Genomic DNA, 57671 nt, shown 5'->3' with positions numbered 1-57671 from the left:
CGTCCCACGCACGACCTGCTCGCCACCTCTCAGAAAGGTGCACTGCGATGAGGAACGCCTCTTTCGGCAACCTGTCCGTCTCGGCCCTCGGCCTCGGCTGTATGGGGATGTCCGGCATCTATACCGGGGCCGGAACGGATGACGACGAGTCGATCCGCACGATCCACCGGGCCATCGACCTCGGCATCACCTTGATCGACACTGCTGACGTCTACGGCCCCCACATCAACGAGGAACTCGTCGGCCGCGCCCTCGCCGGCCGCCGTGACGAGGTCGTGCTCGCCACCAAGTTCGGCCAGCTCTCCTACCGCGACGCGCCCGCCGGGGTACGCAGGTTCGACAGCAGCCCGGAGAACATCCGGCTCGCCGTGGACGGCTCGCTGCGGCGCCTCGGCACCGACCACATCGACCTCTACTACCAGCACCGGGTCGACCCCGAGACCCCGATCGAGGAGACCGTGGGCGCGCTCGCGGAGCTCGTGACGGCGGGCAAGGTCCGCTACATCGGGCTCTCCGAGGCCGCCCCCGCGACGATCCGGCGCGCCCACGCCGTACACCCGATCACCGCCCTGCAGTCGGAGTACTCGCTGTGGACGCGCGACCCGGAGGCCGAGGTCCTGCCGCTGGTGCGCGAGCTCGGCATCGGGTTCGTGCCCTACTCCCCGCTCGGGCGCGGCTTCCTCACCGGGCAGATCCGCTCGGTGGAGCAGATGGCCCAGGACGACTTCCGCCGGACCATGCCGCGGTTCGCCGAGGAGGCGTTCGCCCAGAACCTGCGGATCGTCGACGCGGTCGAGGCCGTGGCGAAGGAGCTCGGGGCGACACCGGCCCAGGTGGCGCTCGCCTGGCTCCTGGCGCAGGGGGACGACATCGCCCCGATCCCCGGCACCAAGAGGGTGCAACGCCTCGAGGAGAACGCGAAGGCGGCGGACATCCGGCTCAGCGCCGAGCAGCGCAACCGCCTCGGATCCGTGCAGCCCCCTGTCGGTGCCCGCTACGCCGACATGACTCCCATCGGGCGCTGATCGGCCACCCGCCACGACCAGGCGTTTCATCCTGCGGGCCGGCCGGGGGCACGTACGTTGGCCTGATGGCAACGACAGCATCGGCTCCGGCAGCGACGACGGTGTCGGCCGTCCGCGAACTGCGCGCCGGATTCCACGAGGACCTCGGGCCGGGCGAACGATCCACGTTGATCTCGTGGCTGGCCTTCACCGCCACGTTCACCGCCGTGCGGGTGATCACCTACAGCATCCGCGACGGGGTGGGGCCGTTCCGCAACGTGAGCCTCGGTGGTGCGCACATCCACCACTACATGTGGGGAATCGCGGGGCTCAGCGCCGTCGGCGCCGTGGCAGTGCGGGGTGATGACCGGCTGCGCCGCCACCCGGTGCTCGCCGGGACCTACGGCTCGGCACTGGCCCTGATCGTGGACGAGTTCGCGCTGCTTCTGGACCTGCAGGACGTGTACTGGGCCAAGCAGGGGCGACTGTCGGTGGACATCGGCATCGGAGCGGTCGCGCTGGGCGGCGTCGGCTTCGCGGCTCTGCCGCTCCTGCGACGCATCGCCCGCCGCTGCTTCGGTCGCTGAGGCGCGACCTCAGCTCCCGTTGAGCGCTGCCCGGAGGAATGCGACCGCCTCCGGTGGCGCCGTCCGTGGCGAGCCGCTGTCGAACGGCGGCTCGGGGTCGTACTCGAGCGCGAGCTGGATCGTCCTGGCCGCCATCTCGCCGAACAGCGCGGCGGCCAGGGTGAGGCCCATGTCGATGCCGGCGGACACACCGGCGGCGGTGATCACGTCGCCGTCCACCACGACGCGTTCGTTGCAGACGACGGCGCCGTCGGCGGCCAGCGTGTCCACCACCGCCCAGTGGGAGGTGGCACGGCGCCCGGCGAGGATGCCCGCCTTCGCCAGGAGGGTGGACCCGCTGCAGACGGACGTGGTCCAGGTTGCGGTCTTGTGCACCGAGGCCAGCCAGGCGATGAGCACCTCGTCGTCGAGCGCGCTGCGCCACTGCGAACTACCCGGCACGACGATCAGATCAGGCGCGGTCACGTCGTCGAACGCGAAGTCGGCATGGAGCGCCAGGCCGTTGTCGCAGCGGATCTTTCCCGCCCGGGCCGCGACGAACTGCGGCGTCACCTGCGAGTGGCCGGCCAGCACCTCGTAGGGCCCGACGATGTCGAGTGCGGTCAGGTTGTCGTACAGCACGAAGGCGGCGTTCACGACTGTCCTCGTTGCTCACTCCAGCGGGGCATGTTTCCAGCATGGCTGCGCGCGGCGTCGGCAGCCATGACGCACACCCCTCCGATCAGGTCGCGCTCCATGCGTCGGGCTCGGCAGGCGACACGGTCGACGCCAGGTCGCGCAGGTGGTCGCCGTCGAGGCGCAGGATCTCGATCTCGTCGAGGCCACGCGCATGCAGGCGACGGTAGAAGCGCAGGGCGTGCTCGTTGGTGCGCAGCACCCACCACTCCAGACGGCCGCAGCCGCGCTGAACCGCGAGCTTCGCGAGATGGGCGAGCAGCGCCTGCCCGATCCCTGCACCCCGATGCTCGGGCGCGACGTAGAGATCTTCGAGGTGGATCCCTCGGCGGCCCAGGATGGTGCTGTAGGTCGGATAGAACAGCGCGAACCCGGCCGGTGCGCCGTCGATCGTCGCGACGACGGCCTCCGCCACGGGCCGGACGCCGAACAAGGCCTCGGCCACGTCATGCGGCCGGGCAGAGACCTGCCCGGGAAACTGCTCCACCTCGGCGAGCTCGACGATGAACCGGTGCAGGACGTCGACGTCTTCAGGCTCTGCCGCCCGGATGACGAGCGGAGCGGTCACCGATGCGGCCCCACGGCGGAGTGGATCACCAGGTCAGGGTAGACGTTCTCCGCGTACCTCCCGATCGTCGCGCGGGCGACTGCGGCGGTCTCCGCGCGATGGCACGATCGCCGGATGTCGAGCCGGAGATCTCCGCTGCGGGGAGGCTGCAGCCGCGGGAGCGCGCGGCGGTGGACCGCCACACTCGCGGCGACGCTCGTCGGGATCGCCGTGCTCGCCGGCTGCGGGTCGGCACCGACCGGAGAGCCCGTCGTGACCAGCAACCCGGCGGCCCCTGTGACCCCCGTTCCGTTGTCGCTCGGTCCGGACTGGCCGACCTATCACGGCGACGGCACCCGGGCCGGTTACGTACCTGAGGGGCCCGACCCGGCTTCCCCCACCGTCGCGTGGCGGGCGCCCCTCGACGGAGCGGTTTACGCCAGCCCGATCGTCGTGAACGGGCTGGTGGTCGCGGCGACCGAAGGTGGGTCGCTGTACGGGCTAGACGCGGCGACCGGGACGGTGCGCTGGCACACCCACCTCGCCGATCCGGTGCCGGGCTCGGCCCTGCCGTGCGGCGACATCGATCCGATCGGGATCACCGGCACGCCGGTCTACGACTCGAGCACCGGCGAGGTGTTCGCCGTGGCCACCCGGCCGGGCGTCGAACACGTCCTCTTCGGCGTGGACCTGCGGAGCGGGCAGGTCCGTGAGCAGCGCAGGGTCGACGCTCCGGGCAGCGAGGCTGCCACCCATCTGCAGCGCGGGGCGCTGCTGCTCGCCAACGGGATGGTCTACATCCCCTACGGCGGCAACTACGGCGACTGCGGCCAGTACCTGGGCCGCGTGGTCGGCGTCCCGGTCACGGGGAACGGGCCCGAGGTCGACTTCGCCGTCCCCACGACCCGGGAGGGTGGTATCTGGGCGCCCTCCGGTCCGGCCGTCCTGCCCGGCGGCGACGTTCTGGTGACAACCGGCAACGGCGAGGCCGTGGGAGGGACATGGGACCACAGCGACTCGATCCTGCGGTTGTCGCCCCAGCTGCGGCTGCTCGACGGCTTCGCCCCGTCCGGCTGGGCTCAGGAGAACTCCGTCGACGCGGATCTCGGCTCCACCGGCCCCGTGGTGCTGCCGGGCGGGCGCCAGGTGCTCGCTGCCGGCAAGGGCGGTGGGGTCTATCTGACGAACGTCGATTCGCTCGGAGGCGTGGACGGCCAGCTGGACCGGCTGGAGCCGTGCCACTCCTACGGCGGGGCTGCCACGGCGCCGGGGCAGGACGGCGGCGCGGTCGTCTATCTGCCGTGCACCGAAGGGCTGCTGCAGGTGCGCGTCGGCGCCGACAACCGGATGACCCGCGGCTGGCAGGCCCCCGCCGTCACGGGATCACCGATCCTGGTGGGCACGACCGTGTGGTCGGTGCAGCAGAACGGCACCCTCGACGGCCTCGACTCCGCAACGGGGCAGGTTCGGGCCGCCGTGCAGGTCGGTGCCGCCACCCGGTTCGCCACCCCCGCGGCGAGCGGCACCGCGCTGTTCGTGCCCACGCGCGACGGCGTCACAGCGGTGGCGCTGCACCGCTGAGGGTCAGTGGGCCTCGCGGTCGCCGCTCTCGCCGACGACGGCCAGGACGTCGGCCCGCCGTGGACCGTCGGCCGCGTAGCTCGACAGGGCCGGACCGAGCGCATCGAGCTTCTCCCGCACCCCGGGCATCGCCAGGGCGTGCTCCGGCGTGTCGAGCAGGTACGCCACGCGCAGGAAGGCGCGCAGCACATCGGGATCCCGGGCCGCGACGTTCATGAAGCGACGGCTGATCGCCCAGTCCGGATCGGACGTCTCGTAGGGCGTGCCTACGATGTCGGCCTGCATCTCGGCCATCCGGTGCCGGGCGTTGTGAACCGAGATGTCGTACAGCGGCCCGACGACCTCGTCGGTCACCTCCGCGAAGCAGCGCACGAGCTTCTCCGGATCGCACGTTCTCACGGCACGCAGCACGTCACGCAGGACGGCGACGTGGAGCAGTCCGATCGTGGCCCCGCGTCCGAGCGTCGGACTCGTGCAGGCCCAGGCGTCGCCCACCGCCACGAGCCCGGTGACCACCGGCACGTCGTCCACGACCAGCTGTCTCTGTCTGTCCTCCAGGCAGGACAGCACCTGCACGTCCGTCAGCGCGATCCCGGCGGCGCGGCTCTCCGCTGTGCCGGGGAACAAGGCGAGCACCTGGTCCCAGACCGCGGGACTGCGCAACGCACGAAGCTCCTTGTCGTTCGCGGCGGTGACCAGCGACCAGCCCCAGGTGTCGTTGTCGCCCGGGATGGTCACCAACGACATGCCCTCGACGTGGGCGACCGAGTTCGGCAACGGAGCGGGCTGCCCGTCCAGCGTGCGGAACTGCCGGGAGTGGTAGGCGAATCCCTGCTCCTCCTGTTCCTCCCTGGGCTGACGGGCACCGATGGCGCAGAGCATGCGCTGAAGCGGTGAGCGCCTGCCCATCGCATCGACCACCAGATCGGCGCCGACCAGCTCCCCGCGCGCGGTCTCGACGCCGACCACGCAGGGAACGCCCGCCGTGCACGGGCCGGTCACCAGTCCGGTGACCCTCGTGCCCCTGCGGACGACCAGCCCGCGCGTGCGGGCGGCGACCGCCGCGAACGCGGCCTCCAGCACCGGTCTTCGCGCGATCACGCCCCTGAGCTCGTCGTCCCCCTGCCGGGGACCGCCGCTCACGGCGGCGGGCAGCATCTCGATCGGGCTGCGGCATCGGCCACCCAGGCGCTCGAGCTCGTCGAAGAACTCGGGGATCTCCTGCTCCATCCTGCTGCGCCAGCGCCCGAGCATGAGGTGGAGCTGGCGGAACTGGTTCACCCCGGGCCGCTCCCAGTGGTCCCACAGCTGACGCGCGTCGCCCTCCGGCTCGTCCGGATCACGTTCCAGGACGGTGACGTCGTGCCCGTCGCGGGCGAGCAGCACACCGGCGGCCAGACCGTTCAGTCCGGCACCGATCACGAGAACAGCTGCCATCGACAATCTCCTCGGAGAGGGTCAGGGACGACTCAACCCGGTGCCATTCAGGATTCGCGCGACAAATTCCGAAACACGCCATCGCAGGTCCCGCCGTGTATTCGGACCGGTGCCGTCACAGTGACGCCCAGAACCGGCTGAGCACCGCCGCTCCGCGCTCCGGGTCGCGCGTCATCCACCAGTGCCCGAGTCCGTCGAGCACCTCCACCCGTGCGCCCGCGCGGGCCGACGAGCGTCGGCGCTGCTCGTCGGTGCCCGCGACAAGGTCCTCGCTCGCCAGGATCGCGAGCCCCGGCCGCGCGGCCGCCGCCTCCAACCCCGCGCCGAGCTCAGCCATCACCGGCTGCGCCGCCGACCGGTAGAGCCGCAGGATGCAGCCGCCCATCACGTCGTCCATGGCGGGAGCGATCCGTTCGGCGATACTCCGGTCCATCCCGCGGTCCACGAGGAACGACACCTTCTCCTCCGTCTGGGGCTGGACGAGCCGGGCGACCGCGGCCTCCCCGTCCTCGGGGCTCTGCCAGCCCTGCGCGAGCTCGTGCCACACGTAGTCCGGGTCGAAGAGGCCGATGACGTCGGAGCACCAGCTCCGCAGCAGGTCGGGGCGCGTCATCGCGACGTTCACGGCGTGGCCACCGCCCCAGTCGTGCCCCACCAGATGAACCGGCCGACCCAGCCCTTCGAGCTCGGCCACCAGCCAGTCGCGGTACTCGCCGATGGTGGCGCCCCACCCCGCCGGCACGGGCGCGCCGAAGCCGGGAGGCGAGAGGCAGATCGGCTTGTCATGGCCCTGGGCGACGAGCTGCTCGACCAACAAGTCCCACACCGCGGTGGTCTCGGGGTTGCCGTGCACGAGCACCACCGGCGTCACCTGGTCTGTCGGCATCGTTGATCGCGACCTTTCGCTCGAGCGAGAAGAAAAGTGACGGGAAATCAGTCAATTCGAACGAACAGGCGCACGCGGGCAAGCCTCAACCATCAATGCAACGAAATCTGCACCGCACGTCACAGGCCGGTCAACAGTTTTGTCGGTGGCGTCACCGAGCATTCGGCGATCCGTCGCCCGCTTTTCGTGTACGTATCGGTGTCACCAGGTCAGCGGGTCGAGGTCCAGGTAGAACCGCAGCCGCTCCCGGTCGACGGTCTCGATCTCGTACGAACGGAAGAACTCGTCGTCGGCACAGCCGGCTTCGTCCTCGTCCCGCCACGTCTCCCGCGAGCTCGCCAGCAGCAGCGCGATGTCCGCGTAGCGGTCGGCGGTACCGAGCCGTCCGAGGTCGATCAGTCCCGTGCACTCGGCGGTGCGTGGGTCCAGCATCAGATTCGGCAGGCACGCGTCACCGTGGCACACCACGCGATCGTGCGTCTCCTGGAGCATGCGCCGCTCCAGCTGCGGCCGAAGCTCCGCGAGCAGCTCCGACGGCGGCGTGTGCCGATGCTGGTCGGGGAGGAAATCGGCGTTCACCGCGCCCCGCCCGACCACGTCCTCTGCCAGCCGGAACGTCCTGGCCAGACTGCGGTCGAACGGGCAGTCGGCAGCGGGGAGCGCGTGCAGCCTGCGGAGCATGTCCGTGATCGACGGCCACGCCCGCCGGAGCTCCACCGCGGACACCCGGCTCGCCGGCACTCCCGGCACCGCCGTCGTCACGAGACAGGCGCCACGGTCGGAGGCGGACCAGTGCCCGACGTCGGGCCCGGGGATGCCCGTGCCGCTGAGCCACTCGATCCGGCGGCACTCCGCGTCGAGTTCGTCGATGCCGTGCGGACCGATGCACTTCGCATAGGCCCAGCCGTCCTCGCGCCGGAACACCTCGGCGTTCGACTCGCCCGTGGTGACGGCTATCCACGCTCCGGATCCCCGCACCTCACGGGGGAGGAGATCGAGCAAGGACGACGGCTGCCTCATGGTTCCTCCGCAGACGACGCTACGGCAGCGCGCCGCGATGGCCGGTGCCCGAGTGGGTGCGTCCATCGAAGGGATGACCGCAGGCCGTCGCGGTCTGGGAGAGTGCCCGATCCAGCAAGGAGGAGGGATCCCCGTGACCGCACGCATCTCCCACCTGTCGTTCGACGCGCTCGACGCCCACGCGCAGTCGGTGTTCTGGGCGGCGGTTCTCGGATTCGCCGAGGACCCGGACGACCCGAACGAGCCCGGTCACGAGGAGTGCATGATCTTCTCGCCGGACGGCAACCAGCGCGTCCTGTTCATCGAGGTGCCCGACGCCAAGCAGATCAAGAACCGGCTGCATCTGGACCTGGAGCCTGCCGAGGGCACCCGCGACGCCGAGCTCGCGCGGCTACTCGGTCTCGGCGCAACCGAGGTGGCCGACCGCCGCCGGGGCGACGGATCGGGCTGGGTCGTGCTCGCCGACCCCGAGGGCAACGAGTTCTGCATACTGCGAAACGCGGCCGAACGCTCCTGACCTGCGCAATGGCCGGCCCCGCTGTCCGTCGCGCCGGACTTCTGATGATCATCTTCAGATTCGCCCGCTGCTAATGTCGAGGCAAGCCTCGCCGGCGTGGCCGGCGCCGATCAGGCCGGATGCTCCCCGCGAATGCGCTGCACCGGGCCGGCAGGCCCTGAACCGCACACCGTTGTGCCCGTGCGGGCGCTGCAGGAAGGAGAACGTCATGCTGGTGCTCAATGGCTGAGTCGACACCGCCGCGCACGATCTCGGTGAACGGACGACGGCACGAGGTGCACACCGAGGACGACACCGCACTCCTGTACGTGCTGCGCAACCACCTCGGGCTGAAGGGCACCAGGTTCGGCTGCGGCCTGAGCCTCTGCGGCGCCTGTTTCGTGCTCGTCGACGGGAGCCCGGCCTACTCGTGTGACACGCCGGTGTGGGCGGTCGAGCACAAGGAGGTCACCACGGTCGAAGGGCTGGGCACGCCGGAGGAACCGCATCCCGTGGCGCAGGCGATGATCGAGGGCCAGGCCGCTCAGTGCGGCTACTGCATGTCCGGGCTCGTGGTCTCCGCCGCCGCCCTCCTCACCGAGAACGACGACCCGTCCGAGGACGAGGTGCGCGCCGCCCTCGACCGCAACCTGTGCCGGTGCGGCGCCCACAACCGCGTTGTCCGGGCCGTGCTCGCAGCGGCCGCGCAGATGCGAGCGAACCGGGAGACCGTCCGATGACCACAGCACCCGAGACCGCACCGGTCCTGTCGCCCTCCCTCACGGCCAATCCCCTGCTCCTCGACTGGCTGCGCGTCCTGCCCGCCGGAGTGGTGGAGGTGCGTTCCGGGAAGGTCGAGCTCGGCCAGGGTGTGCTCACCGCGCTCGCCCAGGTGGCCGCCGAGGAACTGGACGTCGACGTCGCCCGCGTGCGCATGACCGCTGCCGCCACCGACACCAGTCCCGACGAGGGCTACACGGCGGGCAGCCTGTCCGTGCAGACCTCGGGTGCCGCGATCCGCACGGTCTGCGCGGAGGCGAGGGCCGTCTACCTGGCGGCGGCCGCCGACAAGCTGGCCGTTGCCGAGGAGGCGCTGACCGTCCGCGACGGCGACTTCGTCGCTCCCGACGGGCGGTACACGAGCTACTGGGAGCTTGCGGACGACACGCTGCTCGACCGTGCCGCCACCGGCAGCGTGCCGGTCAAGTCACCGTCGTCCTACCGGGTGGTCGGCACCGATCTGCCGCGGACGGACCTGCGGGACAAGCTCACCGGCCAGCCGCGGTTCGTCCACGACCTCACACCGGAGGGCCTGCGCTACGGCCGCATCGTCCGGCCGCCGTCGCGTGGCGCCACGCTGGCCGCGCTCGACACCGCACCGACCCTGGCGCTGCCCGGCGTCGTGACGGTCGTACGTGACGGCGACTTCCTCGGGGTCGTGGCGGAGCGGGAGGAGGTGGCGTTGCGCGCCGCCGACCGCCTCCGTGCGGACGCCACCTGGCAGGAGCGGCCCACACTGCCGGACGAGGACGACCTCCCGGCCTTCCTGACCTCCGCACCCGCCGAGACCGCGGTGCTCGCCGACAAGGACGAGCGGCTCCCTGACGCGACCGTCGCGAGGTCGATGGAGGCCTCCTACCACCGGCCCTACATCTCGCACGGCTCCATCGGTCCCTCCAGCGCCACCGCCCTCGTCACGGACCGGGACGGCGTGCGGCTCGAGGTGTGGACCCACAGTCAGGGCATCTTCGTGCTGCGCCGCGTGCTGGCGCGCGCACTCGATCTGGGCGAGGACCAGATCACCGTCCGGCACACCGAAGGAGCCGGCTGCTACGGCCACAACGGGGCCGACGACGCCGCCATGGACGCGGCCCTGCTCGCCCTGGCGGTTCCGAACAGCCCGGTGCAGGTGGTGTGGTCGCGGCAGGACGAGCTCACCTGGGCCCCCTTCGGTCCGGGCGCGGTGGTCCGCATGGCGGCCGACGTCGACGCCGACGGCGGGGTGCTCTCCTGGCGTCACGAGATCTGGGGCAACGGCCACATCTCCCGGCCCGGCTTCACCGACACCATCGCGCTGCTCGCGGCGAGCCACCGCAGCGGCGGTGCCGAGATCAGGACCGCACCGGAGCCACCGTGGCAGCGGGGCGGGGCCGCCGGGCGCAATGCGGTGCCGGGCTACGACTTCCCGGCCTATCAGGTGGTCAACAACCACCTGACGGCCATACCGCTGCGGACGTCCTCGCTGAGATCGCTCGGTGCCTTCCTCAACGTGTTCGCCGCCGAGTCGTTCATGGACGAGCTCGCGGAGGCGGCGGGGCGCGATCCCGTCGAGTTCCGGCTCGCCCACCTGAGCGATCCGCGAGCCCGTGCGGTGGTGGCGGCAGCAGCCGGGCGTGCGGGCTGGGGACGGTGGGCGCCCTCCGAGACGATCGGGCACGGCATCGGCTACGCCCGCTACAAGGGCACCAGCGCCTACTGCGCCGTGGTCGCCGAGGTCGAGGCGATCAGCGACGTGCGGGTGCGGCAGCTCACACTGGCGGTCGACGGCGGCCTCATCATCAACCCCGACGGTGCGGTCAACCAGATCGAGGGCGGCGCGATCCAGGCGACCAGCTGGACGCTCAAGGAACGCGTGCGCTTCGACCGCATGACCGTCACCAGCGAGGACTGGGAGAGCTACCCGATCCTGCGGTTCTCCGAGGTACCCGCGGTGGACGTCGAGCTGATGCCGGGAGGCGGGAACCCAGCCCTGGGCGTGGGTGAGACCGCGCAGGGGCCCACCGCCGCGGCCATCGCCAACGCCGTCAACGACGTGCTCGGCGTGCGTGTGCGATCCCTGCCCCTCACCCAGGAGCAGATCGTCGCCGCCATGCCCGGCTGACCGCTCGAACTGCGCGGGGCTCAGACCGGGAGCCGGATGCCCTTCGCCTCCAGCCGAGGCAGCACCTCCTGGGCGAAATAGCCGAGCTCGGAGATGTAGTCCACGAACGAGAGGGTCATCCCGCCGAAGCCGGCGCGGTGGAAGCGCTCGATCTCGTCGGCGACGTCGTCGGGCGTGCCGATGAGAGGGCAGCTGCCGTGGCCTGCGGCGAAGCGGGAGCGGAAGGTCTGCAGCATCTCGGGCGTGAACGACTGCGCGTGCAGACCCTGCAGCGCCATGAGGTTGTCGACCGCGGCCCAGTCGGCCCGCTCGCCCGCGTAGTCGTGCAGGAACTCCTCGGCCTCGGCGCGGGTCGGGCGGCACACCACGTGCCCGAGTGTGAACACGCCGACGCTTCGGTCGTAGTGGTCGCGGGCGGACGCCTGCACCGTGCGGACGATCTCGGCGCCGTCCTCGGGCCCGCCGACGATCGTGAACGCGAAGTTCGCGTTGCGCGCGGCGAAGTCACGCCCCTGTCGCGACGACCCGGCGTTGAGCACCGGCACCTGGCCCTCGTACGGCTTCGGCATGCCCTCCACGTGACGGAGGTGGAAGAACTTGCCGTCGTGGTCGAACTGCCCGGGCGTGCTCCAGATCTTCCCGATGACGTCCCACCACTCCTGGGCGAGTGCGTACCGCTCGTCGTGGTCGTCGGGCAGTTCGATGCCGAAGGTGTCGTACTCGGGCTTGTTCCAGCCGGCGACGATGTTGATACCGGCTCGGCCCTGGCCAATCTGGTCGACCGTCGCGAGCTGCTTCGCCACGACGATCGGATGGTTGAACGCCGTGTGGACCGTGGCGAAGACCGCGATCCGCCGCGTGTGCGCGAGCAGGCCCGCGGCCCACACCGTGGGGTCCAGCACACCCTCGTGGAAGTTGGTCTCGCCGCCGTAGCCGATCCAGCGCGCGATGGGGAGCAGGAAGTCGATCCCGACCTCGTCGGCGAGCCGCGCGAGCCGCAGGTTGTCCTCCCAGCTCCCCGACCACCGGTCCGGCACGGTGGTGACGGCCATTCCGGAGGAACAGTTCGCGGAGAACAGGCCTAGCTTGAACGACTTGCCGTCCAGGATCGCCTTGCTCATGAGGTGCCTCCTCGGGCCGACCGGGGGGTCCGGTGCTGGTAGCGCTCGACCGCCTCGGCGGTCGCGGGATCATCGAACAGATCGCCGAACACGTCGACGCTGCTACTGACGCTGGTGGTGATCCCGTTGTCCAGCCACGTCTCGAAGAGTGACTTCTGCGCGGCGATCACCTGCGGAGTGTGCCCGGTCAGCTTCTCGAGCATCGCCAGGGTCGCCGCCCGCAGCCGCTCGGGCTCGGCCACCCGGTTGGCGAACCCCGGACCGAAGGCCTCGAGGTCGTAGAGATCGCCGGTGAGGATCATCTCGCGTGCCCTGGACAGACCGACGAACGCGGGCAGCAGTGCGGCGTCGGCCACCGACGGGATCCCGAGCTTCACCTCCGGGAGCCCGAGCCGGACGGCCGGATGCGCGATCCGGATGTCACAGGCCAGCGCGAGCTCGAGCGCGGCGCCGAGGCACGTCCCGTTGAGCATCGCCACCGTCGGCACCGGGCTCCGCCGGACGGCACGCAGGAAGTCGGCCACTCTCGCGATCAGCCGCCGCGCGGTGATCGGCGTGAGGTCACGGAACGCGTCGAGGTGCATCCCGGCGGAGAACGTGCGCTCGCCCGCGCCCGTGAACACGATCGCCCGGATTCCCCCACCGAGATCGCGCACGGCGTCGGCGACGTGATCCAGGTCCTCGACGCGCAGGGCGTTGGCGGCCTCGGGCCGGTTGAAGGTGATCCAGCGGACCCGATCGAGGTCGGCGACGGTCGGCAAGCCCATGAGGTTCCTTCGGTCGAGAGCGCCCTGTCCGGGGCCCGGACCAGTCCGATCCTGTCAGTGGACGGTCCTCGGTGGCGCCGATCAGTCCGGTTCGACCGGAGAGTCCCAGTCGATGTGGTGGTCGCGGATCCAGTCGCGGTCACTCTGGCTGCGTTTGGGCGGCTGCTGCTGGGGCTTGCGGCTGCTCAGTGCGGCTGCGGCTTCGACCAGCCGTTCCACACGGGGACGGCGCAGCGCCTCGTACGTGGCGAACGCGCGCCCCACGCCGGGCACATCGCGCAGGCATTTCGCGAGCACCACGGAGTCCTCGACCGCCATCGACGCGCCCTGACCCGCCGACGGCGAGGCCGCGTGGGCGGCGTCGCCCGCAATCGTCATCCGGCCGCGATGCCACAAGGGGACGGTGGCGATGTCGTAGTCGTTGTGCCCGACGATCCGGTCGGTGGCCGCGACGACCTCCACGGCCGGGCCGCCGTCATCGCCGAACACGGCGACGAGCCGGTCCTGCCACCAGTGCGTCGTCATGTCGGCGAGCTCGGCCTTCGTCAGCTCCGGGGCGGGCACCCTGGCGAACCACCACAGCCCACCCCGAGGCCCCCCGATGACGCCGAAGAACGCGCGACGGCCACGCACCATCCGGTACGTGTCGGCAGGCACCGCGACCGGCGCCGCCGTGCTGAAGCCGTAGACGATGTGCTGGCCGGTGTAGCGCGGCGCCGGCGCGTCCGGGTCGAGGAGCCCGCGGGTCACCGACCACACGCCGTCGGCGCCGACGAGCAGGTCACCGTGGGCGTGGCTGCCGTCGGCGAACACGGCGTGCACCTGCCCGTCCGATGTGGTGGCGTCGACGAGCCTGCGCCCGCGTTCGACCCGAACCCCGCGCCGCTCGGCCTCGTCGAGCAGCACCCGGTAGAGCGCGGAGCGCAGGAACGTCCTGGGCACCAGGTCGTGTGAGTCGGCGCCGGTCAGCGGGCCTTCACCGACCTTCGCGCCGTCGGCGTCATAGACCTCGATACGGCGTGCCGGCTCCCCCGCTGCCGCGACCGCGCCGTCGAGCCCCACGGCCGCGAGTGCGTCCATGCCGTTGACACCCAGGGTGAGGAAGGCGCCGACGTCGTCGGCCGGGGTCGGGTACGCCTCGTAGACGGTGGAGCCGATGCCGGCCTTGCGCAGCGCCACGGCGGTGACCGCCCCGGCGATGCCCCCTCCGATGATCACAGCGTGCGTCATGATCCCTCCGGCCGTGACAGTAACGCCGGTACCCGTCGACGGCGCTGAACGCCGTGCTCGAGTCATGAGGTCCCCGGCCCGAGGGTGGAACGAACCTCCGAAAGAGCCCATTCGGCCTGGTCACACGTCCGCCGGCGAGCGAAGGGTGCCACCGCGGTTCTCACGGCTAGGAGCGTGGGACGGCCGCTTGCACAGCTTCGAGTGCGGTGAGCAACTCGTTCGTCGACGGCGCCCCGGGCTTCAGGAGCATGGGCCGTTCGAGCAGCCGGAGGAGGTCGCGAACTTCCGGTCGTCGACGCAACTCCGGACTGCGTGTGGCATCGAGGAGGCGTCGACCGAAATCGGACAGCGCGATGTCCAGCTGCCGCGGGTGGCTCCCCGGCCGGCGTGACCGCACCCGATCGACGAGCCCGCCCTCTGCCAGCACGCGCACTCGTTCACGGGTCCGGAACATGTTGATCCCGGTCGCCTCGGCGAGCTCGGGCACGGTCAACGCTCCCGTGGCGTGCGCGAGGAGCTCGAGCAGGGCTCGAACCGAATCCCGCCGGATGGGAACGTCGAGGGCCGGAGGCAGCCGTCTCACCACCGACCGTGCGTCCGCGACCGCCCGAGCGATCTCCGCGGCTGGCGCCGAGGACGGGTCCAGGCTCTCGGAGCTGTTGAGGTGCAGCACGAGCAGCGCGAGGGGCAGCCGCGTGCCGTGGTGGGTCTCCCGCCGATCGAGCTCCGCCAGGATCGCGGAAGCGTCGTCGGCCGGACGAACGCCGTCTCGACCGGTCCGGATCACCAGCTCCGACGCCGCGAACAACGCCAGCCGTTGTCGCATCTCGCTCTCGTCCGAGCCGGTGATCTCCGCCAGCTGTGAGGCCGTGAGTCCGTCCGGATGGCCGACCAGGACGTCCAGGGTGCTGCGCAGCGAGTTCGCTGCCGGTGTCCCGAAAGCCGGAAGCAGCTGCGCGAGCCGCACGGCGACGAAGAGCTCTGCCGTGCGCTTCGACGCAGGTGCGAGGCTCGGCAGTTTGCCGAGGAGCTGCGCGGCACGCTCCAGAGCCTCACCGTGCAGCGGACGATGGGTCAACGCCCGGTTGTCCATGTCCGCCAGGAAGGAGCGACCCTCCTCGGTGAGGACGTACCGCCACCTGAACCGGCCGGCCGGACGGCGGCGGTCCTCGTCAGGCACGCGTTCGAGCAGTTCCCAGTCGGCCATGGTCATGAGTCGCTGGGCTGTCGCCTCGGCGTGGATACCCTCGATGAGCGCGACCACATCGTTGGCACTGAGGCCACGGGGGGCGGCACGGAACAGCAACAGCATGCCGTGCAGTGACCTCCGGTTCACCTCCGCCCGTGAGGGTGTGTGGGTCCGGGCGAGCGCGCCGTCCGGAAGGCCCCGCATTGCAGCGAGCATCACCTCGACGTTCCTCGCACCCCACTCGTCGTCTTCCCCTCGAAGGTCCAGCAGGGCGCCGAGCACCTCGAGATGTCCTTCGTAGTCACTTCCGAGGTAGGTCACGGAATGGTCGATGTCATGCAGCAGCCGACGGGTGTGCTCAGGCATGCGGAAGCCGATACGGGCGCTGTCGTCCTCCCGGTCGAGCAGTCCACGCACAGCGAGCCATCCCAAGCGCCGGCCGAGAGCCGCTGCGGAGGCTTCTGGCGTCAGGCTCAGAAGGCCCGTCGGCGCCGCAGCGACCGCGTCGAGCGCAGCCCGCCACGACCAGGTGCGCGAACCCGGCGGTTCGAGTTCCGCAGCCGGCACGTGTCCGGTCCGCTCCGCGAGGAACCGTATGAGGACCAGAGGATCGACCCTGCCCCGGTGATTGCGCTGCAGCCGGCCCTGTGACAGCCAAGCACCGACCGTCCCCCGCTCAACTCGGGCGATCGATGCCACCTGATCGATCCCCAGGCCGCGAGAACCGCCGCCGTCCGCCCTGTCCGGGGACTCGCCGGGCAGGAGCAGTCGGGCGAGCTCGGCAGCCAGGTCGGTCATCGCGTCATGGCTCAGGCTGAGCGCGTCGCGGAACAGGGCGGCAATGCGCAGCAGCGCCTGCCGGTTCGCCTGATCCGGCTCTCTGTCCGGTCTGGCCACGACGTCGGCGAATCGCTGTCCGAGCTCGGTGAGCTCGAACGTGTACTTGGTCCGGTGCGGGCTGTCGCCCGGCTGATACGGGGCTTGGACAGCTCCGTCCAGAGTCACCGTCAACGTCCACCGGGTGATGCGGACGAGATGGGGTGAGAGGCTCACCATCCGTCTGGGGTGCACGCTGTCGATCACGACATTCAGGCTGAGCGCGACGCCGACCGTGTCCGTTCCCGGCGAACGGCCGATGGCCAGCAAGAGGTCCAGGTAGTTCAGCGGCAACGGCGCGCGTCGCTCGTCGAACCGGTGCCCGGGTCGCATTGGGCCGCTGGACAGGTCAGCGGCGCGCTGCACGGCGTCGGCCAGCTCGTCCAGCCACGGCGGCGGCTCCCGGATGAGGAGCCCTGCGAGATCCCAGATGGCTGCCCGGTACTCGGCGTCCGTGATCTGGCGTGGATCGACGAGATCGGCGACGAGTCCGATGGCTGAATCGGCCGGCTCGTAACGATCTTCGTGCCTCGGGTGACGGACGACTGCTGCCAGACCCAGGCGTGTCAGGTTCTCGGCCGCCGCACGAACGACGTCCTCATCGCGCAGCCCGAGCCCGTCGGCGATCTCTCCCGCGGTAGCGCCAGGTGCATCGCGGATCCGCAGCAGGACAGCTCCGTAGCTGAGCGGTCCCGGCTCCCAGAGGCCCTCCCGATGCGAATCCGCGTGGAACGGGCTGGCCTCGACCGTGGACATCCGGGCCAACGTCTCGGTCAGCACGTGCTCGGTCCGGTCGCCGGCAGCGGGCCGCCGTTCCAACAACTGCTGGAGGTCCGCCAGAGCCAAGGCGTAATCGCGCGCGTCGACCTCGTCCCGACCGGCGAGCTCGCCGATCAGCCGCCGTTCCGCGGCGCCGGCCCGGTATGTCTGCTCCCGGTCGTCGAGCCGGACCAGCCCGGCCGCGTGGAGGACCCGGAGCGCCGTCAAGTCACCCTCGGCGGGGACGCCGGACGGGGTCGCCGCGACGGTGTGCAGCACATCGAGGTAGGTGACCGGGCCGTCCCCGTGCAACGCGAGCTCCGGGCGCTCGCGCAAGTGCCGGACCAGCTGTCCCATCGCCCGGCCCGGTGTCCACGACGCGGCGACGGCGAGCGGGGACGGGCCCGACGACGCCTTTGCCGCCCACAGCGCCGGGCGCAGGGACAACAGCGCCGCGACGGCGTCGAGCAGCCGCCGAACCAGCGGGTCCGTCTCTTCCTCTCGATGGTCCACCTGTCTCAGCAGGTCCAGCACCTGCTGCACCGGCCCGAACGTGTCACCGTCCACACCGACCCGGACCAGCCCGAGATCGGTGAGCTGCCGCATCAATGCCCGGGCCTCCTCCCGCGCGACGGGCAGGGAGGTCTCCCGCAGCCGGTCGAGGCCGACCCCGGGATTCGCTGCAACCTGCGCGAGCAGCGACCTCAGGCTGAGCAGCCGCGTCGACCCCGCACCGCCTTCGCGACGGGAGCGCTCCAGCTCATCATGACGCTGGATCCGCGCGGTGGTCAGCTCTGCGACGAGTACCGCCCGCTGCAGGTCGATCCGTGGCCCGGTGCCCGCGTACCGGTCGAGCTCCGCCACGTACTCCGCGGGCAGCATCTTCTGGCGCACGAGCTGGTCGACCTCGGCGATCGTGTGCCGGAACCGCACCGTCCACGCGCGACCGTGGACGTCGGCCACGGTGTAGCTGATCAGCTCCGTCTGCATCCGCTGCAGGCGAAGGCGAGCGAGCTCGGATGCCCAGGAACTCCAGTTGAGAGCCGCTCGCCCACCCCGGTGAGACAGGGGCTGGCGGCCGAGGCCTGCAGCGAGCAGCCGCGCGAGCTTCCGCTCTTCGGTCGCGGTCATCGGCCCGGTGACCACGCCGTACCCGAGGCGAGGCCGGACGAGCGCAGACAGCGCCCACGCCGGTGGCAGTGGCATCGCCTGCACGTCGTCCTCGGCCACACCGTTCAGCCGCGCCAGCTCCCGATCCGCCAGCAGCCGACGCCACTCCGCGGGGAGCAACGGCAGCCTCTCCAGCACCTCCGCATCGACGAACACCGCCAGGCGATCCGGGTCCGCTGGATCGGGCGCCACGAACATCACGACGGCGAACCGCGACGCCAGCTCGTCGTTCAGGGCAGGTACCGCGTAGGACCGCGGTGCGTACCCGGCCCATACGGCGTCCGGGGCGATCTCCCACATAGCGGCCCGCTTGCGCTCCAACGCAGCGACGACCGCCCGGTGCTCACCGTCATCGAGCCGGACCGGCTCGCCCGTCCCCCGAAGGACCGCGACGGCCCCGCCCTGCCGCTCCGGCGCCGCGTCGGGAGGGCCACGACGATGGAACGGGTCGCTGCCGTCGCCGGTCAGTGTGCCGGCGACCGGACTCCGGCCCGGCCGTTCCCCAGCCACCGCGGTCAGCGCCGCGTGAACATGCCGGGGGTCGGCATCGTGGAGCTCCGGGGTCCAGGGCACCGTGTCGACGACCTCGGCGTCGCCCGGCCGGATCGTGATCTCCCACAGTTCCCCGGCCCACGGCCGGTAGCCGTGAACCCACACACGCCCTCGGCGGACGAGCGGGAGCAGCTGCTCGGTCTGCGCCAGCATCAATGTCGGCGCCGTCGCGTCCTCCCCGGTCTGCGCCGACGGCTGCGGGAGGCGCTCGTCCGGCCGAACCGGAGATCGGTCATCGCGGTACTTCGTCGCGGCCTGCTGCCGAGCGATCCGCAGGTCCTCGGTCAGGTTCGCCGGCAGCTGTTGCGCGGTCAGCGCGGCGTCGATCCAGTCGAGACGACCTGTCAGCATCAAACGCTGCTGCTCCGCCGGTGCCCTGGCCAGAATCTCCGCCCGCAGGCCGGCGATGTGTGCGAGCTGGGCGCGGACGTCCTCCTCGGAGTTCCTGCCGAAGATCAACCGTGTGTCGGCGCCGATGCGGAACGCGAGATCCGGCGACCGGTGGTCAGGGCGCAATGCCTCCTCGAAGTCGACCCACCACAGCTGTTCCGTCCTGCCGTCCGTCCGGAGGTTGTCCGCGACGACGCCCGGCCCGGGCAGATCGAGCGCCTCGTCCCGGAACAGGGCGAGCAGCGCCCAGGTAGCGGCGACCTGAGCCCGGTGCGATCGATCGTTGCGGAGGTCGGCCGGCGCTCCCCCGACGTATCGGCTCAGCTCCACCGGGCGACCGGCAGCCAGCACCTCTCGGCCGCTCTTGTCCCTCAGGGTCTCGGCCGCGATCCCCAGCCGAGCGCGGACAGGCCTCAACATCCGCTCGCCGGACCAGCGCTCGGCCACCAGCTTTCCGATCGACGCAGCGGTGAGCGAGCTGATCAGCACATCGGGGCTCCGGAGCTTGGCGACCCAGTCGTCACCGATGCCGCCCCGGACGTGCATGGCCATCGGCCGGTCGAGACCGACCAGCCTGTTCCCGACGCGTCCCACGTAGCTCGCCCCGTCGAGCTGATGCAGCTCGAACCCCGTACCGACTGCCGACGGAGCGGAGCGTCCGAGAGTGACGGCCTGCCACAGTTCATCCTCTGTGCGGTCGCCGTGCCGCCACTGGAGAAGAACGTGCTCCTCCAGCGCGACCCGCACCGCCGTCGGCAACCGGCTGAGCCGGTCCGCGGCCCACATCCGGTCGACGATCATCCGTCGCTTCGCGCGGTCGAGGACGTACACGACATCGATCCGCGGCAGTCCGCGCGCCTCCAACAGGGATGCCAGCGCGACGCCGAGATCAGCGACGACGAGATCCAGTCGCTCGGCCGTCCAGACACCCTGAGGACTGGCCAGCCTCCCCTGGGCCGGCGAGGCCGACGGGAGGATCCGCACGTCGAACGAGCGCACGGTGTCGACGAGCGTGTCCAGCACCGCCGTCATATCCGGCCGGCCGAGGTCCAGCAGTTCACCGTCCGGACCGAGACCGACGGCGTGGACGGGCCGGAAAGTGGCCGGCCGTTGCCCGACCATGGCGAGGTCACCCGCACCGGTCTCGCCCGGGCCGCCCGCCGACGGTCCACCCCCACCGTGCCGCAACGCGCCGGTCGGTCCGGCGTCGAGTCGTGTGGGCTCGCCTGTCTCCCGCAGGACCGCGACCGCCCCACCCCGCCGCTGGGCGCCGCCCGGGTGACGACGCGCGCCGGGCTCCTCCCCCGGCGGGGACCGCATCCCGGGCATCCCCGTCATCGCGGCCAGCACACGCCGTTGATCGACGTGCACGACGTCCGGTGTCCACTCGCGGCTGTTCTCATCCGTCGCATCGGAGGCGCGCATGGAAATCTCCCAGAGCCCGACGCCCCCGCCTGTCATGCGGTGTCCGTGCATCCAGACCGGGAAGCCGGCAGCGACGAGTGCCCCGAGATCTCCCGGGCTTACCAGCCGGAGCACGTCGGGAACCAGGCCGTCGCTCGTCTCGTCGGTGGGACGGCCTGCGGTGGGTACGTCGATCCCGGGCCGGTCGGCCGGGAACATCGCCGCCATGGCCTGTCGTGCCTCGTCGAGGTCGGCGAGCAGCAGCGGCGGGAGCTCCTCGGTACGCGCCACCTCGTCGGCCCAGTCCAGCCTGGCGACCATCATGCTGTGTAGCTCACCGGCGGGAACCCGGGCCAGAATCTGGTCGCGAAGGCTCACGATCCAGCGAAGCCTCGCGAGGATGGCGTCGGGTGTCAGCCTCCCGTGGACGGCAGCGGCGAGTCGCTCGTGCTCCTGGACGGGGATGCGGAAGCCCTCGACCGGCAGCCCCATCCCCGGACGCATCGCGGTGTCGAAGTCGATCCGGTAGTCGCTCCCGCCGCGCCGCTTCATGTTGTCCCGCTTCAGGCGCTGCGCATCCCAGTCCTGCAGGAGTGCGTTGCCGGGCCATTCGCCTGCCAACCGAGCGCGCTGCGCCGGCGAGTCGAAGGCGGGCATCTCGCCGTCGATGTACTCGGCAACCTCCACGACGTCACCGGCCCGGACCTCTCCACCGGCTGCGTCCTCGGTGGCGATCGCGAGCCACGTGCGGGGAACCGGCACACCGAGAACTCCGTAGACGGCGGCCGCGACAACCGTGCGGATCACCGTGGCGGGGTCGTTGTCCCAATGCTTGACGACCAGCAGGTTCCCGCCGCCGTCACTCACGAGCATCGACTTGGGGCGGCCACCGCGAACGGTCCGGCTGATCGGCTCGCCGAGCCGCCCGTCCGCGCCGACCGCCCGCGAGTCGAGCGTGCGGAGGAACTCGACCTTCCCGAGGGTCCGCAGCCGCAGGCCCGCCGGCAGTACGGGTCCGGTGACCGGCGTCCGCCCATCACCCGCGGTGTAGCGCCACACCTCATGCTCGGAGAAACTGGCGTAGCGCCAGTGGACGAGCTCGTGATCCTCCATGGCGGTGCGGACGTCGAGCGGTAGACGCCTGATCTCGGCAAACAGCTTCCGGTCCGCCACCACCCTCCGGCCGGCCCGATCGAGGAAGTAAACGATGGTGATGTGCGGCAGGCCGCGAGCCGCCAGCACCTGGCCGACCTGGTGGTTCAGCTCGTCGCCGAGCAGGAACGCGAGCCCCTCGGTCGACCACCGTCCGCGCGGGGAGGCGTCGCGCATCGCTCCGCGCCCGGCGTTACCGAGCCGTTCTTCCGGCCCCAACTCGTCGAGGACGTCCAGCACCGCGTCCAGCACACCGGCCATCGCGGAGGCATGCAGGTCGGCGAACCGGCCGTCCTTGTCCAGCGCGAGCAGGTGGCCCCGGTGGTCGCCCAGCCCATCGACCGCCTGTCGTGACAACACGCGCGCCGGCGGACCGCGAACAGTCCAGCCACGGATGCTGCGCAACGCCGCGACGGCCATCCCGGTGGCACCTAGAGCCACTGCTGTGCCAGGCGAGACGAGGAAGCCGAACGCGCCCAGCGCCCCGAGGGCCGCGGTCGCACCGATCATCAGACCGGGCGTCGCCGCACCCTCGTCACCGTGCCCGAAGTCGCCGAACAGGTCGTCGTCGGACGAGTCGTCGTCGGGAAGTCCGATCCCCTGTGGCGGGAACTCCGAATCGGGCCCGCTCCACGCCTCGCGCCGCTGTGCCTGCCAGGCCTCCCCGGTGATGGTGCCGTGCTCCTGGATCTCCCGCAGCCGCGCCAGCGCAGCCTCGACCTCGTAGTCTCCGAGCCCAGTCGTACGCAGCCGCTCGCCCATGCGCGCCGGGTCCAGCGCACGGACGTCGGCCAGCACGCCGTCACTCAGCGGTTCGCCTTGCTGCTCGACCACGAACTCCGAGTCGATGACGACGTCCGCGGTGTGGCGGACCAGCTCAGCGCGGCGGGGGAAGGCCAGACCATGGTCGATCAGCCGCAGCTCGCCGAGATGGCCGAGGTAGTTGCCCGGGTTTCGATCGGTGTTGCCGATGACGTAGTCCAGGACCGCCGTCCGCTCCCTGTCGAACGACTCGTAACCAGCGATCTCCCACTCCCCCGGCTGCGTTCCGTGCACCCACTCCTGGAGCGAGCCGGCTCCGTGCGGCCCCTGCCATTCGGTTGTGACGGGAACCAGGTCGTCCCACCCGAGCTCCTCGGCAAGCCGGTAGGCGCCGATCTCGCGAACCGGTTCGCCGTCCCTCCATTCCCGCGGGCGGTCGGCAGGCAGCGTCTTGTAGATCGCCACGCGGACGCCGTCCACGACGATGGCATAGGGGCCGACCCGTGCCTCCTCGCTCCGCACACCACGGACCTGTAGCCGCCCATGCAGGCCTGCAAGGAGATCCAGCTCTGCCGGGCCGGCGGCCGGACCCCGCGCACCGGAGATCCGGTCCCGCTCCGCACCCGTCCGCAGCCGCGCGTCGAGGAGCTCGTCGGAGAGAACCAGAGCGTCGGCGTCGTGAGCGGGCCCGTGCCCGTCGTCGCGCCCGGCGAGGTGGAACTCGATCTCGTGCGAGACCAGCCGGTGCCACCAGTCCACCGAAATCCGTCCGGCAGCGAGATGCCCCTCGATCTCCCTCCCCATCGCCTCGGTGAGGACCATGACGCCGTCAGCGCCCGAGGGCAGGTCCGGGTCGTGCCACGTGAACGCCACGAGCCGACCCAGCACGCCACGCAGCCCGGTGCCAGCCCGCGCAGCGGCCGCAGCGGTGTCGAGCAGCCGTACCTGCGGCGCGCCGGGCGGCCCGCGAGGGAAGCCGGCCAGCACGTCCTCCAACGGACGCAGGTGCTCCGACACGCTCGGCAGCCACTCGACCAGTTCCTGGGTCTCCTGCCGCGACAGCCCACCGATAGCCACCGCCCCACCGGTTCCGCCGCTCCCGAACGGCTCCGCGGGACGGGCGCCGGACCGCGGCGCGCGATCACGCAGCACCGCCCGCCCACGCACGACGGCAGCAGTGACACCGGCCGCGACACCCGACGCGACACCGACGAGCGCCGCCGCCGCGGGGCCGGCAAGAACGGCAACCGCGCCGACAGCGCCGACCACGCCGGTGACGCCGAGGAGGTAGCCGATCTGCGCCCGCCCTTCGTCCCCGTGGCCGCCCCCCGAGGCCTGCCCCGACTGTGCCTCTTGCAACGCCGCGAGCGTCCGTCCGACGCTCAACACCACCTCGTTGAGCAGTTGCTCGGGGGTCAGACCGATCCGGTACCCGTCGCCCGCGGCGCGAGCGGGTGTGAGTTTGTCGATCTCGACCTGGTCGGCCTCCACACCTCTGACGTAGGTCTTACGGAACTCGCGCAACGACATCGGGGCGTCCGAGCCATCCCACGACACGACCAGGTCGACGATCCGGGCGATCGTCTTGGGATCCTGAGCACCCAGCTCGGTGAGATGGCTCCGCAGCGCTTCGCCCGGCTGGTCCGGAACGAGCGTCAGCAACCGTTCGAGGAGTGCGCGTTCCGCGGTCGGCGTGAACCTCTTTGCGTTCGCCTTCACGCTGACGTACCGCACGGGACCGGAGGCGTCGACGAAGAGATAGTCGAGTTCGAGCAGGTCGCCCAGTACCTTCCCGGAGTCGGTCACCATCCGGACCAGGACGTTCTTCAGCATCAACTCACCGCGACGATCAGCGAGCTCCTGCATCACCGGCACCGCGAGTTGTTCGAGAAGGCTCCCGACGACCGTCGTCGTCCACCGGGAGTTGCGGACATAACCCGGCAGGTCTCTGAGGGCCGCGGCCCATCTCACCGGTCTCGTGAACAGGTGCCGACCCCGGCGGACGATCTCCCGATCGAGCGTCGCCTGCTGTTCCGATGTCAGCGCGGAACGGACCGGGCCCGCGACACCCGCCGCGGGAACGGCAGGTGTGCTGTTGCCCAGCCGATGTTCCGCGTGACGCAGCAGGTCAACCAGCAGGTCGGTGCGCGACTGGCTCGGTGCGCCGATGCCCACCGCGTCCTGCAACCAGGTGAACCGCTTGCCACCCGGCCCGCCAGGACGAGCGAGCATCGCGCGGGCCCGGTCGGCGACACGCCGATGGATCTCGAGCAGGGCCGGGCGCGACGGCTGTGCGGCCTTGACCGCGACGATCCGGTCGGGCTCGGTCAACACGGTGACCTCTGCGGCACCGAGCCCGCGAAGGGCGGTGGTCACCTCGGGCAGATAGGGGTAGGCGTCAGCATCGATCCGGATGGTCAGGGTCCCACCCACCCGCAGTGCGGACATGACCTCTGCGAGCGCCCCGATCCGGGGGCCGGTGAACGCGGTGTAGCCCAGGTCCGTGAAGAGCACCTCCTTGTAGTGCTCGACCGGAAGGTCGGCCACTGCGGCGTCGTCGACCCGATCCACCGGGGCGCCCGGGCCGAGGCTCGACGCCGGGTCCGAGACAGGGCCCACGACGAGACGGGGCGCCGCCTCGACCTGCGACGGCGTGCCGACAGCGCCATCCGCGATGGTGGCCGACCAGGTGCTGCCGGCCTCGTCGTACCCGTGCACGCCGAGGAGCCGCCCCTCGTCGAACCGCGCCGCCAGCTCCTCGCGGCCCAACTGCGCCGGATGCCCCGCGTGTGACCCGAGCGCGACCTCGAAGGCGTTCGCACGGGCAGTGGCCTCAGCCTGGTAACGCGCCCGACGGGCCGGGTCACCGAGCCCGTATCGCTGTTGAGCGACGGCCCGGGCCAGCGCCAGCGAATCACGGACCTCCGCGCCATGCGGCGCCGCGCTCAGGCGACCGGCGGCCACGACCTGCTCGATCCACTCGAGGTCGCGCAGTGTCCGCGTGAGCGCAGCACCGTCGAGGGTGGTGGCGAGCAACCGGTCGCGACGGCGGAGTGCCTCGCCGAGCTGCGCGACGATCTCGTCCTCGGCGAGCCGTCCATAGGCGCCGGGACGAGCGTGCAGGAGTACGCGCAGCCAGCTCGCCAGCGACTCACCACGCTCAACAGGCGGCATTCCGATGTGGACGAACGGCCGCGCCCCTCGCCACTGGCTCTCGGGAAGGAACCGCTCGGACAGCTCGAAGTCGATCTGAACCGCCCGCCCGTCGGGGGCGAGGACGACATTCTTCGGCGAGGGCCCGTCCCAGTTGCCCGACAGCGCGTTCGCCACGAACGTGCCCGCGAGCTGGTCGTAGATGTCGTCGCGCAGCGCAGGCCGCACATGGAGGAGGGCGTCCACGCGGCCGGGCGCGTGGACGGCGATCTCGACCGGCTCACCCCGGGCGATGACACGACCGTCGCCGAGGTCGCGCGGCTCCGTCGCAATCACCAGCTGTGTGTCAGGCGCGAGGCCGCCCAGGATGCGGAACTGGATCGCGCTCGCGACGGCGGCAAGAGGGTGGAAGCGGCTACGCCCCGGCTTGATCCACCGCGTTCCGTCGGCGGTCTCCGCCGAGAGCACCCTGGGCAACGAGCCCTGCGACCCGTCGACCACCACCTCGACGTCCCGCATCTCACCCAACCGCGCCGGAGACAGACCCCGGGCGAACAGGCCCCAGAACGGCACCCCGGCCGCAGCCGTGGCGAATCCACTGTGCTGTCCCGTCACCATGTCCACGACGGCCGCCAGCCCCAGGAGAACCGCGACCCCCACCGCAGGTGCCACACCCCCGATCCGACGCCCGCCGTCCCGACGCGGTGCAGGCGTCCCGTGTCCGGTGCCGCCCCGGTTCAGCGCGACGACGGCGGCGGTGGCGTCGTCGGTACCCCCCGCCGCGCGGACGGCGTCGAGAAGCGCGTCGGCGGCCCGGCCCGGTGCGGTCACCGGGAGAGCGGCGGCCGCCAGGGAGTCCGGGGTCGGGAAGTGGTCGTGCAGGCCGTTGGTGGTGAGGATCAGCGCGCCCGGCCCGGTGACCTCGACGACCACGACGTCCAGATGGGCCGACCGGTCGGTGCCCAGCCAGCGCGTGACGACCTGACCTGGCGCGGTGACCGGGTCCGCAGTGCCTTCCTGCAGCACGGTCCAGATGTGGTCGTCGGTCACCTGCCCGGCGACACCGCCCTCCCGGACCACGTAGGCCCGGCTGTCGCCGACCCAGGCCACGACCACCCGGGTGGTGCCGCGGCCCGTGGGTGTCGCCACGGCGATCAGCAGGGTCGTGGTGGGCGGAGCCTCGTCCGCCGAACCCGCGGCCGCCATCGCACGGCCGGCCGTCGCTGCTGCCGCGGCCGCGAACGCGGCGCGCGCCACACGCTCGGCAGGCGCGTCGGGATCCTGGGTGTGCAGCGCGTCCATCGCGGCGGTGACAGCCACGTCCGCGGCGGTGATCCCCGAAGCCCCGGCCTGCTGGTCGGCGACCGCCACGGCCACCCGGCCGTCGGCGTCACGCCGAGCGGCCACGGCGTCGCCGTTCCGGACGCTCTCGAGGCCGCTCTCGGTGCGACCGGCCACCGCCTGGCCCAGATCGAAGCCGACCCGCCCGGGCACGGAACCGGGCACCGTTCCGGACTCCCGCACGCCCGGCCGCTGCGCCCTCGGCGCCACCAGCAGCAGTGACGCCGGCGTGGCAGTCTGCTGCCCGTCCCTGGCGCCGGCGCTCCCGGCACCCTCGGCGATCGCGCGGGCCTGCCCCTGGTTCTCGCCGATCACCTCGATCAGGCGCGCCCGCGTCCTCAGCAGCCAGGACCGCCGCGCGCCCATGGCCCGGACGGTCAGGTCGGAGGCCCCGCTCGTCAGGAGCCGCACGAGCCGCTCGTCGGTAGCCCGGAGCGCGCGCTCCAGCCGGGCCAGTCGTGCACGCTGCCGCTCGACCGCGAAGTGCAGCCGGGCCAGCGTGCGGTCCCGCACCCGCCGATCCTGGGCGGCCCGGCGCTCGGCGAGCGTGCTCCGGCGCGACTCCGGCCGGCCCGGCTCGGCCACGGCCGGGGGCGTGCCGGACCTCCTCGCGAGCCGCTCCTGTGCCGCGCGTCCCGGACGTGAGAGCAGGTTGATCGGCTTGCCCGCCTCGCCGTACTCGACGACTGTCAGGTTCAGCAGGGCGACGCGCCACTCGGCGAAGTGGGGCACCACCGGGTCGCGAGGCCCGATCCCGAGCACGAGGTGGAACTGCGACAGCCAGTCGAAGAGGTCCGTCGTGGCCACGCTCAGGTCGTGCACCGCACGCCAGTCCCTGGCCCAGCGCCAGACGTTCAGGCGCTGCCACCCCACGCGCCGCGGCGCCGCGAACTTCTTCGTCAGCTTCTTGCCCGCCACGTGGAAGGTGATGAAGCCGAGAGCAACTCGGATCGGCCCCAGGTAGAGCTGCACGTCGATCCGGAACAGCACGAACGTTCCGACGGCGATGTTGTCGCCCGCGAGCGGCTTCTTGATCTCGGCGACGGTGAGGTCGCTGTAGAGGCCGTAGACGCCTCCACTGACCTTGAGCCCCAGGCCGGCGTGGTGGCCGTGGATCTCCGGGCCGACCGGCGGATGCGTCACCGGCAGGCCGGCGACGAACGCCCGGTTGTAGCGCAGCGCGCCGACGAACCCGGCGATCCTGCGCAACTTCGCCCGCAGCCCGCGCGGCCGTGGCTCGGCACCCAGGCGCTGCGTCTCGTCGAACACCCGCAACTTCAGATGCAGCAGCTGGGTCAGGTCGATCATCCGCAGCAACGGGCCGACAACCGGGATCTGCCCGAGCAACACCTGCAGGTACGGCACGTAGATCCGGTGCTCCCGGCCGACGTCACGGACCCGCCACTTCGTGAGCGCGGCCATCACCGCCGCACGCAACGCAGGCGTGGTCCAGGTGACCGGGAGCTCGGGCAGCCCTCGCGACCCGAACGCGCGGTTCAGGCCGGCCGCCGTGTCGAGCCACCACACAGCGGCTCCGACGCGCAGGTCCCGGGCCAACCGGACGACACCGCGCGGCGGCCCCCGCGTCGAACGCGAGCTCCACGCTGCTCGGACCTGCGACACCACTCCCGGGGCGGCGGCGGCTGCCACCTCGGCGAGGGTTCCCGTGCGCGCGCCCGGGGCGACGATGCCGATGCCGGGTTGCGCTGCCGCGTCCACCAGCACGGGGGCGAGGCGCGCATGCAGTGCGTGCAGCGCGCGCCGAACCGAACGCGCCACCACGCCACCACGTCGCGGTCCGGCGAGCATGACGACCTGCGCGCTGGACGGCCCGTGCGCTACGAAGGTCGCCGTTTCCGTGTCCGTCGGGTGCTGGACGTGGTGGTGCTCGTGCGCCGCGGCTGCGCGCCGGACGTCCTCGGGCAGGCGGCGGATCCGCTGCTCGAACAGGTCACGGTCGGCCGTCACCGCGCCGGTGACCACGTCGGTCGCGTACACGATCACGACCTGCCGCCGGCCGGCCTGGGCCGCCCGCTGCGTCATCCGCTCGTTGAGCCCGCGCGCGAGCTCGAGCGTCATCCCGGTGCCTGCCCACTGCCCGTCCGGGTCGGCGGCCGCGGACGCCGCGGCGTCGGCAGGCGCGATCCGGCCTTCGGCCCTGAGCTCGGCGCGCACCGCGTGGAAGTCGGCGAGCTCCTCCTCGGTCAGCTCGACCGTTTCCCGCGTTCTCGCATCGGCCGCGATGGTGTGGCCGGATGCGGGCGGCGGGCTGCGCGGCGCCGCGGCGGCCAGCAGGGCCTCGAGCTGTGCCCGGGTCGCATCGGCGAGCGTGACCAGTCCGCGCAGCTCGGCCGCTCTGAGCTCCGGCGTCGCGTCGGCCACGAGCTGATCGAACACCTCGCCCAGCACTCGCAGGCGGCCACCGAGCTGCGCGGCCGTGTGGCGCTGCATGTCGTCCCAGTGCAGCCGCGACGCGCCACGGAGGCTCTCCTCCGCGGCGGCGATCCGGGCCGCCACGAGCTTGCCGACGCTTGCACGGTTCGTGGTCATCGCCCTCGTGAGCTTGTCCAGCCGCACGACCAGTTGCGCCTCCAGGCCGGCGAGAACCGCGCTCGGGTCGAGCACCCAGACCGTCGTACCGCCGACCACGACGACCCGCAGCGCAGGTTCCGGCTGCGCTGCCCTGGCGACGACGACCTGCGCCAGCTCGGTCCGGACAGCGTCGATCTCGGCCTGCTGGTCGTCGAGCGTCGCCAGGAGCAGCGTCCGCACCCGATCGGCCACGGCCCGGCCGGTCGCGGCGCGCCGGCTGGCCAGCCAGCCCGGCAGCGTGCCCAGTGCCTGCCGGACATGCGAGGGCAGCACCGGCCCCACCACCCGGCGCGCGACCCACAGCGCGCCCGTCGCCAGATAGCGGCCGGGGTCGGTGACCAGGTTGAAGGTGCGCACCCGGCCGCGGTAGCCGAACTCGATCTTCTGGCCCGAGATCCGGAACTCGACGTAGTTCGGCAGCTGCATGTTGCGCGGACCGACCCCGAGACCGACCTGCGACTGCGAGGTGAACGTGAACGGCTTCCACGTCACCGGGTTCAGGTCCAGCGCCACGACGTAGTTGCGCAGCCACCGGAACGGGCGGAAGCCCACCAGCTTCGGCCGGCCCGCCGGCTGCTCGAGCTGCTTGCCCGGGACGTCGAAGTGCAGGAGGAAGGACTCGATCCGGCCGATCGCCTCCACGATCAAGGAGACGCCGACGCGGAAGGAGAGCCAGGCGCCCAGCGACCGCTTCCGCATCGTGGTCTTGCCACCGACGCTCTGCTGGTCCAGCACGGCGAGACTGCCGCTGTCGGTGAACGTCCACTTCACGCCCAGCCACAGCCGCATCCCGGCGACGCGCCACGGCAGCAGGTACTCGTGCTCCCACTTGGCGAACACCGTGGACCCGCCTGCGACGAACGCTCGGTTGTAGATCAGGCTCTTGACCTTCGCCCAGCCGCGCCGCAGCCGCTCGCGGATGGCGGTCGACTCGCCCGCCTGGCGTGGCTGCTTGCGGAGCTTGAGGTGCAGCAGCTGGCTCACCATGGCGCCGAGCGCCGGGCTGATGAACGCGAGGAGCTCCTGCACGTAGGTCGGGTAGATCCGGTTCTCGCCCGTCACCCGCAGCCGCGTGGTCCGCAGCTTCGCGGTCCTGGCCGCGATGCCCGCGCCCACGGCCCGTGCGGCGGCACCGACCGCACTGATCGGCGCCCATCGGCCCGTCCGACGGTTCGGCACCGCGGCGTTCGTCGCCCGCCCGCCGGTGGCCGGGAGCAGGGCGTCCACCTCGTTGGTGATCGCCGTGACACGCCCGGCGAGCTCTGTGAACCCGGTGGACGACGTGCCGTTCCGGATCGCGCCGAGCTCGTCGTGCGCGAGGCCGATCCGGCTCTGCAGTTGGTTGCCTGCGGCCACCTGCCCGCCGTTCCAGCGCAGGCGCGACGCGTTCTCCAGCCGCTGCCGTGCCGCGTCGAGGCTGCGGGCGAGGGAACGAGCTGCGCGCCGCTGGCGCATCAGCCTCCACGCACCGCCCGCTGCGTTCGCGAGCTCCCCCAGGCCGCGGCCCATGCCCACGAACGGCCTGCGGAACGCGTCGCCGATTCGAGCTGCGCGGGGCAGGAGAGCACGGATACCCAGTGCGGTCGCCACCACCGCGAGGGCGCCGCCGACCACGGCCCAGGGCGGACCGCGAGAGACGGGGCGGCCGGTCGGAGGGTTCGCCGGCGCGCGGGTCGACGCCGTCGGCGCCGGGCTGCTCGACGGCGCGGACGCGCTCGCCGACGGCTCCGAAGTGTCGGACGGGCTCGGGTTCGGGTTGGGCGTGGTGGACGGGGCGCTCTGCGACCTGCCCGGGACCACGGGGAGTCCGGGAATGCGGACCAGGGCACCCGAGTGGATCAGCCGGGGGTTGTCTCGGTCGACCACGGCGAGGCTCGTCGAGCCGCTCGTGTGCTGCCGGCTCGTCGGACTCGTCGGGCGAGCGGCCGGTTCGGCGCGCGCGACCGATGCAAGGGCACCGACCAGCGGCACGGCGATCGCCACGGTGATCAGTGCGCGGACCGCCATTCGGTGAAGCGTGCGACCGACAGCCGGGGGGCCGCGGGCCTGCACGGTGTGGCGCAGCATGCGGAAAGCAACCCAACCAGCGACGATCACGGCCGCGCCTGCCGAGAGGACTGCGGCGTCGAGGGCCCCCAGCACCGCGAACCCACCGCCGGGCAGTGCGACGATCGCTGCTGTCGCCGCTCCGGCGACAGCGCCGCGACCGTTCCTGGTCGTCGTCGCGGACGGGCTGCTCGGCGATGCGCCGGCACCGGCGGGGTCGCCGGGCGCGCCGGACCGCGCCGAGCTGTTGCCTGCCGGCGCCCCGGTCGTGGTCGACGCCGGACGTCCGGCCGGGACGGGCGCCGACTGCATCGCAGCGGTCATCCACAGCCGGACCGCGTCGGACGGCAACTCGTCCAGCCGCGTACTGATGGCGCGGGTCAGCAATGCCCGCAGCTCTTGCCCGGCCGCACGCACCACCTCGGGCCGCTCCATGAGAACGGGCGTCGCCAGTGCGGAGAGGGCGGGCACGACCAGATCAGGCCGCGTCCCCAGCGCGTCCCACAGTGCCACCGGAGCAGCATCCAGCGCGGGGCCGATGTCATCGGCCACCCGGTAGGTCGGCTCGCTGCCGGGTGCGGAGCGCTCGACCAGCCCGCCGGCGACGAGCCGGTCGAGCATCGCCGCGATCGCTTCCGGGGCGGCGCCCGGCCCGACGTGGCGTGTCAGGTCGGATGGCCGGACGGCACCCGGCATACGCAGCATCGCGCGTAGAGCACTGAGCAACTCGGCCCCCGGCTCCGCTGCGGGGAGCCGCGCGACGATCTTCCAGAACGCGTCCGAGTTCGCCGTTGCGTCGACGGCGAGGCGCGGCGGCGCACGGTTTGCCGCCGAGCTGCCGATCAGCTCGCGCAGTTCCTCCGCCGCCGCCGTCCGCGCCGCGGGCCGGTCGCTCAAGGAGGGCGTCGCGAGTGCCGACAGCGCCGGCGCGACGACATCGGGGTGTGTGGTCAACGCTTCCCAGAGCTCGATCGGAGCGCTGTCGAGGGCGGCCCCGACCTCGTCCGCGACGCGGAAGCTGCTCTCCCCGTCGGAGGTCGAGCGCTGCAGCAGGCCGTCGACGACGAGCTCATCGAGCATCGCCGCGATCGCCTCCGGCGACGCGTCCAGATCGAGTCGCTTGCCCAGCTCCGCCGGGCTGATGTCGCCGGGCGCCCGCAGCATTCCTCTCAGGACGCCGAGCAGGTCCGCCTGCGGCGCGGCGGCGGGCGCCTCCGCGATCCGCTTCAGGCGTTCGGCCGTCGCCGTCCGCACGGCGAGGGTCTCGACCTGCTCCTTCCGGGCTGCTTCCACCCGTTCCTCCGGCGAGGCGCCGGCCCATGCTTCCTGCGTCCAGCCCGCGGGCGGTCGCCCATGAAGACGCTCGGCCGTCGCCGCCGGTCCTGCCGCGACGGGGGCAGCTGTCGAGATGCGTCCGAACAGGTCGAAATGCAGAGCCCCCGGGTCGGCCCACCGCTCGCCTGCAGGCCCGCGCCGTTGCTTCAGTCTGCTGTCCCACACCGGAACCGTCGTGACGTCCCCGAGGCCGGGATCCCACGGGCCCGTCGGCCCACTCGGCCCGGCCTGCTGTGGCTCGGCATCCGACGCACCGGACGCCTGCTCGCCGACGCCGGTGAGCACGCCCAGCGAGCCAAGGCCGTGACCGGACGAGCCCGCGATCCCGCCGAGCCCGACCACTCCCTCCGACGCCGCGGTGCGGGCTTCCCAGGTGGACACGTCAGTGTTCAGACGATCGGCACGCGCGCGCCCTGTGCCCTCCGCGGTCAGGGAGTTCTCGTGGGGCGCCGCCTTTCCCGAGCCGACGGCCGGCGTCCTGCCACCGCCCACGTCGACATCTGCCTTGCCGCCGCCGAGGGATGACGGCCCCCGGCCGTCGTGGAGCACCGTGGCCGCGGGCCGCGGGGTGTGCCCGCCGGCGAGGGAGGTGAAGTCCTGGGGATGCGGGAGCAGCAACCTGCCCGCCACGACAACCGGCAGAACGACCTTCGTGGCGAGGATGCGACTCATCCTGCGGGCGGTCCACATCCGGGTCGACTTGCCGACCTCGGGTCGCGCGGCGTCCGCACGTCTGCCGGGTGGGTCCTCCTCGGCGGCCTTACGGACCTTGCCGCCCAGGTAGGCCTCGGCAAGTTGCTGGTGTACCCGGTCCGCCCAGGCGCGTCCGATCTTCGCCTCGACAGACATCGGGGTCGCGTGGTGGGTCTCCTCGATGAGGCGCGCGGTCTCGGCGGTGAGGCCGTCGGGGCGCGGACGGCCGGCGTACCCGTCGTCCTCGATCTGCCGGATGTTCTGGCGGATCTGCTCCTGCATCCTTGCGACGGTCTCCGGCGACCGCCCGGCGGTGGGCCCGATCCGGGACGGCCGCGTCGCGGAACCGGCCCTCCAGGCGGAAGGCCCGGCCGCGATCGCGCCGCCGCGGAAGGTCGTCCGCGCGGGCGGGATCGGGCGAACCCTGGCCGCCGCCGCATCCGCCGCCACGCCGGCACGGTTCGCCTTCTCCACAGCGGCAGCCGCCACTCGAACGGTCTCTGCCGCCCGAACCCCCGCCAGGCCCCTCGTCCGTCCGCTCGCGAGGGCGAAGTCGGCGTCGGCTCCCCGCTCTGCCGCCACGTCCCTGGCCGTGCGGGCCCGGTCGGCGGCCCGCACCGCCTGCCGCTCGAACGGGGCGTTGCGAAGCTGCTGGTCGGCGCGGACGCGGTCGTACTGCCGGTCGAGGCGGGCGAGGCGGAAGCCGGCTGCCAGCTTCGGGCCGAAGGTCCTGGCGGCGACCGACCGGTCACCGACCATGTCCGTCCGGACCTGACGCTGCCGGTCCCGTAGGGCGCCTGCGATCTGATCGGGGGCGGAGTCCTTGGTCACCCCGAGCCCGCGGTAGGCGAGCGGGGTCCGCACGACGCTGGTGATCCCGTACCTGCCGATGGACGCGGCCGTGTGTGCGGTCCGCTCCACGGCGCCTGCCGTCCCGCCGAATGCCCGCGACGCCGTCGTGAGGTTGGCGGCGGCGGCCGCGTTCCCGGAGGCCGCGGCGTCGGCCGCACGGGCCCCGGCCGCGCTGCAGGCCGACCGGCAGGCGGTCGCGACCGGCTCGAGCGCCCGGGACGCCGCGGACGCGGCGAGCCGCCCGGCACCCGTCCACACCCTGATCGGCGCGATGGCGACCTTGGCAGGCGCGTTCAGGAATCTGGCCGCGGTGTCGAGCCGGTCCGCTCGCTTCCCCAGCGCCTGCGCGGTGCGGGCCAGCACCTGGGCGCGGCCGGCGCCGGTCGTCGCCGCACCGGCCTCGGCGAGCTTCATGGCGGCACTCGCACGGGCGCCCGCGCTCAACGACTTTGCGACGACCCCAGCCCCCATGAGCGGGATCGAGGGGAGGGCGATGTCCTCGAGGAACGAGCTCACAGGCTTGTCGCCGTACCCGGTCAGGCCGTTCTTGGGATCCCCGTTCACGAGCTTGCCCGGGTCCCCGTGCCGGACGAGCGGCTGCCAGCGGTGGTAAAGGTTCACCCCGGCGGTGGCGAACGTGCCGGTGAACGGCTCCACCCTGGCCCACTTCTCGCTGAACGACTCGCCGGGCTTGCGTGGCTCCTGCCAGGTGTTGTCGATGAAGACCCCGCGAATCCCCTTGCCGGCGTTCTCAGCCATATGGGTCAGGCCTTCCGGCGCATAGGACACGACGTCGATGCCGTCGTTCACAGCGTCGCCTGCCCAGGGCAGGTCCTTGTACCCGCCGATGATGGGGATGAACTGGGCATGATCCTTCAGCCCGTCGCTGACCCAGTTGCCGACCTTGTGCAGGGCCCTGGACACCGGGCCCGACCCGGGCGCTGCCGCGTCCTCGGCGGTCTTGCGTTCGTCGGCCAGCCGGTCCTTGTCACTCGCGGACAGGTAGGACGTCAGCCGCTCGTAGTCGTTGCCCGACTTGAGCCAGGCATTGAACTTCTCCTGCCGCTCGTCGCTGTCGTACGCGAGACCGGTCATGGTCTGCTTGAGCGCATCGGGCGTGCCGAGCAGGCTGCGTTCCCATTGTTGCGGGGTGTTGTAGGCGGCGACGGTGGCCTTCTCGTCCTTCTTCAGCTGGTCCCACGGCGACTTCTTCTCGCCCGACAGCGGCTTGCCGAAGACCTTGAGGTCGCGCTGGAAGCCGGGCAGGTTGATGGCGGCGTTCTGGGCCAGGGTGAAGTCGGGCCGTCCGGTGGACGGCAGCGGCATGTCGCTCAGCCCGTTGCTCGCCGATCTCGGAGCCCGGGCCACCGAGTCGTAGTGCAGTGATGCCAGCTCGCCCATGGTGTCCAGGGGGCGGCGTAGCGGGCGCAGGCTCGGATCCGCGGCAGCGGCGTGCACCTTGTTGCCCATGTCACGGATCGTGTTCAGGTCGTTGTTCGCCTGAGCGAGATCGCGCGCGAACTGCGGATCCCCGGACGAGCCGGCGATGTGCACGTCGATGGTGCGCAGCGTGCTCTGCGCCCGGTCGATCCGCTTGTTGATCGGGTCCAGCTTCTTCTGCAGCTGGGTCGCGGCGCTGTTGTACTTCTTCAGGTCGTCGTTGTACGTCGAGACCGCGCGGTTGTAGCTGTCCACCTCGGCCTGGGTGCTGCCGGGCCCGAGCGCCTTCTCCTTCGTGGCCAGGTCGGTTCGCTGCTTCTTCAGCCCGTCGGCCCGCTCGTCGAGCGCGATCGCCTGCGGCCGCAGGGTGTACCCGGCGTTCTGAGCGGTGATCACATCGTTCTGGGTCTGCGTGACGACGCGCTTCGCCCGCATGGCATCGGTCATCGGGCCTTGGGCGTCCGAGTGGTCCATCGCGGCGAGCTGCTTGACCAGCTTCGGGTCGGCGGCCACCTTGGCCTGCGCGTCGTGGATGACCTTCGGCAGGCTGGCCGTGGCGTTCTCGGTGCCGTCCACCACGCCCCGGGCACGGGTCCAGTCCCTCAGCAGGGCGGCACCCTCGCTCGAGTTCTTGTCGAACTTGTCCAGCCACGGCCCGAGCGAGCGCCGCTCGCCGGAGTCCAGCCTTCCGTCGCCGAGCGCCTTGTCCAGCTCACCGACCTTCTCGTGCGGAAGGATCTTCTCGTACTGCGCCCGGTCCCACTTGTCGTCGCTCTGTCCCTTGAGGTAGCGCAGCCCGGCCAGATCCTTGTCGGCCTGGGAGATCGTCGGCAGCGACTCGCGGTAACGCTTCTGGTCCGCCGGGCTGAGCCGCTCGTATCCGCTGCGATCCAGCAGCGGCAGCTTGTCGCCCGCCTTCAGACCGAGCGCCTTGGCAAGGTCCTTGTCGTACTCGTCGTTCAGAGTCGGCCGGTTCTTCTGGTTCTGCCCCGCCAGCCAGAACGAGTTCGGGTCGCCGTGGTAGTCGAACTTCAGATCCGGGCGGTTGCTGGTGCAGCTCTCGCCCGTGCAGCTCCAGCCCTGGTTCTTGCCGTTCGGGTCCTCGTACAGCAGACGCGTGGTGCACGGGTAGACGTCGCAGCCGACCGTGGTGCCCTGCTTGGTGGTCCCGGAGCAGGAGTTGGCCCCGCCGGAGCCGGGCGAGCACACCGCTCCGCCGCCCCGGCCCTTGGCGTCCTCGTTGACCTGGACGAAGTGGCACTGGTTCACGCACTGCTGCAGGTGGCCGTCCGGGGTGTAGGCGTTGAACGTCTCGCTGCTGATGGCCTGGGACTCGTAGGTCGTCACCTCGCGCCAGCCACCGGGGAACTCGCCCTTACCGCTGGCCAGGTGCTCGGTCCAGTGGCACAGACCGCAGGACTGGTTCTGGTCCGTCAGGGGGCCACCGCTGACCCGGCAGTGGCCCACGCAGTCGATCGTGCCGCCGTTGCCCTTGCCGTCCGGGGTGGTGACCTTCACCTGCCGGTTGTGGATCGGGCCCTCGGCGTCGGAGTCGGCGAGGAAGGTCCAGTCGTCCTTGACCGCGTTGTCGACGACCTGGCCTTCCTTGAGCTGCACCCGGGCGGACACGCCCTTGGGCAGGTTGAACACGCCCTGGTTGCCGAAGGCGTCACGACTGCGGATCTCGGTGTCCTTGGCCGCGGTCACGTCGTTCTGATAGACGTCCTGGACGTCGAAGAGATCGCTGTAGCCGAACTGCAGGTGGTCGCCGTCGGCGAAGTCGACCCGGCCCCGGGTGGGTTGACCGTTCACGCCGAAGAAGCTCGGGTCGGTCGTGTCCACGGTGAACGCGTGCCCGGCCTTGTCCCGGCCGGAGATCAGCTTCGAGGAACCGGTGAACTCGAAGTGGTCCACCACGTTCGGCTTGCCCGGCTGCCTCACGTCGCCGACGCATCCGCCATAGCAAGTGGTCTGGAACCCGTTGCCGCTCGGGCCGGCGAAGGTCACGGTGTTCGTCTGCTGCTCGTGCGGGGTGGAGCGGGTGTAGGTGGTCGTGGAGTTGCTGAACCCGTCGTGGATGCGGCCCGTGCCGGTGACCGAACCGCCGCCGTTGCCGCGCTCGTCGCGAGCCAGGGTGAAACCGTCGCTGGCCTCCGCCCAGTCCTTCGACTTGCCCTTGCCGGACTGGTTGCTGCCGGTGAACCGCTTCGCCGGGTCCTTGGCGTGCGGGTCGTACTCGGCGTACTGGCCGCTCTTCTCGTCGCCCACCTCCAGGCCGCTGTTGCAGTCGGCCCCGGTGCAGCGCTGGGTCTCCAGAGTGCCGTCCTCCTTGCGGATGATCAGCGCGACGTCACCGTTCTTCTCCTTGACCGCCAGGACGGTGCGCTGCTTGCCCTTGAGCGACCTGGCGGCCTTCTCGGCCTCCTTGACGCTCTTGTACGTCTTGGGCTTGCCGTTTTTGCCGGCGGCGCCCCGCGCCGGCCCGACGAGGACGTAGGTGTTGGAGCCGCCTTCGCGGAAGCCCGGGCAGGTCTTTCCGGTGGTGCACTCGCCCCACCCACCGTTCTTGCCGCCCTTGGGGCCGGCCACAGCGTGCGCGGTGACGCCACAGCCACCGTTGCTGCCCGAGCACTCGACCCAGTGCTGCGCGTTCCAGACCCGTTGACGGCCGGTCGCGGGGTCGATGTCGGACCCGTGCGCCGAGTCGGCCGCGTGTGCCGTGAAGGAGGCGACGCAGTTCGCCGCGCCGGAGCAGGTGGCAGAGGCTTCGGCGTGATTGCCCTTGACGTAGGCGCGCACGGCAACCGAGACCCCGCCGCCGCCCATGCCGCCACCGCCGGAGCCGTGCGCGTAGGCCTGCGCCCATGACTTCGTCGTGCTCTTCTTCGGATCCCCGGCGAACGCCGACATGCTCGCCTCGTAGTGGTGCTCACAGCGAGTGCCCGCGCTCCCGTAGCAGGATGCCGATGCGTTCGCGAACTTGGTGCCGTCAGGTGCGACGCCCGAATCGGCGTTGGCGGTGACCGCCACCCAACCACTGCCCATACCGCCGGATCCGGAGCCAGACGCGTCGGCGTGTGCCCCGGGGGCGGAGGCGGCTACCCGCGCGGAGTAGGAGTAGCCGCAGTGGGTTCCCTCGCTGCCCTGGCAGGAAGCGGCGGCCTGCGCCGAGCCATGACCCACCTGCGCCGTGGCAGACGTGGCGACCTGCCCGGCGCCGGTGGTACCAGAGCCGTAGCCGGCGGCATGCGCCCGAGCCGCACCGCCGCCCGCGCCGGCGGAGCTGCCGGCCCGGTACGAGTAGTGGCAGCCGGAGCCCTTGCTGCCCTGGCAGGAGGCGGCGGCCATCGCCTGGCCGCCGGTGGTTCGGGCGACCGCGCTGGTGCCGCACCACCCGCTGCCCGAGCCGCCCGAGGAGCCGCATCGCGCTGACGCCGACGCCGTTGCGGATCCCGTGCTGCCGCCGCTGCTGTCGGCGGCGGAGCTACGCGCGGAGAAGCGCTGCGCGCAGTCCGATCCCATCGTCCCGGTGCAGGAGGAGGACACCTCAGCCCCGCCCACGTTCGCGCCCACCCGGCCGGTGCCCTGGCAGGTGCCACCGGTGCCCGCGGTGCAGGCCGAACGAGTGCTGGCAGCGTTGCCGCCGTATCGCGCTTCGCCCTGGAACGCGGTGCGGCAGCCGGTGCCGGAGCAGGTGGCCGCCACCTCGGCCGCGCCGTCGCTCGCGTACCCACTGGTCGCCGAGTCGCACGCCCCGATCCCGGAGCACGTCGACGTCGCCACCGCGGTGGACGTGCGAACCTTCGCGGTGACCTTGCCACTGCGGTGCGTCGCGGCGAGCACCGCGGTGTCGTCGGTGCCCGTGCTGGTGCTGCGCGTCGTCGTTGGGCAGTCGCCGGAACCCGCCTGGCAGGCCGCGGACACCGACGCCGACGTGGTTCCGAAGCGTCCGGTGCCCTGCGCGCCAGTTCCGGGGTGGACAGCGACGCCGGCGTCGGTGGTGATGCCGGCCTGGCAACCACCTTGCCGGCCGGTACAGCTCACCTCGCCGTACGCGGTGGACACGCTGACGGGGTCGGTGGCCGCGCCGTTGCTCTTCCCGGGCTTCTGCGCGGCGGCCTTCGCGGCCCGGATCGCGGCGGTCGAACCCCCGTTCGGGCTGGTCCCCGCCGCGGAGTCCCCGGTGACCGCTCCCGTGCACCCGGCGTCGGGGCACTGGATCGTGGAGCCGGCCTGTGTGGAGCCCGCCATCGCCGTGCGCGACGAGACCTTGCCGCCGGACGTGGTCCCGGTGCTGCGCTCGGTGGTGGCAGCCGCGCTGCTGCCGACCGTGCAGCCGGATCCGCCGCTGCGGCAGGTCGCGCCGCTGCGCGAGGTGCTGGTGGCGGCCGGGTCCTTCTCGGTCCGCACGGTGGCGGTGACCGTCGCGTCGCCCGTGGTGGCGGCGGTGCACGCACCATCCCCCGCGCCGCACTGCGCCGAGGAACTCGATTCCGAGGACGTCGCCGGGGCGCCCGTGACCGGCTTGGCAGCCAGGCCGGCTGCGGCTGCGGCGTCCTTGTCCGCCTGGGCCGCGATCTTCGCGGCTGCGACGGCTACCTTCTTCTGCTCGGCAGTCGCACCGGTGCGGGCGGCGACCTCCTGAGCCTGCTCAGCAACCTGCCGAGCCTGCTCGGCGTCCTGCGCTGCCTGGTCGGCGGCGGTCTGCCGGGATTCGCTGATCATGTCGGCCACGACCTGACCGGACCCCGCGGTCGAGTCGGTGGTGGCCTGGCAGCCGCTCTCGTCTGTGGCGCAGCTGCCGGTCGAGGACGAGACACCCGTCGGGGGGCCGCGCGCGCTCACGCCACTGTTGCCGGCGGTCGGGCCATCGGTGCCTGCGGCCGAGCTGCGTGCGGTGCCCGAGCACCCGCCCGACGAGCCGGTGCAGTCGAGTACGGCCGACGCGCTCGTCCAGCTCGACGCACCCGGCACCGTCGGTGCCCCGGAGCTCGCCGACGAGCCGGGGGCCGTCGGAGCGGGCGGTGTGGCGGGCTGGTCGGGCCCGGGAAGGTCGTTGCCGCGGTTCTGGTCGCTCGGCGGCGCCTCGCCGGAGGGGCCGGTGGTGGCGCTTCGGACGGTGGCGTTCGCCGTCGAGGATGCCTTGACCAGCGGCGCGATGCTGCCGGCGTCGGGGCTGCTGGAGGCGCCCGAGTTCGTCACGGCCTGGCAGGTACCACCCGAGACCCCCGTGCACGAACCCTCACCGTGCGAACCCCGCGGGTCCGGCGAGATCGACGGGTCGGTGCCGGTGGCGGCGCTGGTGACCTTGCCGTCGCAGACATCGCCCCCGTCGCAGCTCAGCACGGCGCCCGATGCCGACGCGGCCGAGGGGCCTGCGGGCCGACGGGCCGGGTTGACGGCAGTCTCGGCACCGGCACCGGTCTCGTCGACGGCGGCGAGGGCTCTGGCAGCACCGGGCGCGCTCGAGGACACCGATGTGGTCTGGGCCTGGCACGCGCCGCCCCCGGCCTCGCAGGTGGCCGAGCCCGTGGAGGAGCGCGGCTTCCCTGCAGCGACCGCACCGTCCGATGCGGACGACGTGGTGTGCGCGACGCCCGAGCAGGCGGCTCCCGTGGAGCAGTCCACCGACGCAGTCGCCGACGAGGTGCTCGACGGACCCGTGGTCGGTTGGCCCGCAACCGGCTTGCCGGTGGCCGGGTCCATGGTCACGTAGTCCGGCGCACTCGCGGCCGACGAGGTGGTGTTCCCGGCGCAACCGCCGCTGGTGACCGTGCAGTCCGCGCTCGCCTGCGAGCCCCGAGCCTTCGTCGAGACCGCGGTGTCGCGAGCGCTGGTCGACGACGTGGCCGTGCCGCCGCACGCTGTGCCGGCGCTGGTGCACTGCACCGAGGCCGACGCGGTCGACACGCTCACGGGGCCCGACACACCCGACGTCGATCCGTCGACAGCGGTCACCGGGTCGCGGTCGGACACCTCGGTGCCGGACTGCGCGCCACACGTACCGCCGGCGCCGTGTGCCGCGCAGCTCGACGTGCCGGTGCTGTCTCGCGTGCCGGTGACGTCGCCGGTGGCGGCGCCCTTCGTGGTGGTCGAGCCGCTGCCGGTGCAGCCGTCGACCGCACAGTCGACATGCGTGCCGGCGCTGCTCGACGCCGTCAGCTGCACGGTGGCCGGCTCGGCGCTGTCGTCGGCGAACCGAGCGCGGGAGTCGCGGGGGGTGTCCGTGCCGACGGTCGACGTCGAGTCGGCGCCGCACCGCCCGGCGGTGGCCGAGCACGTGCCCGATGCGCTGGTGGTGCGGGTCGCGGCCTTCGTTGTGGCCGTAGCGCCGGCCGTGATCGTGCCGTGGGTCGTGGTCGAGCCCGAGCAGCCGGCCGCGCCGACACAGTGGACGTCGACGGTGGCGGTGCTGGTGGCCGAGGTGTCTCCGCCGTCGCGCCTCCGGTCATCGGTCCCGCCGCCGTCCGCCGTCGAGCGGCTGGCGGCCTGGCAGCCACCACCGGTGGTGGTGCAGGTGGCGGACCCATCGGTCTTCTGCGAGCGGGCGGCGATGTCCTTCGACGCCACGCCGGGCGTGGTCGAGGCCGTGACAAGGCCTGCGGTCTTCGTCGCCGCCTGCGAGGTGCTCGCACCGGTACGGCTCGACGCGGAGCCGGTGCATCCGGTCGCGCCGTCCGAGCAGCGCGTCCCTGCGTCGGCCTTGGCCTCGCGGCCGCCCCGGTCGTCGCCGGTGTCGACACTGCTCGACGTGCCGCAGCCCCCGGTGGCCGCCGTGCAGCGCGCAGAGGCACTGCCGTCCCGGCTCTCATCGCGCTTCCCCGCCGACGTGGACGCCACCGCCGGCGTCGCGCCGGCCGGATCTCCTGCACCGGTGGCGCGCGCCCTGCCCGACGTCGAGCTGTCGCACGTGCCGGTCCCGGTGTCGCACGAGGAGTCGGCGCCATGGCGGGTGGCCGCCGTGCTCTGGCCGCACTCTCCCGCCGTCATCGAACACTTCGCGGTGGCCTTGTTGTCCCCGCTCGTCGAGCTGCTGCTGCAGTCGCGCTTCGAGCCGCTGATCGTGCAGGACGCGGAGCCCTTGCTGTCGCCCGATGTCGTGGAGACGGAACAGCCCGAGGAGATCCCGGCAACGGCGACGCAGCGGTCCTGGTCCTTGTTGCCGTCGGCGTCCCGGCTGACCGAGCCGCACGTGACGAACGCGCCGTTCGCTCCGCATCCAGCGGCCGAACCCCCACCGCCGGAAACGCGGGTCGGGACGTCCGGAACGTCGTCACCCATGGCGGACATCAGGTCGTCGGTGGCGTCGTAGACGTCGTCGCGTTGCGCCTCGTAGGCCGCGGCGTGCTTCGCGTATGTCTGCTTCGTGACAGTGCCCGCAGTGACCTTCTTCTTCTCGGCCGCGAGCGTCTTCTCCTGCTTCGCCAAGGACGTCTGCCCCTCGACGACCTGGTCCACCAGGTCGGCCCGCTCCGGCGAGAGCTCCGCGCGGTCGGCAGCGAGCTGATCCCTCAGCTTCTTGTCCTTGGCGACGTTCTTGTCGTACTGCGCCTTGGTCATCGTGCCCGCGGCGACCTTCTTCTTGTCGGCCGCCAGCTGGGCCTTGCTCTTGTCCACGGCGATGCGTCCCTCGAGCACCTGCTCGGTCTGCTCGGCCGAGTCGTCGTACTCCGACCCCCAGCCACGGGCGGACCGTCCGAGACCACCCCTGCTCTCTGGAGGCCCCCGCACACCGGCGGCCGTCAGCTCCCGCGACGACAGCCGCGAGGCACCCTTGGGTTGCTCACGGAGAGTGGCCGTGACGGCATCCTGCAACGCAGCCTTGGTGTTCTGGACGGCCGAGGTCATCTTCTTTCCCGACACACCTGTGCGCTTCGCGGCGGTCTTCATCGCGTCGTCGACGATGTCGTTCAGGGCCTGCGCCCGCTCCTTCGGCGAACCCGCTGCGGCGATGTCGTCCACCAGGTTTCGGACATCCGCGCCGCTCTCCCGGAGCTGCTTCTGAATATCCGACTTCTTTCCGTCGACGATCTTCCCGACCTGGTCCCGGACGATCTTGCGCAGCTCCGCGGACGAGGAAGCGCGCTTGACCGCCTTCGCGGCAGCGGCACCCGCCTTCGTCGCGGTCGGCTCAGCAGTTGCCGACTTCGCAGCGGATTTGGTAGCCGCCGCAGTAGCCTTCTTGACGGTGGCAGCTGTGGAGTTCTTCGCCGCGGCCAGGGTCTTCGGGGCGGAAGCGTTCGCCTTCTCGTCTCCGGACTTCGCCCCGGAGGTGGTGGCCGGCTTCGCGACCCGCTTGGCGGGCGCGGCGGCCGCCGTCCGGACCGTCGTCCCCGGCTTCTCGGCCTTCGTCTTCTGAGTACTCGACGCGGGCTTCTTCTCCGACGTCGGATCCTTCTTCGGCATCGTCTTCGTCGGTGCCGTCTTCTTCGGTGCCGTCTTCTTGTCGGTGACCTCGCCCGACTGCTTCGGCCGATCGTGCGCATGGCTTCCCGAGATCGTTCGAGCCGAAGTCTTCGCGGAAGCCGACTTCGTGTCGCCGGCCGGCTTCTTGACGGGCTTCTGCTCGGTGGCAGGCTTCTTCGTGGTGGTCTTCTTCTCCGGCGCCGACTTCGTGGCACCGGACTTGGCGGATGCCTTCTCCGTCGAGACCGTCTTCTTCGCATCCGGCTTCTTCTCGGCGGCAGGCTTCGACGCACTCGCCTTCGTGGTCTTCGAGTCGTTGCTGGACTTCTTCGCCGGCGTCGTCTTCTTCTCGCTCGAGTCCGCCTTCTTGGTGGTCTTCGCCGAATCGGACTTCGCGCTCGGCTTACTGGATTCCTGCTTCGGCGCCTTCTTCTCCGTGCTCTTGCTGGAGGATGTCGAAGAGCTCTTCGAGCCGGAATCGCCGTTCTTCCCGCCGGCGGGCTTGCTGTTACCTCCCTTCGGCGCGCCCGCCTGGACGTTCGCCACCGGAACGATCACGGCGGCGGAGGCCGGTGCGGCAGCAAGGAATGCCGCCCCGAACCACAGCACGACCACGGCACCGGCCAGCGTCAGCGTCCACCGCACCATCCGCCAGAGCGACTCCCGCAGCGACAGGCGCAACCGCACGGCGGCGTCAGCACGCACGGCGAGGCCGGCGGCCTCACCGTCATGCAGGGACACCACGTCCATGTCGGAAGCTCCAGAGTTCGCTACGTGAAGAGCGGGCTATCAGCAGATGGAACGAAACGTGCAGCTCGCAGGCCGTGCACAAGGTGCACTGAGGAGAGGCGCATCGCACGTCGCGCCTGAGGCAGCGACCCACATCCCCGACCGGTAGGGACTCACGATCGGTGGCACCTGCGGCGACGAGTTCGCTTCCCGGTGCGCAACGTCAGCATCAGGCCTGGAACCGTCACCACAACTCGACCCGAAGATCAAGCGAACGGGAGGTTACCAGACGGCTCGCCGAGTTGACCAGATCGACGCCGGGAGCCGACCTCAGGAGCCCCTCGACTCCACGGTCGGCCGACACCGAGAAGATGCAAGAGGAAGCCCGGCCCGCCGTTCGGCGGCTGGGACGGCACTCCCGAGACGAACTCGCGCCCGGCCGGCAAAACACGATGCAGTCGCGGCGAGGGCTGTCCGCAGCGCGATGTGCTCGAGAACGACATCGGACGCCGTAGCGACAGATGAACAGGCCTCCGTCAGATTTTCGGACCCCGCAGGTAAGCGCCGGCACGAGCCGCGCGACGCCGTCGACACCGACCACCTGATGGGACACCGGGCCGTACCCCACCCCATGACACGCGCGCGGATCCACGTATTGAGTGGACTACTCATAGCCCGGCCACGGCTGGCCGGCGAAGTTGCCTGACTCCATCTCCCGTGCATTCCGGGCACACAGAGGCCGCAGCAGAACCGATGGCACATCGTGCGGCAGGGAGGGGAACTGCGGTGAAGCACACGATCCGCTACAGCCCCGCGACGCCACAGCCGTTCACCCGGACCGGATCGTGGGCCGCCCCGCGCGTGCCGAGGACCGCGGATTCGAGCAATCTGACCAACCCACACATGAGGCCGCGTCGCGGACCCCGCCAAAGTCCTGCTCGCCGCCCCGTGCATTGCAAGAACTCCCACGTCGAACAGGCGACGGATCGCAATGCCCCCACACGCCGCCGAACCGTCCGATCGTCCTCGCCGGTTCTGGGAGTTGAGTTTCGACTTTCGTCCCACTGGTGCTGTACCCGGCGGGCGACCGGCGTGATGGAGACTGCTCCGGGCCGGCGACCGAGAAGGCCAAGCTCCCAGGGAGTCACCATCTCCTCCCCGTGCTGTCACGCGACTGCCGATGTATATCGGCGATTCGAGCCGGACATCGGAGCGAACAGTGCCTCCCTGCGGCGTACCCATTCCCGCGCGCGGGCCGCCCGTATCGACGCTCACCGGTCGCGCGCAGCCGCCAGGGGGCAGAAACCCGAAGGGCTCGCCGGACCCGCAGGAGGCGGATCGATCGACAGCATTCGGGGCCCGCTCACCCCGTACGGAATGCCTCGCACCCTTGTGGCCTTGCTGCCACGCGACCGGAGCCGTAGCGCGTTCGACGTCCCTGCCCACGATCCCCTGCAGCTACCCAGCGTCACTGAGCCTGGGGGAGCCTCTGCGTGCTCCGGCGTCGGTGGTCGAGCGCCTCCCTTTGCGCGGTGGTGAGCCGGTCGGGCCTGGCGATGACGGTGCAGGCCCCCGTCGGGGTGCGCCGGAGCGCGACGGGATCGGCGATCTCCGGGTGGTCTTCCGCGTCGCGCAGCGCGTCGGCGACCCGGTCGAGGGGCCAGTCCAGCACGGCGGCGAGCTCGTACGGCGTGAGCGGCTCGGCCGAATGCACGAGAGCCGCGAGGACGGTCAGCGCGTCCCCGGCGTCGACCATCAGGTCGCCGCCGAGCATGCCGTGGTAGATGCGCTCGAAGAACCGGCCCAGCGCCTCGAGGCGGGAGCCGACGGGTGTGCCCGCACCGAAGACCTCGACTCCGCGCCGGGCCGTCTCCACCCACATCGCGTTCGCCCGGACGCTAGCCGACCACGACCGGGACCAGACGTCGTCGTCGATGATGTACCGCTCACGCCGCTGCAGCGCATCTCGCTCGCGTCGGACCAGCTCCAGACCTTCGAGGTAGCTGATGGCGGTGGAGATCGACGCCGGGCTGACCCGCAGCCGCGCCACCAGCTCAGCGGCCGTGAGGCTGGCCGAGTCGCTGATGTAGAGGCATGCGAGCACCCTCGCCGCCATCCTCGGGAGTCCGGTCTGGACCACCATCATCACGAACTGTTCCTCGAAGCCGCGCACCGTCTCGGCGTCGTCCCCCTCGGCACCGGAGACGGCCAGGGCGCCGCCCGGCGGGACGGACGTCCGGCGGCGGGCACGCCGGGTCGTCAGGCGGGTCGCCTCGTCGGCGCGATAGGCGTGGAGCCCACCGTTCCGGGCGACCTCGCGGCTGACGGTCGACGTCGGACGCGCCAGACGCCGGGCGATCTCCGCGTACCCGAGCCCCTCGGCGAGACCATCCGCGATGAGCCGGCGGTCCTGGCTCGTCAGCCTGCCTCCCGGCATCCGCACTCCCCCACTCGTCGATCGTCGCGCCCAGTGTGCGTTCACGATCAGCACATTGCAATTCGGAGCATCATCAGTTGCGTTAGCCGTCAAGCTCATTGCAACGATCAACATAGATTGACAGGTAGATCCCGCGATACGACGTTGACGATCCTTGAAACGCAACGTAGCCTTCGGCCTTGCCTGAAAGATCAACGACTGAGGGTCGAGATGACGAAACTCCTTTCACTCCCCACCACGCGGCCGGCCGGGCGCCCCTTCGACCCGCCGGAGGAGCTCGCCCGGATCCGCGAGCAGGAGCCACTGAGCCGGTTGGTCTTCCCGGACGGGCACGAGGGCTGGCTGGTGACCAGCCACGCCCTGGCACGTGCCGTGGTGGGCGACCCCCGCTTCAGCGCGCGGCACGAGCTCCTCCACATCCCGCTGCCCGGGCCCGGTGCCATGCAACAGCCCCCGCCCGCGCCGCCGGGGTTGTTCATCGGGATGGACGCGCCGGAGCACACCCGCTACCGGCGCCTGCTCACCGGCAAGTTCACCGTGCGGCGGATGCGCCTGCTCGCAGATCGGGTCGAGGAGATCGCCGCCTCGCAACTGGACGCGATGGACCGCACCGGCCCGCCGGCAGACCTGGTGGAGGCCTACGCCCAGCCCATTCCCGCGCTGACGATCTGCGAGCTGCTCGGCGTCCCGTACACCGATCACGAGACGTTCCAGCGCCATGCGGCCACGGTGAACGACCACAACGCCACGCTGGAGGAGCAGTACGCGGCCATCATGGCGATTCAGGAGTATCTGCAGGGGCTGGTCTCGGCCAAGCGCGCGGAGCCCACCGACGACCTGCTCAGCGACCTGACCACCAGCGATCTCACCGATGAGGAGCTCACCAACGTCGGCACCTTGCTGCTGGGCGCAGGCCTGGACACCACCGCCAACATGATCGCGCTGGGCACCTTCGCGCTGCTGACCCATCCCGACCAGCTCGCCGCCCTCCGCAGCGACCCCGGCCTCGTCGACCAGGCGATCGAGGAGCTGCTGCGTTACCTCTCGATCGCCCACACCGGGGCACGGTCGGCGCTGGAGGACGTCGAGCTGAACGGCCACGTGATCAAGGCGGGTGAGACGGTGGCCCTCTCGGTGCAGGCCGCCAACCGCGACCCGGAGAAGTTCCCCGACCCCGACACGCTCGACATCCGCCGGCACGCCAGCGGTCACCTGTCGCTCGGCCACGGCATCCACCAGTGCCTCGGCCAGCAGCTCGCACGCGTCGAGATGCGGGCGGCCTTCCCGGCGCTTCTGGCTCGATTCCCCACGCTCCGCCTCGACGTCGCGCCCGAGGACGTGCCATTGCGTACCAATTCGGACATCTACGGCGTGGACCGGCTCCCGGTCGCCTGGGACGCCTAGGGCGCCGCTCGAATTTCCGGGCCGATGCGCCTAGCGTCGCGGGCTGAACGTGCACACGGGGGGCATCCATCGTCTCGGGGACCGGCATCGGTGAGCGCCGGTCGTGGCCCGCGGAGGAGTCGCCATGGCCTCACTGCTGTCCGTCAACGTCGGCATGCCGAAAGACGTGCCGTGGGAAGGCAGGACCGTCCACACCGGCATCTGGAAGTCACCGGTGCCCGGCCCGTGCATGGCGCGCCGTCTCAACCTCGACGGAGACGGCCAGGGCGACCTCGCCGGCCACGGCGGCGAGATCCGGGCCGTGCTCGTCTACCAGATGCAGTCCTACGACTACTGGCGCACCGAGCTCGACCGCCACGACCTCGAGTTCGGCGAGTTCGGCGAGAACCTCACCGTCGACGGGCTGCCGGACAGCGAGGTCTGCATCGGCGACCGCTACCGCATCGGCCAGGCCGAGTTCGAGGTCACCCAGCCACGAGTGACCTGCTACCGCGTCGGCATGCGCCTGGGCAGGCCGGACATGCCTCAGCTGCTCGTTGCCCACCACCGTCCCGGCTTCTACATGCGCGTGATCACCGAGGGCGTCGTCGAGGCGGGTGACGAGATCGTCAAGACGTCCTCCGGAAGGCACGGGATGAGCGTCGCCGACATCGACGCCCTGCTCTACCTGCCCGACCGCGACGTCGAGCAGATGCGGCTCGCGCTCGACATCCCGGCGCTCAGCCCGGGCTGGCAGGGCTCGTTCCGAGAGCTCGTCGCCGCCGCAGACTCGCCGGCAGCCGCACGGGCCGCGGTACACGAGCCCGCATGGCCCGGGTTCCGCCCTCTGCGTGTCGCCGATGTCGTGCCGGAGAGCAACACCGTCACGTCCATCTATCTCACCGCAGCCGACGGAGCGCCGTTGCCCCCGGCACTTCCAGGGCAGTACCTCACGGTGCGGGTCACCGGCGCCGCGAGCCCCGCCCCCGTTCGCAGCTACTCGCTCTCCTCCGCACCGGGGGCGCAGCAGTACCGGCTCAGCGTCAAGCGCGAGAGCCACGGCATCGTCAGCGGCTACCTGCACACGGCTCTCCGCCCCGGCGCCGTTCTCGACGTCGCCGCGCCGCGTGGCGACTTCGTCCTCACCGACCGCGACACCCCCGTGCTCCTGATCTCGGCGGGGATCGGCGTGACTCCGGTGATGGCCATGCTGCACCGCCTCGCCTCGGAGCACAGCGATCGCGAGGTCTGGTGGCTCCACGGCTCCCGCGAACCCGCCGATGACGCCCTCGCCCGAGAAGCCCACGGCCTCCTCGAGACCCTCCCCCACGCGCACCGGCACCTCTTCTACAGCGCCGCCTGCCCGGACGATCTCGCGGCCGCTCACGCCACGAGCGGCCGCCTGACACCCCAGGCGCTCGCGGACCTGGACCTCCCCGCGGACGCCTCCGCCTACATCTGCGGCCCGTCGGGGTTCATGGCGGACATGCAGGACGCGCTCAGAGCGCTCGGGCTGTCTGCCGACAACATCCACGTCGAGTTGTTCAGCGCGCTCGACGCGATCACCCCGGGCGTCACCGACCACCAGCGCGTCCCACCGCACCCGCCGCAGGGCCCGCCGGGCACGGGTCCACTGACCACGTTCGCCCGCAGCGGGATCTCCGTGCCCTTCGACACCGGGCGAACCAGCCTGCTCGAGTTCGCCGACGCCTGCGACGTCCCGACGAGGTGGTCGTGCCGCACGGGCGTGTGCCACACGTGCACCACTCCCCTCCTCTCGGGAGAGGTCGACTACTCGCCCGAGCCGCTCGAGCCGCCGCCACCTGGCGAGATCCTCATCTGCTGTTCGCGCCCCACCACGGACGTGGTGCTGGACATGTAGCGGCTCGCCGCCGGATCACGAGCGGGCGCGCAGGGTTTCGACCCCGTCACCCGTGAGGTCGTCGCAGTACCCCACGCGTCCGGTGGTCGCCATCGTGATCGCCAAGGTGGTGCCGGACACGAGCGGACCCACGCCTGTGGCGAACGGACCGTCCGTCGCGACGAGGCGCAAGCCCGCCACCCGGGTCTTGCCGACGAGCATGAGGTCCGAGCTCGTGTAGAAGGTCGCCAGCTGCGTGACCAGCTCGATCGGGTAGTCGTGATCGATTCCCAGTGGGCGCCGGATGTCCTCGCCGTGGACGACGATCTCGCCGAGCATCGCGACCTTCGGCAACGGAGGCGCCGTCGTGCTGTGAACGACGCCGCGGAAGCGCGCAAGGGTCTCGGCAGGCGTCGCACCCAACTGCTCGGCCAACCGCATCTTCACCTGCTTGTCGAAGTCGAACCGGCAGCGGACCACTCCCGCGAACCACCGCAGGGGGTTCAGGCTCGCGCCCGCTGTGAGATGAGCGAGAACGTCGCGCACCGAGAGGCCGGGGCACAGTGACGGCGTCGCCCACTGCTCATCGGTCAACCCTGTGAGGTCGGCGGCCAAGGCCGCCCGCTCGGCATGGACAGCCGTCCAGGTGGGCCGTCCGGCCGTGCCGGACGGGACTGCGTTGCTGCGGTCTCGGAACAGTGCCATCAGAGTCCTCACGCCGGGAGCGGGTCGAGCACAACCGGAGACTGAGACTCTCACCGTGGCGCAGAATCATCGCCGGCCCGAACCGGACTCGATGCCGGCTCGGACCGACGGCTCTTGCGGGTGAGCCAGGGGGTGCGCCTGCTACGTGTAGTCGGAGCGGTCCCAGCAGTTGACGAACTCCGTCTCACCGAGCCGGGTGTTCCACACCCTGCGAGTGCCGCCCGGGCGGAGCTGTCGCATGCGGTGGGGCTGTGCTGGGTCGAACCAGGAGAAGGTCTCGATCTTGGCGGACTGGAGCGCGATCGCTTCGTCGAGCGCCGGCTCGAGGTCGCTGTCGTGGGACGCGAGGATGACGAGGTCGACGTCGGGGCGGCGTGCCTCACGAACCATCGCGAGCGCGCAGAGGACGTCAACGCCCTTCTCGCTCTTGCTTTCGACGACGCGCTTACCCTTGGTGTCGTACATGAGATTGCCGCCGGTGTCCCGCCGGTAGCGGTACTTCAACGGCCTGAGCTGCACGGTGACGCGCTTCTCGCGTTCCCAGTGCGCCTTCTGCGCCTGGTTGCGGGCGTAGGCCTTGGGGTCGTGCTCGGGCGAGGGCTCACCCCGGTAGACGAGCACCGCGGAGAGCTCGGCGAGATCCATTCCCGGCCGCTGGGCTCGGTTGCGGGCGCTGATCAGCTGACCGGCGAACAGCCAGGGGTCTATGAGCGACTCGTGGCGCTGCAGGTGCCGGCTGGCGTGGAACAACTCGTGCCCGGTGAGGTGCACGTTCTGGTAGTCGACGACGACTGCCGCTCGCAGCGTTGCGATGCCATCCCCCACGAAAAAACCCCACCAGTCCCAGAGGGACGGTGGGGAACTAGGCCACTGACACTACACCACCCTCACAGTGCCTAACTCCACGCGAGTGCGATTGGTTCCCGATCCGTGATCAGGCCGCGACCTGGGATTACGCAAGGACACGCAGTCCGCTGTGGACGCTCACGGGTGCGTTGGGGTGTGCAGCCGGCCGCTGAAGATGGTTACCGCGTGGCCGGTGAGGCGCACCTGATCCCCGTCCAGCCGTACGCGCAGCATCCCGCCGCGTTCAGAGGCCTGCTCCGCGAGGAATTCACCGACGCCCAAGCGTGGGCACCACCAGCTCGCCAGCGTGCAGTGTGCCGACCCGGTCACGGGGTCCTCCGGGATTCCCGCATTGGGAGCAAAGAACCGGCTGACCACGTCCGACCGGCCGTTGTCGCCGGGCGCGGTGACGACAACTCCACGAGCGCTGACCCGAGCGAGCATCGCCAGGTCGGGACGCAACGACCGAACCTCGCCGGCTGAGCCCGCCTCGACCAGGACGTCGTGGCGACCGCGCCACGTCGAACGCACGGTGACACCGGCCAGTCCGGCGACGAGTTCCTCCGACGGCACCTCCGGGCGCGTCGGGTCAGCCGGAAGCTCTATCTCGACGGAGCCGTCGGAACCAGCGCTGCAGCTCAACGTCCCGCTGCGCGTCTCGAACCTCTGATCACCACCGAGCACGTGCGCGCTCGCCAACGTTCCGTGCCCGCACAGCGCGAGCTCGGTGGTCGGGCTGAACCAGCGCAGGGGTTTCGGCGCGTCTTCAGCGCCCGACACGTCCACGAACGCCGTGGCGGTCTGGTTGAGCTCTCCGGCGACCGACTGCATCCAGCCCGCGTCGGCAGCTCCGGCCAGCAGCACCACACCCGCCGGGTTGCCCCGAAACGCCGTCTCGGCAAAAACGTCCACTACGTATGTCCGCACAGCCAACCCTAACCATTGGCCGCAACGCGAAAGGTTAGTGACGCCATGTGGGAGTCGGCAGAAGTTGCGAGGCTGGGCGACCTCGGGCCTCAGGGTTGCGGCAGGGTGCCGCCCGCCCGCCACTCGAGCGCCCGCCCCACGAACTGGCGGAGCTTGTCGGGGTCGGCCGACAGTCCGAAGTGGTCGTCGAGCCGTTGGGTCAGGTACCGGATGAGGTCGTCGGCACCGTCCCCCCGGTCCAGCCGCTCCACCAGCGGATCGATCAGGCAGTCGTACTCGTCGGGCGGCGCAGGACTGGGGATCGAGAACACGCCGATGGGGTCCCAGCCGCGCAGCAGAGCTCGCATCGCGGCGGCTCGCTCCGGATCGACATCAATCGGCCGGCCGCACACGCGACCAGAGTAGGACGATCCTCCCCCAACTGCGGAGGCTTTTACTGCGGCTCAGCGGGTGGGGGCGAGCTTTCGCAACCTGCGCACCCGCAGTGTCTGGCCCGCCGCGGCTGGGCGCTCCACCACGCCACGTTTCTCGCGCAGCGCAGGCGACCGATCCATCTTCGCGGTGAGGTCCGTGCCGAGCGCATCCTCGAACGCCGACACCTCCCGCGCCCCGGCCCCGGAGCACACGATGTCGATCAGCCCGTTGATGAGGTCACGGTTGTCGATCAGCACAGCCGCGGCGTCGATGGTGGGGCTCAGCGCGCACACGATCGTGTTCTCCTGGTAGGAGTGATCGCCGATCTCCACCGCACGCGTACGGATCACGGCGACGGTGCCGTTGAGCGCGTCGGCGGTCGGTGTGCGTGCCACGGCGCCCGTGGCCGAGTACGCGGCCTTCCCGTCTCGCCTCGACTGGGGGCGCAGGCCCGCAACGGCGTCGGCGGCAGCCTCCCGGAGGTCGGTGTTGGCCGGGTCGCGCGCCAGCGCGGCGAGGGCCGCCGAAACCGCGGAGTCCCCGAGGACCCTGCCGAAGTCGATGCCCGGGTTCTCGACGGTGTGGAGGAAGACGTTGCGCTGTTCACCGGCGGAGTGGCCGTAGCCGGCCGACGACCCGTCGACCTGGATCGCGACGATCCGCCCGGTCTCCTGCACCTGCTCGGGCGAGCCGACGTCAGACGCCCGGGCATCAGGGGGTTCCCACACGGTCCACCATCGCCCCGTGGTCGAGTCCTGCGACAGCACGACATGGTCGGGTGGGCGGCTACCGAGCGCACCGAGCCTGCGCTGCAACGACCAGACCTCCTCGCGCAGCGTCGAGTCGTCGACCACGCGGCACACCGTGAGCTCTCGGCGGATCACGTCGAGGTGCCTGTCCGGGTCCCAGCCGAGCCGGTTCACCGACTTGTAGGCGCCCGGCGCCGTGTTGCGCACCGCATCGGCGAGCCCCGCGTACGGGACGTGCGCGCGGACGGCCTTCTCGAACGTCTCGACCGCGGCTTGGATCAGCTCCGGCGTCAGCGGCTCCTCGGCCAGGGACTCCGGGAGAGAGGGCTCGCTGTCTCGCACGGGGCGCGGGGAATCTCCGGTTTCCGAGAGGACGCACGCGTGGATCCAGTGGGTGCCCGCTTCGAATCGTCCGATGCTGATCCGCGCCACCGCCGCTCCGCCGGGCGCGATCTCGTCCGACCGCCACTCGTCGAAGAATTGATCATCGATCGTGACCTGAACGCGCACGGGACGTGATTCATCGCCGATATTGCGAACCTTGAACGAGATCAACACCCCGGAGTCGGTGTGCGGGACGCCGTGCCCGCCCGGGTTGTCACCGGGGTCCGGCATCACACTGATCCCACCGCTGGCGAACTCGAAGACCGCACCCATGTGCCATACACCTCCGCGCCTCTACCGGTTCACCGAAGGTGCTGATCAGTGCGTCGTTCGCGGCCGATGGCCCCGCCTGCCGAGAGACGACCCGGTGGTCGGACCGCCGTACCGGAGTCCAGGCGGCTCCTCGCCGCCGGCTGCACAATGACGTTACTGGCACTGTTGCGCGGACGCACCGTACGGCTGCGAGGCACTCGCCCTCCTGGTTCGACGGACAGGCAAAGATCGAACTACAAAATCACATTGTCATGACAGATCTGGGCGTCAAACTTTCAGGTGTTTCACAGTAGGCCCCGATCACCAGGAGTGACAGCCGCTCCGCAACTTCTCGAACGTCCCCCGTCGAAACCGCCGTTCGAGGGAAGCCGCCCCGAAACACCCAGGTATCGGCCGCGTCCTACCTACCGTCTCCGGGCTGACCGGAGAGACCAGCGGGCATGTCCCCGGACGAACGTGCCGAACCGCCGTCGGGCGGGTCCTCGGGCAGCGCCGCCAAGGCGTCGCGCAGAGCAGCTCGCGAGGTGATCCCGAGTATCGGATAGATCTGGTACAAGCGCGCGCCGACGGTGCGGTGGGACAGGAAGAGCCGCTCGCCGATCTGCTTGTTGGTCAGACCCGAACCCGCCAGCTCGGCGATCACGCGCTGCTGAGGGGTGAGGACGGGCGACGTCGTCGTGCACCCACGGGGCTTGCTGATCCCGGTGGCCCGCAGCTCGTTGCCCGCCCGCTCCAGCCATGGCTGTGCGCCGAGCCGTTCGAAGATCTCCGCGGCGGCGGACAGCTGGAGGCGGGCCCCCGCCGTGGCACGTGCGCGGCGGAGGCGCTCGCCGTAGGCGAGGCGCACGCGGGCGAAGTCGAAGGGCCAGCGGGGGTTGCCGGGGAGCGCGAGCGCGGCGTCGAACGCATCCACGAACTGGTCGTCGTCGGCCACCATGGCACCGGCACCGGCGGTGAGGAGCGCCAACCGTGTCGACAGTGCCTGCAGGTCGGCCTCGCGCATCGCGTCGGCATGAGCGCGGGCCTGCGCCGTCCGCTCGGTCTTGAAAGCCGCCTCGACCAGGTCGAAGCTGGTCCACATCGCGTGTGGGATGTGCGAGGCGATGGTGCCCGGCTCGTTGTGGACGATGGCTTCTCGGTAGGCGGCCTCGTAGTCGCTCTGTCCGATGTAGTTGAGCGTGCGGGCGTGGATGACGACCCACTCCACTCCGCGTGCACCGCGGGCCCCTGCCCAGCGGATGAGCTCGTCGGTGACCTCCTGGCTCGCCTCGTGATCACCACGGACCGCGGCGTGCAGCCCGCGCGCGTGGCGGAAGTACCAGATGAAGAACCGGTAGCCGTGCTCCTCGCACAACCGCGCACCCTCGTTGGTGAGCTCGGCCATGGTGTCCCACCGGCCGGTGTGGAACGTGTCGTGACACAGGTGCATGAGCGCGGCGACGTGACGGCGCACCGCGATGCGTCCCTCTCGACCCTCGCGCACGATCCACCAGTGCCCGTCCCGGGTCGCAGGCAGCCGGTCGAGATAGAACGACGCCGCGCCCATCCGCACGATCCTCGTCGGGTCGGTCTCGTCGCATATCCCGTCCAGCAGCGCATCCAGGACAGACGTCGCGGCCTGCGCCGTGCGGGCAGGGTCGGAGTACGTCCGACTCAGGATCCACAGCGACTCCGGCACATTCGGCGTCAACCGGTCGATAGCGGCGAAGGCCGGCTCCCACAGCTCGCTGCGACCGGCGAACCAGCACAGCAGCAGCAGCGTGTACAGCGCCTCGACCAGCGCCTTTTCGGGTGTGTCTCTACGCTTCGCGTTGGTCTCGATCGCCTCGGCCAACAACTTGTGCGCGGTCAGCACGTCACCGTCGCCGTCGATCAGCAGGATCGCGGTCGCGATGACCGCATGCAACGACGCGCCCCCGGCCGGGTTGGTACGGCGTGCCTCGTCCAGAAGGTGCGACGCACTCAGCAGCTCCCCCACCGAGTCGACACCCAGATAGGCGGCCTCGGCCAGCCGCGACGACCGGACGACCGAATTCGGGCTGAGGTCCGCGGCGCGGGTGAGCGAGGCGATCGCGCCGACGGCGTCCCCGCGGGACTGCGCGAGGTGCGCTGCCTCCTCCAGGCGCTGCGCGACATGCTCATCCGGACCGACCACACCTTCGCCCAGGTGCCACGCCCGACGCTCCGGGTGCTCGCCCATCACGTCCGCGAGGCGGCGATGGGCGCCCCGCCGCTCGACGGCGGTGGACACGTCGACCACTGCGGAGCGGATCAGCGGATGTCGGAACTCGAAGCGCCCGGCCACCTCGTCGACGTGGACCAGCTGGTCATGCTCGGCAGGGGCGAGGCTCTCCAGGCCGTAGCACGCCGCGGCAGCGCGCAGTGCATCACGGCCGCCGCTGCGATCCAGCGCAGCCAGCAGCATGATGTTCCGGCAAGCTTCCGGCAGCGCCGCGATCCTGGACGCGAACAGGGCCTGCAGCCGCTGGGTCAGCGGCAATACCGCCGGCAGCGATTCCACCGCCTGCTGCTGGGGACTCGTCAAGGCCTGCGGCAGCTCCAACAACGCCAGCGGGTTGCCGCGCGCCTCGCTCAGCAGCCGCTGCCGCACGCTCGGCG

General features: G+C 71.3%; 24 protein-coding genes (1 of these 24 only partly in view). 8 read left to right on the top strand and 16 right to left on the bottom strand.

The features are described 5' to 3' along the window. The first annotated feature begins 47 nt into the window (after nt 1–47). Together ACQPZQ_RS06540 and ACQPZQ_RS06535 are read left to right on the top strand one after the other, a co-directional pair. A complete protein-coding gene (locus tag ACQPZQ_RS06540; RefSeq protein WP_433293033.1) occupies nt 48–1025 on the top strand; it encodes an aldo/keto reductase in 978 nt (325 codons plus the stop codon). Between the two features lie 65 nt (nt 1026–1090). Next, nucleotides 1091–1591: a hypothetical protein gene (locus ACQPZQ_RS06535; protein ID WP_433293031.1), complete on the top strand. Its 501-nt coding sequence runs from the start codon at nt 1091–1093 to the stop codon at nt 1589–1591. 9 nt (nt 1592–1600) lie between these two features. Here ACQPZQ_RS06535 and ACQPZQ_RS06530 read toward each other — a convergent pair whose 3' ends face one another. Both ACQPZQ_RS06530 and ACQPZQ_RS06525 read right to left on the bottom strand, forming a co-directional pair. Continuing rightward, nucleotides 1601–2227, bottom strand: a complete 627-nt coding sequence (locus ACQPZQ_RS06530) for a DJ-1/PfpI family protein (RefSeq protein WP_433293029.1) — start codon at nt 2225–2227, stop codon at nt 1601–1603. An 85-nt stretch (nt 2228–2312) separates the two neighbouring features. Then, nucleotides 2313–2834 (bottom strand): N-acetyltransferase family protein, encoded by a 522-nt coding sequence (locus tag ACQPZQ_RS06525; RefSeq protein WP_433293027.1) that lies wholly within the window; start codon nt 2832–2834, stop codon nt 2313–2315. A gap of 114 nt (nt 2835–2948) precedes the next feature. Here ACQPZQ_RS06525 and ACQPZQ_RS06520 point away from each other — a divergent pair, with 114 nt between their 5' ends. Beyond that, complete coding sequence (locus ACQPZQ_RS06520) at nt 2949–4394, top strand: PQQ-binding-like beta-propeller repeat protein (RefSeq protein ID WP_433293025.1); 1446 nt, start codon at nt 2949–2951, stop codon at nt 4392–4394. A gap of 3 nt (nt 4395–4397) precedes the next feature. On the opposite strand, the gene ACQPZQ_RS06515 is transcribed toward ACQPZQ_RS06520, so the two are convergent. The 3 genes from ACQPZQ_RS06515 to ACQPZQ_RS06505 all read right to left on the bottom strand — a co-directional run bounded on the left by ACQPZQ_RS06515 (nt 4398) and on the right by ACQPZQ_RS06505 (nt 7737). Continuing rightward, nucleotides 4398–5831: an FAD-dependent oxidoreductase gene (locus ACQPZQ_RS06515; RefSeq protein WP_433293023.1), complete on the bottom strand. Its 1434-nt coding sequence runs from the start codon at nt 5829–5831 to the stop codon at nt 4398–4400. A 115-nt stretch (nt 5832–5946) separates the two neighbouring features. After that, complete coding sequence (locus ACQPZQ_RS06510; RefSeq protein WP_433293021.1) at nt 5947–6717, bottom strand: alpha/beta fold hydrolase; 771 nt, start codon at nt 6715–6717, stop codon at nt 5947–5949. 201 nt (nt 6718–6918) lie between these two features. Then, nucleotides 6919–7737 (bottom strand): APH(3'') family aminoglycoside O-phosphotransferase, encoded by an 819-nt coding sequence (locus ACQPZQ_RS06505; RefSeq protein ID WP_433293019.1) that lies wholly within the window; start codon nt 7735–7737, stop codon nt 6919–6921. A 133-nt stretch (nt 7738–7870) separates the two neighbouring features. On the opposite strand from ACQPZQ_RS06505, the gene ACQPZQ_RS06500 reads away from it, so the two are divergent. The 3 genes from ACQPZQ_RS06500 (at nt 7871) to ACQPZQ_RS06490 (ending at nt 11114) form a co-directional block, all read left to right on the top strand. Then, nucleotides 7871–8254, top strand: a complete 384-nt coding sequence (locus ACQPZQ_RS06500; protein ID WP_433293017.1) for a VOC family protein — start codon at nt 7871–7873, stop codon at nt 8252–8254. A 221-nt stretch (nt 8255–8475) separates the two neighbouring features. Beyond that, nucleotides 8476–8973, top strand: a complete 498-nt coding sequence (locus tag ACQPZQ_RS06495; protein ID WP_433293015.1) for a (2Fe-2S)-binding protein — start codon at nt 8476–8478, stop codon at nt 8971–8973. After that, nucleotides 8970–11114 (top strand): molybdopterin cofactor-binding domain-containing protein, encoded by a 2145-nt coding sequence (locus ACQPZQ_RS06490; protein WP_433293013.1) that lies wholly within the window; start codon nt 8970–8972, stop codon nt 11112–11114. Before ACQPZQ_RS06495 ends, ACQPZQ_RS06490 begins: the two co-directional genes overlap by 4 nt. Before the next feature lie 20 nt (nt 11115–11134). Here ACQPZQ_RS06490 and ACQPZQ_RS06485 read toward each other — a convergent pair whose 3' ends face one another. The 5 genes from ACQPZQ_RS06485 to ACQPZQ_RS06465 all read right to left on the bottom strand — a co-directional run bounded on the left by ACQPZQ_RS06485 (nt 11135) and on the right by ACQPZQ_RS06465 (nt 47510). Further along, nucleotides 11135–12235 (bottom strand): LLM class flavin-dependent oxidoreductase, encoded by a 1101-nt coding sequence (locus tag ACQPZQ_RS06485; RefSeq protein ID WP_433293011.1) that lies wholly within the window; start codon nt 12233–12235, stop codon nt 11135–11137. Then, entirely contained in the window at nt 12232–13002 is a 771-nt protein-coding gene (locus tag ACQPZQ_RS06480) for an enoyl-CoA hydratase/isomerase family protein (protein ID WP_433293009.1), read from the bottom strand. Before ACQPZQ_RS06480 ends, ACQPZQ_RS06485 begins: the two co-directional genes overlap by 4 nt. An 81-nt stretch (nt 13003–13083) precedes the next feature. Next, on the bottom strand, nt 13084–14232 hold the full coding sequence (locus tag ACQPZQ_RS06475; RefSeq protein WP_433293007.1) for an FAD-dependent monooxygenase: 1149 nt from the start codon (nt 14230–14232) through the stop codon (nt 13084–13086). 166 nt (nt 14233–14398) lie between these two features. Next, on the bottom strand, nt 14399–45094 hold the full coding sequence (locus ACQPZQ_RS06470) for a hypothetical protein (protein ID WP_433293005.1): 30696 nt from the start codon (nt 45092–45094) through the stop codon (nt 14399–14401). Between the two features lie 1447 nt (nt 45095–46541). Next, complete coding sequence (locus ACQPZQ_RS06465) at nt 46542–47510, bottom strand: MarR family transcriptional regulator (protein ID WP_433293003.1); 969 nt, start codon at nt 47508–47510, stop codon at nt 46542–46544. Nucleotides 47511–47720: 210 nt separating this feature from the next. Here ACQPZQ_RS06465 and ACQPZQ_RS06460 point away from each other — a divergent pair, with 210 nt between their 5' ends. After that, nucleotides 47721–48914, top strand: coding sequence for a cytochrome P450 (locus ACQPZQ_RS06460; protein ID WP_433293001.1), 1194 nt, complete (start codon nt 47721–47723; stop codon nt 48912–48914). 124 nt (nt 48915–49038) lie between these two features. Beyond that, complete coding sequence (locus ACQPZQ_RS06455) at nt 49039–50775, top strand: MOSC domain-containing protein (protein ID WP_433292999.1); 1737 nt, start codon at nt 49039–49041, stop codon at nt 50773–50775. Nucleotides 50776–50790: 15 nt separating this feature from the next. Here ACQPZQ_RS06455 and ACQPZQ_RS06450 read toward each other — a convergent pair whose 3' ends face one another. The 6 genes from ACQPZQ_RS06450 to ACQPZQ_RS06425 form a co-directional block, all read right to left on the bottom strand. Next, complete coding sequence (locus ACQPZQ_RS06450) at nt 50791–51459, bottom strand: maleylpyruvate isomerase family mycothiol-dependent enzyme (protein ID WP_433292997.1); 669 nt, start codon at nt 51457–51459, stop codon at nt 50791–50793. A 141-nt stretch (nt 51460–51600) separates the two neighbouring features. Beyond that, nucleotides 51601–52284 carry a hypothetical protein gene (locus ACQPZQ_RS06445; protein ID WP_433292995.1) on the bottom strand — a complete coding sequence of 228 codons (684 nt, stop codon included), beginning with the start codon at nt 52282–52284 and terminating at the stop codon, nt 51601–51603. Nucleotides 52285–52443: 159 nt separating this feature from the next. Continuing rightward, a complete protein-coding gene (locus ACQPZQ_RS06440) occupies nt 52444–53217 on the bottom strand; it encodes a PhzF family phenazine biosynthesis protein (RefSeq protein WP_433292993.1) in 774 nt (257 codons plus the stop codon). 104 nt (nt 53218–53321) lie between these two features. Then, nucleotides 53322–53579, bottom strand: coding sequence for a hypothetical protein (locus tag ACQPZQ_RS06435; RefSeq protein ID WP_433292991.1), 258 nt, complete (start codon nt 53577–53579; stop codon nt 53322–53324). 96 nt (nt 53580–53675) lie between these two features. Further along, nucleotides 53676–55052 (bottom strand): hypothetical protein, encoded by a 1377-nt coding sequence (locus ACQPZQ_RS06430; RefSeq protein ID WP_433292989.1) that lies wholly within the window; start codon nt 55050–55052, stop codon nt 53676–53678. A 400-nt stretch (nt 55053–55452) separates the two neighbouring features. Beyond that, a protein-coding gene (locus ACQPZQ_RS06425) for a helix-turn-helix transcriptional regulator (RefSeq protein ID WP_433292987.1) crosses the window boundary here: on the bottom strand, nt 55453–57671 show its 3' portion. It continues 652 nt past the right edge of the window; the window shows 2219 of its 2871 coding nt (coding positions 653–2871); its start codon lies off the right edge, out of view — the gene reads right to left on this strand; it ends in the stop codon at nt 55453–55455.

This window comes from Pseudonocardia sp. CA-142604 (assembly GCF_050948475.1).
Lineage (GTDB): Bacteria > Actinomycetota > Actinomycetes > Mycobacteriales > Pseudonocardiaceae > Pseudonocardia > Pseudonocardia alaniniphila.
The sequence above is the reverse complement of the archived record's forward strand: the minus strand, read 5'-3'. Positions and strand labels throughout refer to the sequence as shown.

Bases quoted from the DNA above. Each gene is read 5' to 3' on its own strand.
- ACQPZQ_RS06430 (WP_433292989.1), bottom strand. From the start codon at position 55,052: ATGGGTGCGGTCTTCGAGTTCGCCAGCGGTGGGATCAGTGTGATGCCG.
- ACQPZQ_RS06510 (WP_433293021.1), bottom strand. From the start codon at position 6,717: ATGCCGACAGACCAGGTGACGCCGGTGGTGCTCGTGCACGGCAACCCC.
- ACQPZQ_RS06535 (WP_433293031.1), top strand. From the start codon at position 1,091: ATGGCAACGACAGCATCGGCTCCGGCAGCGACGACGGTGTCGGCCGTC.
- ACQPZQ_RS06435 (WP_433292991.1), bottom strand. From the start codon at position 53,579: ATGCGAGCTCTGCTGCGCGGCTGGGACCCCATCGGCGTGTTCTCGATC.
- ACQPZQ_RS06465 (WP_433293003.1), bottom strand. From the start codon at position 47,510: ATGCCGGGAGGCAGGCTGACGAGCCAGGACCGCCGGCTCATCGCGGAT.
- ACQPZQ_RS06520 (WP_433293025.1), top strand. From the start codon at position 2,949: ATGTCGAGCCGGAGATCTCCGCTGCGGGGAGGCTGCAGCCGCGGGAGC.
- ACQPZQ_RS06495 (WP_433293015.1), top strand. From the start codon at position 8,476: ATGGCTGAGTCGACACCGCCGCGCACGATCTCGGTGAACGGACGACGG.
- ACQPZQ_RS06490 (WP_433293013.1), top strand. From the start codon at position 8,970: ATGACCACAGCACCCGAGACCGCACCGGTCCTGTCGCCCTCCCTCACG.
- ACQPZQ_RS06450 (WP_433292997.1), bottom strand. From the start codon at position 51,459: ATGGCACTGTTCCGAGACCGCAGCAACGCAGTCCCGTCCGGCACGGCC.
- ACQPZQ_RS06480 (WP_433293009.1), bottom strand. From the start codon at position 13,002: ATGGGCTTGCCGACCGTCGCCGACCTCGATCGGGTCCGCTGGATCACC.
- ACQPZQ_RS06460 (WP_433293001.1), top strand. From the start codon at position 47,721: ATGACGAAACTCCTTTCACTCCCCACCACGCGGCCGGCCGGGCGCCCC.
- ACQPZQ_RS06515 (WP_433293023.1), bottom strand. From the start codon at position 5,831: ATGGCAGCTGTTCTCGTGATCGGTGCCGGACTGAACGGTCTGGCCGCC.
- ACQPZQ_RS06470 (WP_433293005.1), bottom strand. From the start codon at position 45,094: ATGGACGTGGTGTCCCTGCATGACGGTGAGGCCGCCGGCCTCGCCGTG.
- ACQPZQ_RS06475 (WP_433293007.1), bottom strand. From the start codon at position 14,232: ATGACGCACGCTGTGATCATCGGAGGGGGCATCGCCGGGGCGGTCACC.
- ACQPZQ_RS06505 (WP_433293019.1), bottom strand. From the start codon at position 7,737: ATGAGGCAGCCGTCGTCCTTGCTCGATCTCCTCCCCCGTGAGGTGCGG.
- ACQPZQ_RS06455 (WP_433292999.1), top strand. From the start codon at position 49,039: ATGGCCTCACTGCTGTCCGTCAACGTCGGCATGCCGAAAGACGTGCCG.
- ACQPZQ_RS06540 (WP_433293033.1), top strand. From the start codon at position 48: ATGAGGAACGCCTCTTTCGGCAACCTGTCCGTCTCGGCCCTCGGCCTC.
- ACQPZQ_RS06485 (WP_433293011.1), bottom strand. From the start codon at position 12,235: ATGAGCAAGGCGATCCTGGACGGCAAGTCGTTCAAGCTAGGCCTGTTC.